51 protein-coding genes (1 of these 51 running past the window's edge) are annotated in these 57671 nt (G+C 57.9%); 15 read left to right on the top strand and 36 right to left on the bottom strand.

Translation table 11 applies throughout. The features are described 5' to 3' along the window. The 5 genes from cfaB to PPA02S_RS02255 form a co-directional block, all read right to left on the bottom strand. Window positions 1-763, bottom strand: partial view of a C17 cyclopropane fatty acid synthase CfaB gene (gene cfaB, locus PPA02S_RS02275; RefSeq protein ID WP_028632827.1) — the 5' portion only. The gene continues 422 nt to the left of window position 1, outside the view; only the first 763 of its 1185 coding nucleotides appear in the window; the start codon lies at window positions 761-763; the stop codon falls past the left edge of the window. A 120-nt stretch (window positions 764-883) separates the two neighbouring features. After that, on the bottom strand, window positions 884-2935 hold the full coding sequence (locus PPA02S_RS02270; RefSeq protein WP_028632826.1) for a TonB-dependent receptor: 2052 nt from the start codon (window positions 2933-2935) through the stop codon (window positions 884-886). Window positions 2936-3110: 175 nt separating this feature from the next. Next, window positions 3111-4430: an aspartate aminotransferase family protein gene (locus tag PPA02S_RS02265; protein WP_028632825.1), complete on the bottom strand. Its 1320-nt coding sequence runs from the start codon at window positions 4428-4430 to the stop codon at window positions 3111-3113. After that, on the bottom strand, window positions 4427-5494 hold the full coding sequence (locus PPA02S_RS02260) for a phosphotransferase (protein ID WP_028632824.1): 1068 nt from the start codon (window positions 5492-5494) through the stop codon (window positions 4427-4429). Before PPA02S_RS02260 ends, PPA02S_RS02265 begins: the two co-directional genes overlap by 4 nt. A 57-nt stretch (window positions 5495-5551) precedes the next feature. Then, complete coding sequence (locus PPA02S_RS02255) at window positions 5552-6583, bottom strand: ABC transporter substrate-binding protein (RefSeq protein WP_028632823.1); 1032 nt, start codon at window positions 6581-6583, stop codon at window positions 5552-5554. Window positions 6584-6769: 186 nt separating this feature from the next. Between PPA02S_RS02255 and PPA02S_RS02250 the strand changes: the two genes are divergently transcribed. From PPA02S_RS02250 to PPA02S_RS02230, 5 genes are all read left to right on the top strand, one after another. After that, a complete protein-coding gene (locus tag PPA02S_RS02250; RefSeq protein WP_028632822.1) occupies window positions 6770-7504 on the top strand; it encodes an SDR family NAD(P)-dependent oxidoreductase in 735 nt (244 codons plus the stop codon). Between the two features lie 67 nt (window positions 7505-7571). Next, entirely contained in the window at window positions 7572-8240 is a 669-nt protein-coding gene (locus tag PPA02S_RS02245; protein WP_028632821.1) for a GntR family transcriptional regulator, read from the top strand. A 188-nt stretch (window positions 8241-8428) separates the two neighbouring features. Then, window positions 8429-8677, top strand: a complete 249-nt coding sequence (locus PPA02S_RS02240; protein WP_028632820.1) for a YtcA family lipoprotein — start codon at window positions 8429-8431, stop codon at window positions 8675-8677. A gap of 10 nt (window positions 8678-8687) precedes the next feature. Continuing rightward, complete coding sequence (mdtN, locus tag PPA02S_RS02235; protein ID WP_033727967.1) at window positions 8688-9740, top strand: multidrug transporter subunit MdtN; 1053 nt, start codon at window positions 8688-8690, stop codon at window positions 9738-9740. Next, window positions 9737-11719: an FUSC family protein gene (locus tag PPA02S_RS02230; RefSeq protein ID WP_050577090.1), complete on the top strand. Its 1983-nt coding sequence runs from the start codon at window positions 9737-9739 to the stop codon at window positions 11717-11719. The genes mdtN and PPA02S_RS02230 overlap by 4 nt, the downstream gene beginning before the upstream one ends. A gap of 20 nt (window positions 11720-11739) precedes the next feature. Here the strand turns inward: PPA02S_RS02230 and PPA02S_RS02225 are convergent, their stop codons facing one another. Beyond that, the gene (locus PPA02S_RS02225) at window positions 11740-12429 is read right to left on the bottom strand and encodes an OmpW/AlkL family protein (protein ID WP_028632818.1); all 690 of its coding nucleotides are present in this window, start codon (window positions 12427-12429) and stop codon (window positions 11740-11742) included. A 44-nt stretch (window positions 12430-12473) separates the two neighbouring features. Beyond that, window positions 12474-13751 carry an NAD(P)/FAD-dependent oxidoreductase gene (locus PPA02S_RS02220; protein ID WP_028632817.1) on the bottom strand — a complete coding sequence of 426 codons (1278 nt, stop codon included), beginning with the start codon at window positions 13749-13751 and terminating at the stop codon, window positions 12474-12476. Window positions 13752-14084: 333 nt separating this feature from the next. On the opposite strand from PPA02S_RS02220, the gene PPA02S_RS02215 reads away from it, so the two are divergent. The 3 genes from PPA02S_RS02215 to PPA02S_RS02205 are packed head-to-tail and all read left to right on the top strand — an operon-like array spanning window position 14085 to window position 17576. After that, on the top strand, window positions 14085-15029 hold the full coding sequence (locus PPA02S_RS02215; RefSeq protein ID WP_028632816.1) for a 3-hydroxyacyl-CoA dehydrogenase NAD-binding domain-containing protein: 945 nt from the start codon (window positions 14085-14087) through the stop codon (window positions 15027-15029). Window positions 15030-15069: 40 nt separating this feature from the next. Beyond that, entirely contained in the window at window positions 15070-16593 is a 1524-nt protein-coding gene (locus PPA02S_RS02210; RefSeq protein WP_033727966.1) for a CoA transferase, read from the top strand. A 56-nt stretch (window positions 16594-16649) separates the two neighbouring features. Further along, window positions 16650-17576 (top strand): hypothetical protein, encoded by a 927-nt coding sequence (locus PPA02S_RS02205; protein ID WP_028632814.1) that lies wholly within the window; start codon window positions 16650-16652, stop codon window positions 17574-17576. A 45-nt stretch (window positions 17577-17621) separates the two neighbouring features. On the opposite strand, the gene PPA02S_RS02200 is transcribed toward PPA02S_RS02205, so the two are convergent. Continuing rightward, window positions 17622-18878 carry a PucR family transcriptional regulator gene (locus PPA02S_RS02200; protein WP_050577089.1) on the bottom strand — a complete coding sequence of 419 codons (1257 nt, stop codon included), beginning with the start codon at window positions 18876-18878 and terminating at the stop codon, window positions 17622-17624. A 260-nt stretch (window positions 18879-19138) separates the two neighbouring features. Next, a complete protein-coding gene (locus PPA02S_RS02195; RefSeq protein WP_245614627.1) occupies window positions 19139-20089 on the bottom strand; it encodes an AraC family transcriptional regulator in 951 nt (316 codons plus the stop codon). An 84-nt stretch (window positions 20090-20173) separates the two neighbouring features. Between PPA02S_RS02195 and PPA02S_RS02190 the strand changes: the two genes are divergently transcribed. Continuing rightward, window positions 20174-21274, top strand: a complete 1101-nt coding sequence (locus tag PPA02S_RS02190; protein WP_042141200.1) for an aldo/keto reductase — start codon at window positions 20174-20176, stop codon at window positions 21272-21274. A 30-nt stretch (window positions 21275-21304) separates the two neighbouring features. Next, window positions 21305-21829: a nuclear transport factor 2 family protein gene (locus PPA02S_RS02185; RefSeq protein ID WP_042141198.1), complete on the top strand. Its 525-nt coding sequence runs from the start codon at window positions 21305-21307 to the stop codon at window positions 21827-21829. Window positions 21830-22057: 228 nt separating this feature from the next. Here PPA02S_RS02185 and glmS read toward each other — a convergent pair whose 3' ends face one another. From glmS to rpmH, 21 genes are all read right to left on the bottom strand, one after another. Further along, on the bottom strand, window positions 22058-23893 hold the full coding sequence (glmS, locus tag PPA02S_RS02180) for a glutamine--fructose-6-phosphate transaminase (isomerizing) (protein ID WP_028632811.1): 1836 nt from the start codon (window positions 23891-23893) through the stop codon (window positions 22058-22060). A gap of 6 nt (window positions 23894-23899) precedes the next feature. Beyond that, window positions 23900-24673: a DeoR/GlpR family DNA-binding transcription regulator gene (locus PPA02S_RS02175; protein ID WP_028632810.1), complete on the bottom strand. Its 774-nt coding sequence runs from the start codon at window positions 24671-24673 to the stop codon at window positions 23900-23902. 170 nt (window positions 24674-24843) lie between these two features. Next, window positions 24844-26211 carry a bifunctional UDP-N-acetylglucosamine diphosphorylase/glucosamine-1-phosphate N-acetyltransferase GlmU gene (gene glmU, locus PPA02S_RS02170; protein ID WP_028632809.1) on the bottom strand — a complete coding sequence of 456 codons (1368 nt, stop codon included), beginning with the start codon at window positions 26209-26211 and terminating at the stop codon, window positions 24844-24846. Between the two features lie 120 nt (window positions 26212-26331). After that, window positions 26332-26751: a F0F1 ATP synthase subunit epsilon gene (locus PPA02S_RS02165; protein WP_028632808.1), complete on the bottom strand. Its 420-nt coding sequence runs from the start codon at window positions 26749-26751 to the stop codon at window positions 26332-26334. Between the two features lie 43 nt (window positions 26752-26794). Then, complete coding sequence (gene atpD, locus PPA02S_RS02160) at window positions 26795-28171, bottom strand: F0F1 ATP synthase subunit beta (RefSeq protein WP_028632807.1); 1377 nt, start codon at window positions 28169-28171, stop codon at window positions 26795-26797. Between the two features lie 27 nt (window positions 28172-28198). Next, window positions 28199-29059, bottom strand: coding sequence for a F0F1 ATP synthase subunit gamma (gene atpG / locus PPA02S_RS02155; protein WP_028632806.1), 861 nt, complete (start codon window positions 29057-29059; stop codon window positions 28199-28201). Window positions 29060-29107: 48 nt separating this feature from the next. Further along, window positions 29108-30652 (bottom strand): F0F1 ATP synthase subunit alpha, encoded by a 1545-nt coding sequence (gene atpA / locus PPA02S_RS02150; RefSeq protein ID WP_028632805.1) that lies wholly within the window; start codon window positions 30650-30652, stop codon window positions 29108-29110. Window positions 30653-30673: 21 nt separating this feature from the next. After that, window positions 30674-31210 carry a F0F1 ATP synthase subunit delta gene (locus PPA02S_RS02145; RefSeq protein ID WP_003253191.1) on the bottom strand — a complete coding sequence of 179 codons (537 nt, stop codon included), beginning with the start codon at window positions 31208-31210 and terminating at the stop codon, window positions 30674-30676. 12 nt (window positions 31211-31222) lie between these two features. Then, entirely contained in the window at window positions 31223-31693 is a 471-nt protein-coding gene (locus tag PPA02S_RS02140; protein ID WP_028632804.1) for a F0F1 ATP synthase subunit B, read from the bottom strand. Between the two features lie 56 nt (window positions 31694-31749). Further along, the gene (atpE, locus tag PPA02S_RS02135) at window positions 31750-32007 is read right to left on the bottom strand and encodes a F0F1 ATP synthase subunit C (RefSeq protein WP_003097235.1); all 258 of its coding nucleotides are present in this window, start codon (window positions 32005-32007) and stop codon (window positions 31750-31752) included. 144 nt (window positions 32008-32151) lie between these two features. Further along, window positions 32152-33021, bottom strand: a complete 870-nt coding sequence (gene atpB / locus PPA02S_RS02130) for a F0F1 ATP synthase subunit A (RefSeq protein ID WP_028632803.1) — start codon at window positions 33019-33021, stop codon at window positions 32152-32154. 16 nt (window positions 33022-33037) lie between these two features. Further along, window positions 33038-33445 (bottom strand): F0F1 ATP synthase subunit I, encoded by a 408-nt coding sequence (locus tag PPA02S_RS02125; protein ID WP_028632802.1) that lies wholly within the window; start codon window positions 33443-33445, stop codon window positions 33038-33040. 148 nt (window positions 33446-33593) lie between these two features. Further along, window positions 33594-34466: a ParB/RepB/Spo0J family partition protein gene (locus tag PPA02S_RS02120; RefSeq protein WP_028632801.1), complete on the bottom strand. Its 873-nt coding sequence runs from the start codon at window positions 34464-34466 to the stop codon at window positions 33594-33596. A 9-nt stretch (window positions 34467-34475) separates the two neighbouring features. Continuing rightward, window positions 34476-35267 (bottom strand): ParA family protein, encoded by a 792-nt coding sequence (locus tag PPA02S_RS02115; RefSeq protein WP_028632800.1) that lies wholly within the window; start codon window positions 35265-35267, stop codon window positions 34476-34478. A gap of 18 nt (window positions 35268-35285) precedes the next feature. Next, window positions 35286-35936, bottom strand: a complete 651-nt coding sequence (rsmG, locus tag PPA02S_RS02110; protein ID WP_028632799.1) for a 16S rRNA (guanine(527)-N(7))-methyltransferase RsmG — start codon at window positions 35934-35936, stop codon at window positions 35286-35288. Continuing rightward, window positions 35933-37825, bottom strand: coding sequence for a tRNA uridine-5-carboxymethylaminomethyl(34) synthesis enzyme MnmG (gene mnmG, locus PPA02S_RS02105; RefSeq protein ID WP_028632798.1), 1893 nt, complete (start codon window positions 37823-37825; stop codon window positions 35933-35935). The genes rsmG and mnmG overlap by 4 nt, the downstream gene beginning before the upstream one ends. 470 nt (window positions 37826-38295) lie before the next feature. Next, complete coding sequence (mnmE, locus tag PPA02S_RS02100) at window positions 38296-39666, bottom strand: tRNA uridine-5-carboxymethylaminomethyl(34) synthesis GTPase MnmE (protein WP_028632797.1); 1371 nt, start codon at window positions 39664-39666, stop codon at window positions 38296-38298. Window positions 39667-39753: 87 nt separating this feature from the next. Next, on the bottom strand, window positions 39754-41436 hold the full coding sequence (gene yidC / locus PPA02S_RS02095; protein WP_028632796.1) for a membrane protein insertase YidC: 1683 nt from the start codon (window positions 41434-41436) through the stop codon (window positions 39754-39756). A gap of 2 nt (window positions 41437-41438) precedes the next feature. Then, complete coding sequence (yidD, locus tag PPA02S_RS22445; protein ID WP_075046823.1) at window positions 41439-41684, bottom strand: membrane protein insertion efficiency factor YidD; 246 nt, start codon at window positions 41682-41684, stop codon at window positions 41439-41441. Then, window positions 41677-42081, bottom strand: coding sequence for a ribonuclease P protein component (gene rnpA / locus PPA02S_RS02090; protein WP_028632795.1), 405 nt, complete (start codon window positions 42079-42081; stop codon window positions 41677-41679). Before rnpA ends, yidD begins: the two co-directional genes overlap by 8 nt. A gap of 13 nt (window positions 42082-42094) precedes the next feature. Further along, entirely contained in the window at window positions 42095-42229 is a 135-nt protein-coding gene (rpmH, locus tag PPA02S_RS22440) for a 50S ribosomal protein L34 (RefSeq protein WP_003253163.1), read from the bottom strand. Window positions 42230-42820: 591 nt separating this feature from the next. Here rpmH and dnaA point away from each other — a divergent pair. The 5 genes from dnaA (at window position 42821) to PPA02S_RS02065 (ending at window position 51223) form a co-directional block, all read left to right on the top strand. After that, on the top strand, window positions 42821-44353 hold the full coding sequence (dnaA, locus tag PPA02S_RS02085; protein ID WP_028632794.1) for a chromosomal replication initiator protein DnaA: 1533 nt from the start codon (window positions 42821-42823) through the stop codon (window positions 44351-44353). Between the two features lie 44 nt (window positions 44354-44397). Beyond that, window positions 44398-45501, top strand: a complete 1104-nt coding sequence (gene dnaN, locus PPA02S_RS02080) for a DNA polymerase III subunit beta (protein WP_028632793.1) — start codon at window positions 44398-44400, stop codon at window positions 45499-45501. Window positions 45502-45516: 15 nt separating this feature from the next. Continuing rightward, window positions 45517-46620, top strand: coding sequence for a DNA replication/repair protein RecF (recF, locus tag PPA02S_RS02075; protein ID WP_028632792.1), 1104 nt, complete (start codon window positions 45517-45519; stop codon window positions 46618-46620). 4 nt (window positions 46621-46624) lie between these two features. Beyond that, window positions 46625-49045, top strand: coding sequence for a DNA topoisomerase (ATP-hydrolyzing) subunit B (gyrB, locus tag PPA02S_RS02070; RefSeq protein ID WP_028632791.1), 2421 nt, complete (start codon window positions 46625-46627; stop codon window positions 49043-49045). Window positions 49046-50026: 981 nt separating this feature from the next. After that, a complete protein-coding gene (locus PPA02S_RS02065; RefSeq protein ID WP_042141193.1) occupies window positions 50027-51223 on the top strand; it encodes an IS256 family transposase in 1197 nt (398 codons plus the stop codon). Window positions 51224-51505: 282 nt separating this feature from the next. Here the strand turns inward: PPA02S_RS02065 and PPA02S_RS02060 are convergent, their stop codons facing one another. The 6 genes from PPA02S_RS02060 to PPA02S_RS02040 all read right to left on the bottom strand — a co-directional run. After that, on the bottom strand, window positions 51506-52846 hold the full coding sequence (locus tag PPA02S_RS02060; protein ID WP_080667854.1) for an ATP-dependent nuclease: 1341 nt from the start codon (window positions 52844-52846) through the stop codon (window positions 51506-51508). Further along, window positions 52843-53988, bottom strand: coding sequence for a DUF262 domain-containing protein (locus PPA02S_RS22435; RefSeq protein WP_080667855.1), 1146 nt, complete (start codon window positions 53986-53988; stop codon window positions 52843-52845). The genes PPA02S_RS02060 and PPA02S_RS22435 overlap by 4 nt, the downstream gene beginning before the upstream one ends. Window positions 53989-54806: 818 nt before the next feature. Then, window positions 54807-55067 carry a DUF6429 family protein gene (locus tag PPA02S_RS02055; protein WP_028633722.1) on the bottom strand — a complete coding sequence of 87 codons (261 nt, stop codon included), beginning with the start codon at window positions 55065-55067 and terminating at the stop codon, window positions 54807-54809. Window positions 55068-55134: 67 nt separating this feature from the next. Beyond that, window positions 55135-56667 carry an IS66 family transposase gene (gene tnpC / locus PPA02S_RS02050; protein ID WP_042141191.1) on the bottom strand — a complete coding sequence of 511 codons (1533 nt, stop codon included), beginning with the start codon at window positions 56665-56667 and terminating at the stop codon, window positions 55135-55137. Window positions 56668-56685: 18 nt separating this feature from the next. After that, the gene (tnpB, locus tag PPA02S_RS02045) at window positions 56686-57042 is read right to left on the bottom strand and encodes an IS66 family insertion sequence element accessory protein TnpB (protein ID WP_080716350.1); all 357 of its coding nucleotides are present in this window, start codon (window positions 57040-57042) and stop codon (window positions 56686-56688) included. 69 nt (window positions 57043-57111) lie between these two features. Continuing rightward, window positions 57112-57671: IS3 family transposase (locus PPA02S_RS02040; RefSeq protein ID WP_042141188.1), on the bottom strand; the 560-nt coding region annotated here is incomplete at its 5' end.

Genomic DNA, 57671 nt, shown 5'->3' with positions numbered 1-57671 from the left:
CCGCATTGAATAGCGTCTGGGAATACAACGGCAAGTTGGCGTGCCCCACGTGCTCGAACATGCCCACACTCACGACCTTGTCGAAGCGACCGTCCTGGGGTAAATCCCGGTAGTCCAGAATCTGCAGGTCGACCTGGTCGCCCAGGCCCTCGTCCTCGACGCGCTGCCGCCCAAGTTTGAGCTGCTCTTTGCTCAAGGTTATGCCGAATACCTTGGCGCCGTACTCCCGTGCCGCAAAGCGGGCCAGGCCACCCCAGCCGCAGCCGACATCCAGCAGATAGTCACCTGCACCGAGGCGCAGCTTGCGGCAGATATGGTCGAACTTGTCCTGCTGGGCCTGCTGCAACGTGTTGTCCGGCTCACGGAAATAGGCACAGGAATACACCATGTCCGGGTCCAGCCACAGCGCGTAGAACGCGTTGGAAACATCGTAGTGGTAGGAGATCGCCTCGGCGTCGGTGTCCTTGTCGTGGGCCAGCCGCTGGGGAATACGCTCATCCTCACCACCCAGCAAGGCTTCACTCAGCTCGTCACACACCCGGATGGCTTCGGCAATGTCGCCTTCCAGTTCGAGCTTGCCCTCGACGAAGGCAGTACCCAGCTCATTCATGCTCGGATGCGTCAGCTGGGTAATCAGCTGTGGCTCCTTGACCAGGATAGTCACCTGAGGGCTGGGCCCAAGGTCAAAGTAGTTGCCGTCCCACAGCTTGAGGCGAAGTGGCAGATGCAGATGCTGCAATGCCGGTGGAAGTTGAGCAAACATGAAGCACCCTCCCGTCCCCTGTGCAGGGGAAGACCCATGTCATTTCGAAAGCCACCGGCATAGCGTAGTTCATTGGCAGGAAGTTTCTGTTAAACGAAGGGCGTAGGTAAGCACTGGCGCCTAAAGCTTCATGTTGAACGACACGAATGCAGAGCGGCCCGGTGCAGGGGAGAACATGGCCTGGTCATCACCGCCCCAGAAGAAATTGTCGTACCAGACATACTCGTACTGGCGGTCAAATAGGTTTTTCACCTGCAGGTCGACGCGGGTGGCAGGCGTTATGCGATAGCTGACGCTGGCATCTGCAACCACGAAGCCACCGTATTTGCCCTGCTCGTTCAGCTCATCGATGTAGTAGCTGCCCTGGGCCCGCCCTTGCACGCCGAACTTCCAGTCATCGTTATAGCGGTAGTCCACGCCCACATTGCTGATGTACCGGGGGGTAGAGAACACTTCCTTGCCAGACAGCGACTGGCCGGACGCAGAGTAGGCCTTCACTACCTTGGCCTCCTGAATGGCGTGAGAAGCCCAGACCGTCCACTGTTCATCCAGTTGCGCGGTGATCTGCATGTCTACACCCCGCCGGCGCGTTTCACCCAACCCTACGGTAGTGCCCGTACTCGGCATGTTGGCCACTTCGTCGGTGGCATCCTGTTGCCAAAGTGCAACCCGGGCCTGGGCGCCTTCGAAGGGGCGGAACTTGATACCGACTTCCTTGCCGGTGTTGATCGAAGGGTCGTAAGAAGCCTGGCCTGGCGTCATGTAAGCGGGCGGGGTAGAGCCCGTCAGAATCTGGAAGGTTCGCCCCCAGTTGGCGTACAGGTCGATATCGGGGGTAAGGCTGTAGATCACGCTGAGCTTGGGTTGACGGATCCAGCCGTAGTCCTGCAGCGGCGCTTTTACGCCCCCGAGCAGCTCGGTGTTGCCAGAGAACTTGTCCACGCGCATGGCCGGGATGATCTTCAGTGACTCGGTGGGCTGGATCACAGCCTGCACATAGCCGCCGATGTTGCGCAGGGTGTAGCTGTCGTCATTCTGCACCCGGGCCGGCTTCACATCGAAATCGGTAGGGATGCCGAAGCTGTAGCGCAGGCGCCTATAAGTGTTGTCCTGCTCTTCGTAATTGATGCCGCCATCGAGGGTGAGCAGGTCGTTGATGCGCCAGGTGAGGTTGTTGAGCACCCCGGTTTGCTGCTCATCCCACTGCCGGCGCTGTCGCGGCGCATTGCCTGGCCGATAGTCTGTAAAGGTGATGGTGCGGTCGTCGTTGTAGCTGTTGAAGTACAGCTTGCTGCTCAGGTTGAGGTCGTCGTTGAGCTGCCAGTCGGCGTGCAGGCTGAGGTGCTTCATGTCCCGGTCATCGCCATCGTTGGCATTTTTTTCGGGCGACTGGGTACGGCTGGCGTGCATCTGTTCGCGGGTCAGAAAACCCGGCTCTTCAGCCTGGTGATGGTACAGCCGTGCAATCAGCCCAATGCGGAAGTTCTGTTCATCATTGCTGACGAACCACTTACCGCCCAGTGCGTACTTGTTGGACTGGCTATGGTCACGGTAGCCGTCGCTGTCTTGCTTGGCGAGGATGTAGTTCTGGGCAACGTTGCCTTCTTCGTGCCCGACCGCCAGCTGTATTTCGCGGGTGTCGAAGCTGCCGTAGGTAACCCGGCTATCAACGTAGTTGCCACCCTGGCGGGTGGCGAAGTTGATATTGCCGGCGATGTTATGCAGGCCGTAACGCGGGTCGTTGGTACCGCGCACCACTTCGATGTAGTCGATATCCAGCGGGAAGATCATGTCGATGAAGCGCTGGTTGCCGCTGTTCACGTTGCTGGGAATACCGTCGATGAGGGTCTTGATGCCGTTGATGTAGCCCTCGCCATTGAATGCACGGAACGTGACCTTGCCAGACTCGGCGCCCTGCCCCGTTTCCGTGAGCTGAATACCCGGCATCTGGCCTAGCAACTGCCAGCTGTTCATCACGTTCTTTTCCTGCACTTGGTCGCCACCCAGCACATCCACCGAGGTGAGTACATGTTCGGTGCTCAGTGCCACCCCTGCATTTTGGGTGATGTTCACCTCGCCAAGGGTGATGGTGGAGTTGCCGGTCTGGTCGGCGAACAGTTCAGGGGAGAACATCACCGTAAACATGGCGAGGGAGGCCGGGGTGAATCGCATGGGAGCTCCTGGGCTGCAAAGATGAAAGTGCGGGCGGCGCGGGTCTGAGCCTGCTTTAGCCGCAAACGTTATATCATAACCACTAATAGCTGTAATGAGCCTGATATTGGCCGAGCACATGCGCCCCGTAAGGGGCTCCCAGAATGCTCACCTCATCAGTTCAAAGCAGCTAACGTCAGCCGATATCCGCCATGACCGTGTCCACCGCCTCAATCAACATGTCTGCATGCTCTTTGGTATAGGTCAGCAGTGGTCTGATCTTGAGTACGTTTTCCAGTGGCCCTGAGGCACTGATCAGCACACCCTTTTCCCGCATGCTGTTAACCACCTTCCGAGCCTGCTCGGCTGCCGGCTGCCGGGTAACGCGGTCGGTCACCAACTCGACACCCAGGAACATCCCCGCGCCGCGCACGTCGCCCATGCACGCATGCCGCTGCGCAAGCCGGGACAACCCCTCAAGCAGGTAGCCGCCAATAGCGTGCGACTGCTGCTGCAGGTTCTGCTCCTGAATAACATCCAGCACCGCCTTGCCCGCCGCGCACGACACCGGGTTGCCCCCAAAGGTGTTGAAATAGCGCATGTGCCTGCCAAAGCAATCGACCACCTCACTGCGCCCCACCAGGCCAGCAATGGGTTGCCCGTTGCCCATGGGCTTGCCCAGCGTGACCATATCCGGATGCACGCCATGGCGCATGAAGCCCCACATGTTCAACCCGGTGCGAGCGAAGCCTGGCTGAACTTCGTCGGCGATATACAGCAAGCCTTCGGCCTGGGCCGCTGCAATGCCCGCGGCCATGAAGCCCGCGGGCCCAACCAGCACACCGTCACTGGAGAAAATGCCATCCATCACGATGGCGGCGGGGCGTATGCCGTGTGCTTTCATGTCCTGGATGGCTGCCTTTATGTCGGCTTCAAACAACGCGGAAACGTTGTCGGCACCCAGCCGGTAGGCATCCGGCGCCCTGACGGTGCGCACATGGCTGGGCAACACCATACCGCGACCCAGGGAGGGCGACAGCTCTGCCACATCGCCGGTGACACCGTGATAGGCAAACTGAGTGATGATGATACCGGTACCGCCGGTATAGTGCCTGGCCATGCGCAGTGCCAGGTCGTTCGCTTCACTGCCGGTACAGGTGAACATTACCCGGTCCAAGTCACTCGGGAAGGTCCCCAGCAGCTGCTCGGCGTAGTCGAGAATGCCCTCCTGCAAATAGCGGGTATGGGTGTTGAGCTGCTGGGCCTGGCGATGCATTGCCTCCACCACGCGCGGGTGGCAGTGCCCAATTGATGCGACGTTGTTGTAGGCATCCAGGTAGCGACGGCCCTGCTCATCGAACAGCCACACGCCCTCGCCTCGCACCGTGTGCAGCGGCCGTTCGTAGAACAACCTGTAGGCAGGGCCCAGCAAGCGTTCACGACGTTCTACAAGGCGCCGCTCCTGTTCCGTGAGCCGCGCCGCATCGTCTGGGGTGAAACCATTGACCATGCTCATGCCCTGCCCTCCCGGCTACAGGCCGCCAGTATTCGCTTTTCGATCTCCGCCCGCGGCAGGGCCGCGATCGATGCAAGGCTCGCCCATGCACGCTGGGAGTTACGGTGGATGTAGGCGCGGTTTTCCGGGTGCAGCTGCGCACGCCATGAATTTATGCACAGGGCCGAGGCCAGCCGGGTGCGCAGCAGCTCAGGCAGCAGTTGCAGCTCTTCGCGGGCAAGCGGGTTGTGCTGGTGATACGCGGCGATGACATCCAGCGCCGGCGCCAGGGTGTCGCCATCGTGGCCAAGATGGTACGAAGCCGCCACAGCCACTTCATTGATCAGCGGTGCGTGAACCATGTCTCCGAAGTCGAGGATGTTGCGCAATACATCCGGGTTGTCAGCATCCACGATGATGTTGTGGGGGTTCATGTCGTTGTGGATAACTTGCCTACGCAGCCCAGCCATCGTCGGCACCACCCGTGCTTCGAACTGATCCAGGCTCTGCTCCACCAGCGCGCGACCCTGCCCCGGTTCGAGATGGGCAAGCAGGGGCCGAAGGTGCGCCGCATGTTGCATGTCCCAGAGCAACGTGTGGCGGGCAGCCGGGTGATCGAAACCTTCCAGCGCAACATCCAGGCGGGCGAGAGACGCCCCCAGTGACCGACGAAACGCTTGGGTAGTGCGGCCTACCCGGTACAGTTGCATACCGTCGACGAATGACAGAAGCCGGGCCAGCATACGTTGACCGTTGACTTCGACGCGCACGAAGTGGTCGCCGGCCAGTGAGGTGTGTACGCGCTGCACAGGCAAGGCTGGGTCACGCAAGGCGATGCAGCGCATTGCCTGATTATGAAAATCGACAACGTCAGGGTTTTCCAGCGGATGGGAAAGCTTCAGCAAGCGGGATGCCCCGTCAGGCAATAGCACCCGAAAATTCAGGTCTCTTTCACCGCCAAGTTTTTCGAGCGTGCCGCTTAAGCCGAAGTGCCGATGCAGTACCTCGCCCGCCTGGGCATCACTGACGTGCGCCGGGGCGACTTCCAGCAAGCTGTCATCGATTGCGAAATTTTCGAGCGGCATAACCCTACCCCTTATCTGGCGCGAAACCGGCGCCCGCCCCGCAGGCGCCATCATGCATTACTTGTTGACCCAGGCGTTGAAGCGCTCTTCCAGGTCTTCGCCATGGTCGATCCAGAACTCGGCATCCGTAGCCCGGGCGTTCTTGAGGTTGTCTGGCGCGGTTGGCAATTTGTCGCCGACTTTTCTGTCTACCAGTTCTACCGCATGCCTGTTGCTTGGCCCGTAGGGAATGGCTTCGACGAAATGCTTCTGTTGCACAGGTTCGCTTGCAAAGGCAATGAACGTTTCTGCCAGGGCTTTTTTCGGGCTGCCTTTCACAATTGCCCAGTGGTCCAGGTCGTACAGGCTGCCGTTCCACTGCATGGCAAATGACTGGCCCTCGTCCTGGGCCGACGTCACCCGGCCGTTGTAGGCCGAGGTCATTACCACATCACCGGATACCAACCATTGCAGAGGCTGTGCGCCGGAATCCCACCACTGGATATTGGGCTTTATCTGGTCCAGCTTCTTGAACGCGCGCTGCACACCGGCTTCCGTTCCCAGCACCTGGTACAGATCCTTCAGGGGGACCCCATCGGCAATCAGGGCGAATTCCAGGGTGAACTTGGCACCCCGGCGCAGGCCCCGCTTGCCCGGGTACTTCTTCACATCCCAGAAGTCGGCCCAGCCCTGGGGCGCCGAGGCGACTTTTTTGGGGTCGAATGTGAGGACAGTCGACCAGATGAAAATACCGACCCCACAATCGCTTACCGCAGCGGGGATGAAGTCTTCTTTCTTGCCTATCCGCCCCCAATCCAAAGGCTCGAACAGGCCTTCACTGCACCCGCGAATCAGCTCGGGCGACTCCACTTCCACCACATCCCAGCTGGTTTTGCCGGTATCGGCCATGACTTTGATCTTGGCCATTTCGCCGTTGTAGTCATCTGCCGTAATGGGGGTGGCGTACTGTGCAGTGAAGGGTTGGTAGAAGGCCTTTTCCTGGGCCTGGCGGTTGTTCCCGCCAAACGACACTACGGTCAGCCTCTCAGCGGCGCTGAGGGGGCCTGCGAGTGTTCCAAGTATCAGTACCGCTGCGATTTTCTTGTTCATGCGTCTCTCCAGGTGCGCTACGAGGTCGTGGGCAGCTTCAAGGGATGGCAGTTTTTTTGTAGTGGCAGCAAACAGATCAGGCAGTGCGCCTCTCAGGAGGCGGCGAGTCATTTAACCACAATCCAAATATGATGCATCATATTTTTACGCTATGCTCTTCCCACTCATCACCGAAAGGACGCCACCATGACCGAACCACGCACCTTGTTGCTCACCGGCGCCAGCCGCGGCATCGGCCACGCGACGGTTAAGCACTTCAACGCGGCTGGCTGGCGAGTCTTCACCGCCTCTCGCCAGGACCTTGGCGAAGGCTGCCCATGGGCTGAAGGCTTCGCCAACCACATTCATCTCGACCTGGGCAACATCGAGGACGTCCAGGCGAGGCTGCCGGAGATCCGCGAAAAACTGGGTGGCCGCCTGGACGCGTTGGTGAACAACGCCGGCATTTCACCCAAGGGCGAGCACGGCGAGCGGCTGGGTGTGCTGGAGTCCGACTACGCCACCTGGCTGAACGTGTTCAACGTCAACCTGTTCTCCACCGCCCTGCTCGCCCGCGGGCTGTTCGAAGAACTGAAGGCTGCAAAGGGCTCGGTCATCAATGTCACCTCCATCGCAGGCTCCCGGGTACACCCCTTTGCAGGCGTGGCCTATGCCTGTTCCAAGGCGGCGCTGTCTGCACTCACTCGGGAAATGGCCCATGATTTCGGCCAGCACGGCGTAAGGGTCAACGCCATTGCACCCGGTGAAATCGACACGTCGATCCTGTCTGCAGGCACCGAGCTGATCGTTGAGCGTTCGATCCCGATGAAGCGCATGGGTAAACCGGAGGAAGTCGCAGCGCTGGTGCATTTCCTGTGTACCCACGGGGCGTCTTACGTGAACGGTGCAGAAATACACGTGAATGGTGGGCAACATGTTTGAGTTATTCGATAATCTGCCGTGGAAGGTTCCCCTCCGCCGCCGGTCCTGTGCCGTACACGAGTAAGCAATGAACTACCCCATCGAGAACCTGAAACACTCCTACTTGGGCAGCGGCATCTATGGCCTGTTACGCGAGGCGTTGATTACCGGTCGCTTCCAGCCCAACGACAGGCTGCGTATTCGCGACCTGGCCGAGCAACTGGGCACCAGCGTTACGCCGGTACGGGATGCGATTCTGCAACTGGCCAAGGAGCAGGCGCTGGTTCTCAAAACGCCCAGGGACATCCGCGTCCCGATGCTGACCTCCAAGCAGTTTCTGGAAATCCGCCGTATCCGCCTTTCCCTCGAAGGCCTGGCAGCCGAAACAGCAGCCGCGCACGTGACAACGCCACAGCTCGAACGGCTCGAAAGCTGTATCGAGGACAACCTGGCTGCGATCCAGGCCAACCACCTGGCGGCCGCACTTACCCACAACCATGAATTCCACTATGCGCTCACCGAAATAGCCGACATGCCGATGCTGTCCAGCCTGCTGGATGGCCTGTGGATGCGCACAGGGCCGTTGATTGCGCGGGCGTATGGCAGCTTCAATGAACGCATGGCCATCGACCATCACTGGGACGTGCTGGCGGCGCTCAAGAACAAGGACGGGGCTGCCGCCCGGGAGGCGATCTGTACGGATATTCTGGATGGGAGCCAGAAGATGCTGGAGTATGTGCAGTTGGAACATGATTGACGGAAGTTCTTTACATACTGAGTGTTTTTTATTGATGTCTCACTAAGGGCCGTTGAACTTCATGTGGCACGCCACAACGGCCACTGTGCCTTGCTCCAATTTAAGTTTTACTGTGAAGGATTAGACTCGCACCTTACGTTAGTGACGGTGGTGCGGAGTTGTTAATGGCTGGTCTCAGGTATTACTACATGTTCGGTGTGCCGATCATGCTGTTAGCGCTCGACGGGTGCGCTCAGTCTCCCGCACTTCCCGTGCTTGGTGCCATCTTTCCCGACTGGCTGTTCGCAATCATCGGTGGTGTCCTCAGCACCGTTCTGCTGCATCTGATTTTGGCCAAAACATGCGGGTTCGGTCGGCTACAGCCTTTGGCATTTACGTATCCGGCGTTCACCGCACTGAGCGCGATGCTGGTCTGGCTGGCCGTCTTCCACCACTGAGCATGCCCATATGAACCGTTCACCTGCCCCAGAAAAAAGCAGCCGTATACCCGCCCTCGTTATCGGACTGATGTGCCTCGCGCTGCTGCTATACGTAATCTGGACGCTGGAGAACAGCCCAAGCACCGATGATGCCTACGTCTACGCGGATACCATCAACGTGGTGCCTGAAGTCAGCGGGCGAATCATCGAGTTACCGGTGCGCGACAACCAGAGCGTCAAAAAAGGTGATTTGCTGCTGCGCATCGACCCAAGGCCCTACCAGGACAATCTCGACCAAGCCAGGGCACGTCTGGCCACGCTTGAGCAACAGATTGCCCTGACCCAACGAACGGTCAATGCCCAAACCTTCGAAGCAGCCTCTGCAGTCGCTTCCGTCGAACGTGCACGGGCTCAGGCCAAGCAGGCAACCGACACGCTTCAGCGCTACGAGAAACTATTGCCCAAGGGCTATATATCTGCGGAAGTCGTTGACCAGGCCAGGGCTAGCCAGCGGTCCACAGCGGCGGAGCTCAATACCTCGCGCTTCCAGGCAAAGCGCGCGACTGCAGCCGTCAGCGGCGTGGATGCACTGGTTGCACAACGGGCAGAGCTGCTGGCACAGATCTCGATTGCCGAACTGGATCTGGAATTCACCGAAGTCAGGGCACCTTTCGACGGGCGGGTTGCCTCGCTGCGTACTACCGTCGGGCAGTATGCTTCGGCCGCAAAACCAATCTTCACCCTGATCGATACACGTCACTGGTATGTGATCGCCAACTTCAGAGAAACCGACCTCCAGGGTATGCGCCCGGGCACTCCGGCCACCGTCTACCTGATGACCGATAGCGGTCAGCGTTTTCATGCCCGTGTCGACTCATTGAGCTTTGGTGTGCTACCCGATGATGGTGGCGCTGTAGTCGAAGGGCTTCCCCGTGTGCAACGCAGCATCAACTGGGTTCGGGTCTCTCAACGCTTTCCAGTGAAACTTGAGGTACTTGAGCCCAACGCAGATCTTTTCCGTGTTGGCGCTTCGGCAGTGGCGGTTCTGGAGCCTGGGCGACATGACTCGGCAAGCCGATGACCGACGTCAACAGTGTCGAGCAGGAGCAGTTTGGGCTCAGGTTCATCATCGCTGAGATGAAAGCATATCCAGGCCGCTTGAACCTGGTACTGCGTACGGTTCTCAGCTGCGCCGTAGTAATCCTGGTTTCGATGTCGCTACAGGTTCCGTTGCTGGCGCTTTCGTTACTCGTGGTGTTCTACGTAACCCAGAGTAATGTCGTGATTACTCGGCTGGTCGGCACGTTGTTTCTGCTCGGTACCACACTGGCAATCGCTGCTTCGATTCTGCTGTTGAAATTCACCTATGCCTATCCGCTACTGCGTATCCTGGGCGCAGCGACGCTATTTTTCATCAGTGCCTACCTGATGCGGGTAACAGCTATCGGCGTGGTCTTCTTCATCGTTGGCATCGTCGTGATATATGTGCAGACCTTTGCCGACACCACCGACCAGCCGGAGCTTGTGGTCCGCTCGGTACTCTGGGTGTGGGTGGCTGTGTGTTACTCCATTGCCGTGACACTGTGCGTCAATACGCTATTTCTGCCCCTGGAGCCGTGGCGCCAGTTGCAAGCTCTGGTGGCGAGACAACTCGACAGCGTCGCGCAGCTATTAACAGGTGCCCAGCCCGTACCCCACATCGACGCCCGGCACATTCAGCGTACGGCCATTTCACTGCAGCAGCTACTGCGCTTTGCCTGCATGCGCGACCACAATGTGCGCCAGGAACAAGCGCTGCACTTGGCACGGGTAAATGCTGTCTGTCGCCTGTTGATGCTCACCGCACACCTGAACACCGACAGCACCCGGCCTCCCGAAGCGGCAGAGCTAAGCCGCGCGGTACTTGCGCTGAAGCTGATGGAGCCCAAAGCTGCAACCCACGCTTTGTCCACATTGGACCGCCTCGGTACTCGGCAGCTTCCAGGTGTCTACGAAGAGATCCGCACCACACTCCTTTCGCTGTCATTGCCAAATTTCGCGGGCGCAGCGGCACCCGCACCGAAACCACCTGTACTGGCCGCAGATGCCTTCTCCAACCCCCGATATGCCCAATTCGCCCTCAAGACCTTGCTGGCGGCTATGCTCTGCTACCTGTTCTACATGGCCACTGACTGGCCTGGCATCCACACCATCATGCTGACCTGCCTGATCGTCGCTCAACCTAGCCTCGGTGCGACTTGGATGAAGGCCTCACTGCGCGTTGGCGGCGCATTATTCGGTAGCGGGCTCGCCCTTGTGATGCTGGTTTGGGTAATACCTCACCTCACCGGCATTGTCGGGCTTATGTTCATGACACTACCGGTGATGGCTCTGGCGGCCTGGGTAGCAACCGGTTCTGAGCGCATCAGCTACGCCGGCGTGCAGATCATGTTTACGTTCTCCTTGGCACTTTTGGAAACCTTCGGGCCCAGTACCAATCTCACCGACGTGCGCGACCGCATGATAGGTATCGTAATGGGCGTGGTGATTTCGGTGTTCATCCATGCGGTGCTGTGGCCTGAGGCTGAGGGCGAGGCATTGCAACGCAGCATCGGCCGGCTCTTGCAGCGTATCTCGGCAAATCTGCGTATGCCGACACCCGCTACGGAAACGGCTGCACTGTGGGCGGAAATAGGTCAATGCGAGGCCGCATTGGCCAGGGTGGCAATAGAGCCAAGCTGGCAGGCGGGTGAAACCCATCAGGAGCACATGACCTACCGCCTACAACAAATCATTGCCTCTGCACGCTATCTGCTGATGGCCAACCACGCCCTGCAGATCGAAATTGAACACGGCAGCCAGTCGCCGGGCGATGCGCATGTTCTGGACGAAATACGAGCAGCGATGTGCGCGGCGCTGGATCACGGCAGGCAGATTTTCGAGCAACCCGACATCCAGCCCAGCCTGGAGCGCAAGCTTGCCCTCCTGCAAGCCCAAGCACAGCGCAACATCAGGGACCCACAACTGAGAAGGCGCGTAAGCGACACACTGCATGCGCTGGGCGCATTGCTGCATCGCTGAGCAGAGGTGATCGAGTGCCGTCAGAAGTGAAACTTGACGCCCATCGACAGTAAGTCGGGGTCCAGGGTGATCTTTGCCTTTACCGGCGCCGGCCCAAGTGTGCCATGGGCATCCAGTTCAAGCCAAAGGTGCTTGTAGTCGGCGAATATCGACCAACGCTCGTTCCAAGGGTATTCGACCCCCATCTGCACAACAGGGCCGGTGTTGCCCTGCACATCAAGGCCCGAGACAGCACCGTCGTAATTTTTGAAGATGAATGCATGGGCCAGGCCCGCGCCGATATACGGCCTGACGCCCTGCCAGGCTGGCAGGTAATAGACGCCCGTGAGAAAGAGCGGGCCGTAGCGCACTGCGCCGAAATTACCCAGCCCCTCGACCGAACCCGCGCCTTGTACCACAGTACGCGGGGGAATACCGCCCATGACCAGCACCGTGAAGGTGTCTGTCACTTCATAGCCCAGGTCGATCATGAAGGTCACATTGTTGCGTGCCCGGGCAGAAGCGCCGGCCAGTGATTGCCCCATCAGGTTTATGTCGGCACTCGATTGGTACGCGACCCAGAGTGGCCCGGTGCGCACGAACCACGGGCCTTGCTGTGGCGCCTGATGATCGAACGCAGCGGCGTCGGTAGGTTCGCTGAAGCAGATACCGAGCATAATGGCAGCCAGGGTTCGCCAATACCCGGCCACCGTGTTCTTGAGTGGGTGCATACCTGTGATCGCCCTCCTGAAGCTGCACACGGCCGGAATCGATGTCAGTGGAGCTTGACCGGTGGAGCCGCAGTGCGCCGCAAGGCGTCGGCAAATGTCAGCGTGAGCGTCTTGCGCCAGCCCAGCAACGTGGCGCGATGCATGAGCTGCAACATGAGGTAGCCGAGCCTGGCAAAGTAGCCGTTGAAAACCCAGGCACGTTGTTTGTGAAGTGGGACTTCGCCGGCGGTAGACGCCCCGCCGAAAGAAACCAGGCTGCCGCGATCGCGGTAACAGAATGGCTTGGGCATCGCGTCACGCGGTTTTCGTGACAAGAGCCCGGAGAGGTAGCTGGCCTGCTGATGCGCAACCTGAGCGGTACAAGGTAGGGGCCGCTGATGCTGCGGATCGAACACATAAGCGCAATCCCCCATGGCGTAGACACCTTGGGCCCCCACGCAACGCAGTTGCTCGTCGCAAAGGATGCGACGGGAGCGATCGAGGGTCAGGTCAAGATCAGCCACAAGCGGCAGGCCAATCACTCCTGATGCCCAGATCTTCAAGTCGCAAAACAACGTCTCTCCGTCCTTGAGTACGAAACCCTCATCTGTGACCTGCGCCACTCCACTGTTCAAGCGCAGAGTGACGCCCATCTTGGCCAAGGTGCGCTCGGCGAATTTCGATACAGAGGGGGCGTTATTTGCCAGCGGCCTGTCGGCCATGTCGATGACGGTGATATCCAGCTGTTCAGCCGCGATGAGACCCGTCGAGTCCTGCATGGCGCGAATCGAGTGGCAGAGCTCTGCTGCCAGCTCCACGCCGGTGGCGCCGGCGCCGACAATACCAATGCGTAGCCGCTTGCTGGCCCCCTGGGAAACCAGCATCACCGCTTCCAGCAAGTGTTTCTGAAAGGCCAATGCGCGCTCGCTGTCATCCAGCAACAGGCAATGCTCGCGAACTCCGGGGGTGCCGAAATCATTGACCTGCGAGCCAATTGCCAACACCAGCGTGTCGTATGGCAGCACCCGCTTGGGCAGCAGGACCTTGCCTAGATCGTTGACGACCGCATCCAGCCCGATGATTCGGGCATTGGCGTCAAGATGCGTCAGGCTGCCCAGGCGAAAGCGAAAATTGTTGGCACGGGCCAGGGCAAGGTAGGAAATGGCATCACCTTCACCGCGGAGCCCGGCGGCAACTTCATGCAGCCGCGGCTTCCAGAAATGTCGGGCCATGCGGTCAACCAGCGTAACCTCGATGTTCAGCCGGCGTGAACGGCGGCCCAGCATTGCCGCCAGCTCTGCACCACCGGCGCCCCCACCAATAATAACGATGCTATGACTCATCAAGGCCGACTCCCTGAGCGATGTTGCAACGGTGAACTCACTTAAACGCCTTTATGGGTTGACCCTGTGGAATGATCCAATCGATCAAACGGGCAGTGAGGTGCGTGTCTTAGCCGAGCTAACAAATAAAGTTGGATAGTTAATCGTACTAATTTTCACAGTTCATCCTAAGACAGGTAGGCATTAACAGCGACTGTGGCAATCCACTGATTATTCTGTGGCGCTTTACAATTTTAACTCTGGCCACCCCTGTCTATATTGAAACTCTGAGCTGTGAATATTCAATTCAACTGAATCATTCATGAGTTCCATGGATGACAGGGAGAGATTGCTATGTCTTTTGCGAAGTCCGTCAAACGTATCGCTATTGTCGGAACCGGCGTTATAGGTTCCAGCTGGGCCGCGCTGTATCTGGCACGTGGTTTCGATGTCACGGCAGTGGACACCGCCCCCAATGCAGAAGAAAACCTGCGTAAGTATGTAGAGCAGGAGTGGTCGATTCTCGAACACATTGGCCTTTCACCCAGCGCCAGCCGTGATCGGCTCACCTTCACCACCGACATGCAGCAAGCGTTGCACCAGGCCGATTTCGTCCAGGAAAACGGCCCCGAACGGCCGGACTTCAAGGCCAAGTTCTTCGCCGAGATTGATCGCTATACGCCTGAAAACGCCATTCTCGCCTCTAGTTCTTCGGGGCTGACCATGGACGTGATACAGGCCGAGTGTGCCCACCCTGAGCGCTGCGTAATTGGCCACCCCTTCAACCCGCCTCACATCATCCCACTGGTTGAAGTTGTCGGTGGTGACAAGACCTCGGAAGAAACCATCGAGAACGCGATGGCCTTCTATGACTCCATCGGCAAGAAAGCTATCCGACTGCACCGCTCACTACCGGGCCATGTTGCCAATCGCCTGCAAGCAGCGCTCTACAAGGAAATGCTCTACCTGATCCAGCAGGGCGTCATCAGTGTTGAAGACTGCGACGCGGCAGTCAGTTATGGCCCTGGCCTGCGTTGGGGCTGCATGGGCCAAAGCCTGCAATGGCACTTGGGCGGCGGCCAGGGTGGTATCCGCCACTTCATGGACCATCTGATGGACCCCCTGCAGGGGCTAATGAGCAACCTGGGTACACCCGATGTGGATGACGCTCTCAAGCAGACGATCGTTTCAGGCGTTTTCAAGCAAGCCGATGGCCGCAGCGTTGCCGCGCTGACCGACAACGAAAACCAAGTGATGGTGGCTTTACAGGCACTGCGCAAAGACCACGGCCTGTTTTGAACCACCCACAAGCTTCGACCAGTCTATGAGGAGCCCCGTCATGAGCTCGCATTCCCCTGTTGAAAACGCTGTCGATCCGCTGACCGCCAAGTTGCGCACGCTTTCGACCAACCCGGCTACCGATGCCAGTTTCGATCTGCACCAGGGTGTTGAAGAGGTGTTGGCGCAGGTAGGCCTTTCTATCGCCGACTTCGGCGGTACGCTCACTTTTCAGGGGGCTGACCCCATCCTGCCAAGCCCCATTCGCTTCGCAAGCATGGCGGCCATCGGCCTAGCCGCCAGGACGGTCGCCGCTGTCACACTCCATCGGGAGCGTACAGACACCGAACAGGACATTCACGTTGATGTCGGTAAGGCGCTCCGGCGCTTCTGCGGCTTCTTTGAAGGCCGCTTGGAGCTGATCAACGGTCGCCCTCCCGCCATGGGTGCCGATATCTACAACCCGTTCATGAAGCTGCCGTTGTTCCACGAAACACGCGATGGTCGGCACGTCTTGCCGCTGAATTTCTACCCACCGCTGCGCCACCGTGCACTGAACCTGCTGCGTTGCAGCGACAGCAGCGAAGCAGTCCGCAATGCGGTGCTGCAATGGGACGCACTGGAGCTGGAGAACGCTGCGGCCGAGCAAGGTATCGTCATGGGCATGGTGCGCAGCACGGCAGAGTTTCTGAACGAGCGGCAGTACACGGATGTACTGAGCCAGCAGCCACTGATAAAGATCGAGAAGATCGGCGAGTCGGCCCCCATGCCTTTTTCGCGGGGTGCCGCTAAACCGCTGGAAGGCATCCGCGCCCTGGGGCTGGGGCACGTGATCGCTGGCGCTGCAATTGGTAGAGACCTGGCGCTGTACGGCGCAGATGTATTGAACATCTGGCGGCCTAATGACACAGAGATTGAAGGATTCCTCTGGACAGCCCAGGTTGGTATGCGCTCCACCCAACTAGGCGATTCGCCCGAGGATCGTCGGCAGTTCGACGCCCTGCTCAGTACCACCGACGTGTTCTTCGCTAACAAACGCCCAGGCTTTTTGCGTGACCATGGCATGGACGCCGAGACACTGGCTCACATCCGACCAGGGCTGGTGCATGTCACTGTCGTATTGCATGGTGAAAACGGCCCTTGGTCAAACCGCCCTGGGTTCGATGAGATCGGCGCTGCCGTTGCCGGCCTTTTCGCTCACGAAGGGTCGCTGTCCCAACCGAAACAACCCCCGATCGTACCAATCTGCGACTACGTCGTAGGCTGGCTGGGTACCTTGGGCGTATTAGCGGCCTTGCGCCGCCGCGCCACGGAGGGCGGCAGCTACCGGGTGGTGGTATCGCTGACCCGTACCGTGTTGTGGCAACTGAGCCTAGGTCTGTTCGACAAGCAATACGCCAGGGAGACCGCAGGCTCCAGCGCAGTGCATGGCTATCCCAAGCCCGACTTGTTCACCACCGACACGCCAATGGGCACGTACCAGGGCATGACCGATCAAGTGGTGCTGTCGAAATCGTCCTGGAACTTTGACAAGACCGTACTGGTGCCACGTGGCTCATCCAAGCCGCAGTGGCTAGAGCGTTGATATTCAGCGAGCCCCCTCGTATCCCACTCTGCGGCATATAGCATGAGGCAAATGACATGGACTACCTGAACGACCATTCCCGCCATCTTCTGTATATCCTGCAGGCACATCCTGCAGTCATCATCGCGCTGGACGTCAATACCGGAGAGTCCTGGCGGCTGCTTGAGGTGCCTCGGGGAACGCCTGATGGCATCCAGGTAGACCTGGTCAGTAAAACGGTCTACTGGACCAACATGGGCGAAATGCCCGAGACCGGAGAAAACTTTATCCACGCTGATGGCAGTATCGAAAGCTGCAGTCTCGCGGGGGACGATCATCGTGTGCTTGTCGGCGGTGGCAGCATCGTCACCCCCAAGCAGATTCAACTGGATGCGGCATACGGGGTGCTGTACTGGTGTGATCGCGAGGGCATGGCCATTTTTTGCTGCAACACCGACGGCAGCGGCCTGACCATGCTGCACCAGACCGGCGCCTGGCCTGGCGACCGCGATGATGTAATGCGCCATTGCGTGGGTATCGCCCTAGACTTGCAGAACCGATACATCTACTGGACCCAGAAGGGCCCGCCTGACGGCGGCCAAGGGAGAATTTTCAGGATGGCACTGACCCCGCCCGGTGTAATGCCCCTGGCGCACCGACCCAACGTAGAATTGCTGCTTGATCACCTGCCGGAGCCAATCGACCTGGAGATCGACCATGAGAGCCAGCGGCTTTACTGGACAGATCGAGGGTTACCCGAACAGGGCGGTAACAGCCTTAACTGCGCAGACATCAGCGTTGATGGGTTGAGCAACCACAGAGTGTTGGCCACTGGGCTCGCAGAAGCCATTGGCCTGGCCCTGGACCTGAAAGGGCATCGGGCTTTCGTCAGCGACCTGAGTGGCGCGGTGCGCGGCGTCTCGCTAGAGGGTGGTGTATTCACCACCCTCTACACCTGCCCTGGCCCAGTGACAGGCATCGCGTTTGCCCATCACGGCGACTGAGTACCCGGATCGGCGGCGTCAACTGTATGGGACATAGCCGCCGATTCACTTCCCTTCACTGTCGAGCCGATCACTGGCTCGCCTGAGTGCCATGGCCAGGCGCAACGAAACCATGAAATCTAAATCGGAAGTTTTGCCACCCAGCAGGTTCATTATCCGGTCGAGCCGGTATGCCAACGTGTTGGGGTGTATGTTCAAAGCCGCCGCGGTAATCTTGTGCTTCTCCGAATGCTGGAAGAAGCATTGCAGCGTCATGATGAGCTCTGGCTCATTGCCCAAGGCTTCGATGATCGAATCCAGGTAGCGCAAGGCCGGTCTACTGGACTTGATCGACTCACTGATTGCCACACCGCTATAGGTGTAAACACGCGCCTGGGGCCAGGAGATGGCGCCCGACTCCAAGGCCTTCAGCGCCTCGCTGGCCGACGCGGCCCATCCCAGTACCCCCTGGTTAACCAAGCCGATTCCGATGGACCTGATAGGTGTATTACCTAGCGGGAAAGCCTCCATCTGCTTACGCACTTGCCGATCGCATATCAACAACGAGTCGCCACGCGCCCGTGGCAACCAGATGATCAGATTTCCGTGGCGCATCACATACGTAAGCTGCCCGGCAGCGGTATTAAAGTGATTGGCCACACTGGCTACCAATCGCTCGGCTTCCATTTCCAGATCGCCGGGGTGAGTGACGTGAAAATCCAGCTTCAAGGCAATGGCCAGCCACAACCCCTCTGCATCGAGGCCCAAAGCGCTGCAGACCCGTTGGAAGCCTTCCGGATCGGGGTCGTGGTTGAAGACGATGCTGCTGAGTTCGTAACGCCGGGCATCGCGCCAGCGAGCACCCTGAAATTGCTCTTGCAGGTACGCATGTGCAATGGCCAGCGAGAGAGAATCAACATACTCCAGTAACGAAGGTGACAATGTGAACAGCAATTCGTCGCGCAGGCTCTGGTCACTCACCCCAATCTTAAGGTAAGCATCGAGCATTTCCTGGCTGCCCGCGCGAAATACCCGCAGCAGCGAATTCAGACCAATGCCTTGATGAAAACGCCGCCGCCCCGATTGAGCGAGCTGCTCGATTTCCTGCAAGTTGATAGTGCGACCTTCGTACAAACAACGGAACCAGAGCGATGAATAGGTGCGGATGGACTCCCAGGCATCGTGCCGGGCTTCGTCGGTCAAAGTTGCGTAGTCGCTGTTGCCCTGTACCAAGCGTGCCAGGATACGGTCTGCCAACTCAGCGGGGTTTTCAACGAATGGGCGAATTTTCTCTTTCAGCTCGGGAGAAATGGAGGGGGTCATTACGCTCATGGTCACCTGAAACGACGGGATGTGAGTGGGGAACCAAGCGAATGCCGAATTAACGGTAGCGGTCCGGCAAGTTCGGAGGTGCTGATATCGCCAAATGCCTCAAAAGCACACAGGTCTGCCGTATGAAGTCTCAATCGACAATAGCTCGAAGAGGCGTTGCCAGGGCGCTAGCTGAGTACCGTCAGTTTAGAGGCAGATAGTTAGGCTGCAATTGTGCTGTCACACATTGAGGAATGGGGGTGTCCACAGGGTCAAGCAACGTCGCTGCGCAGACGCAGGGCGTCCCGAGCGGGCGGAAAGCCGAAAGCGCGGGCGTAGTCACGGCTGAATTGGGACGGGCTTTCATAGCCTACTCGGTAACCCGCACCGGCAGCATCCAGGGCCTCCGCCACCATCAGGCGCCGCGCCTCCTGCAAGCGCAACTGGCAACGGAATTCAAGCGGGCTCATTGATGTGACCGCTTTGAAATGAGCGTGGAAGGTGGACCGGCTCATGCCTGCGATGCCGGCAATATCGTCGATGCGCACCGCTTCCTGGTAATGGGCACGCAGCCAGGTAATGGCTTTTGCAATCTGACGCAGGCGGCTGTCGGCCTTGGCCATCTGCAACAGCACGCAGTTGCCAGGGCGGGTAAGCAGGCGATAAAGCACCTCACGTATTACCAGCGGGGCCAGCTCCGCTGCATCTTGCGGGGTGTCCAGTAAGCTGGCCAGCCTGCCCACTGCGTCTAACAGCTCGGGTGTGCTGCCATTGAGTTCGATGCCACTCGGCATTGAATCGGCTGTTTGGTGGCTGGCGCCTGGGTTGCGCAAGGCAAGCTCACTGAGCACCGCCATATCCAGGTCGAGTACCAGGCACAGATACGGTTCTGCCTCGCTGGCTTCGATAATGGAGCCCATCACCGGAATGTCTACTGAGGCGACAAGGTAGTTGGCCGCGTCGTAAACATAGGTCGCGGGCCCAATGGATACCTGCTTGCGGCCTTGGACGATGTAGCAGAGGGTGGGTTGATACACCACAGGCATGGGGATTGTCGGGGTATCTGAACGCACCAACGTAACCCCTGCCAATGGCGTCGAGTGAAAGCCATTGGAAGGTGCATGACGGCTGATGACGTCGATCAGTGTGCGCCGCACATTCATGGTAAGCCCCAAAACGTTATGCGGTGGAACGCCCGGTAACTCGGAGGATGATGCAAGCATGCGGGACGATCCGTATACGTGCAAGCCGCCGCCCTGTCGCAAAGTCCCCTTACGCAATCATCCTCTGGTTCGTCAGGAGCCCCTATGTCCACTCGCTCAGCACTCGATCAGTACCGCCTGCTTGGCCGCTCCGGCATTCGCGTTTCCCCACTGGCACTCGGCACCATGACCTTCGGCTCTGACTGGGGATGGGGAACGGATGAAGCCGGAGCCCGGCAAATTTTCGACCGCTATGTCGAGGCAGGCGGCAATTTCATCGATACCGCCGTCAATTACACCAACGGTGCTTCGGAGCGCATGCTTGGCCAGCTCATGAAAGGCCGACGCGAGCGTTTGGTAATTTCAACCAAGTACACGATGGCCCGTGCCCCCGGTGACCCCAACTCAGGCGGCAATCACCGTCTCAACCTGATGCGCTCGGTGGAAACCAGCCTTCGTCAGTTGGACACAGACCGTATTGACCTGCTGTACCTGCACGCCTGGGACTTCACCACAAGCGCAGAAGAAGTCATGCGTGGCCTGGATGACATCGTGCGCAGCGGCAAGGTGCTGTACCTGGGCATCTGCAACACACCTGCTTGGAAGGTGGCGCAGTTGCAAGCGCTCGCCGATCTGCGCGGTTGGTCGCCGTTGGTGGCCCTGCAAATCGAATACAGCCTGGTGGAGCGCACAGTGGAGCACGAGTTACTGCCCATGGCCCGGGAAATGGGGCTGGCCGTAGTCCCGTGGTCGCCGCTGGGCGGCGGCATCCTGACCGGGAAATATGGGCCCGAAGACCTGAGCGATAGCAAGGAAGCCGGCGTAGCGGCAGACCGCAAGGGCGTGATCAGTGCCACGGGGCATTTGACCGAGCGCTCGTTACAGATTGCCAGCGTGGTGGTCGAGATCGCGAGGGAAATAGGCGCCACACCTTCCCAGGTTGCGCTTGCGTGGGCCTTGCACAACCCGGCCGTGGTCGCGCCCATTATCGGAGCAAGAACATTGGCTCAAGCCGAGGACAACCTGAACGCACTCAGTATCGAGCTGGATGTAACGCATATCGCCCGTTTGGATCAGGCAAGCGCACCAGCGCCCATTTTCCCGGGCCGGTTTATTGCCACACCGATGGTGCAGCAATTGGTGTTTGGCGGCGCCCAGGTCCAGAAGCATGCGGGCCAGGAAGCGCCAGCGCCTATCACTCGCTAACCGCCATGTTTATTAACAGGAGGCACAACCATGGCCTGTATCCGTATACCCGATTGCGTCTGCCGCATCGTCCTCTGTGCGTCGCTTGCCTGCTTTGCGACCGCAGCCTCGGCCACTTCCGTGCAAAACCAGGAGGCCGCTGCCGCAGACAACAAAGCGGTGGTTGCCGCGGCCTTTGATCGCTGGGCGGCAGGGGGGGCAGACTTCTTCAACGAAGTGGTGGCACCGGAGGTGGTGTGGACCATCGAGGGATCAGGACCCAACTCGGGGACTTACAACGGGCGGGATGATTTGATGCAGAGGGCTGTTCGCCCCCTCACCACACGCCTGAAGACGCCGATACGGCCGGTGTCCAAGCAGCTTTGGGCCGATGGGGAGTACGTCATCATCAGCTGGAAAGGCGAAGCCATTGCTGGCGATGACAGGCCGTACACCAACAGCTATGTGTGGATACTGCGGATGGAAAAGGCGCGCGCGGTAGAAGTGACAGCCTTTCTGGACCTGCAAGCTTATGACGAGGTGCTGCGTCGCGTTCCACAACCTCGGGAGGGGTGATTTGTACGCTTGGCGAGCTGGAGCCCCTGGAACGGGGGCCCCGCGTAGCAGGCAGCGCGGGGCATGGCACCGGCTTCGCCGGTGTTCGCGGCTAAAGCCGCTCCCACGGGTGCCTGCTGAAGCATCACGTTATCTGCGGTTTTTGCCGGGGATAGGCTGCCAGACGGGCCTAAGCCTTTTAACTGGCAGCCTTGGGCTTGGAGCCTTTCTATCCCAGCAACCCCCCCATCACTCCACTGTCACCGACTTCGCCAAATTCCGCGGCTGATCCACATCAGTACCCTTGAGCACAGCCACGTAATACGACAGCAACTGCAGCGGTATGGTGTACAGGATCGGCGCCAGGGCATCGGCGATGTGCGGTACCTGGATCACATGGGTACCTTCACCATTGCTCAGCCCGGCCTGCTCGTCGGCAAACACCACCAGCTCACCACCGCGGGCACGCACTTCCTGCAGGTTGGACTTGAGCTTTTCCAGCAGTTCGTTGTTCGGCGCAACGGTAACCACCGGCATGTCATTGTCCACCAGCGCCAGCGGGCCGTGTTTCAGCTCGCCGGCCGGGTAGGCTTCGGCATGGATGTACGAGATTTCCTTCAGCTTCAGTGCCCCTTCCATGGCAACGGGGTACTGGGCACCACGGCCCAGGAACAGGGTATGGTGCTTGTCGGCGAACAGCTCGGCGATTTTTTCGACGGTAGCGTCCATGGCCAGAGCTTCACCCAGGCGGGCCGGCAGGCGACGCAGTTCTTCGACCAGCTCGGCCTCCACGCCGGCCGCCAGAGTGCCGCGCACCTGGCCCAGGGCCAGGGTCAGCAGCATCAGCGACACCAGCTGGGTGGTGAAGGCCTTGGTGGAGGCCACGCCGATTTCCGGGCCGGCCAGGGTCAGCAGGGTCAGGTCCGACTCACGCACCAGCGAACTGATGCCGACGTTGCAGATGGCCAGGCTGCCGAGGAAGCCAAGCTCTTTAGCGTTGCGCAGGGCCGCGAGGGTGTCGGCGGTTTCACCGGACTGGGAGATGGACACGAACAGCGTGTCGGGCTGCACCACCACCTTGCGGTAGCGGAACTCGCTGGCTACCTCTACCTGGCAAGGGATCCCCGCCAGGCTTTCCAGCCAGTAACGGGCAACCATGCCTGCGTGGTAGCTGGTGCCGCAGGCCACGATCTGCACGTTGCGCACCTTGGCGAACAGCTCGGCCGCCTGTGGCCCGAAGGCCTGGACCAGCACGTGGTCAGTGCCCAGGCGGCCTTCAAGGGTGCGCTGCACCACGCGTGGTTGCTCGTGGATTTCCTTGAGCATGAAGTGGCGATACTGGCCTTTGTCAGCGGCTTCTGCCCCTTCGTGGTACTGCACGGTTTCGCGCTGAACCTCACGGCCACCCTGGTCCCAGATGCGCACCTGGTCACGGCGGATTTCGGCGATGTCCCCTTCTTCAAGGTACATAAAGCGGTCGGTGACCTGGCGCAGCGCCAGTTGGTCGGACGCCAGGAAGTTCTCACCCAGGCCCAGGCCGATGACCAGCGGGCTACCGCTGCGCGCGGCCACCAGGCGGTCGGGTTGGTGAGTACTGATCAGCGCCAGGCCATAGGCGCCATGCAGGCGCTTGACCGCTGCCTTGAGGGCGTCGGCCAGGTCCGGGAGGCTTTTGAGGGTGTGGTGGATAAGGTGGACGATGACTTCGGTGTCGGTCTGCGATGCGAACACATAGCCCAGCCCCTTGAGCTCTTCGCGCAGCGCTTCGTGGTTCTCGATGATGCCGTTGTGCACCACAGCCACTTCATGGCCAGAGAAATGGGGGTGTGCATTGCCTTCGGTAGGTGCGCCGTGGGTAGCCCAACGGGTGTGGGCAATGCCCAGGCGCCCGGCAACCGGCTCGGCCACCACAGCGGCTTCCAGCTCACTGACCTTGCCAATACGGCGGCGACGCTGCAGCTCGCCGTCCTGGGTCAGCACGGCCAGGCCGGCACTGTCGTACCCACGGTATTCCAGACGCTTCAGGCCCTCGATCAGGATGGCGGTGATGTTGCGCTCGGCGACTGCACCCACGATTCCACACATGTCTATTTACTCCTGGCTGATCGCGGCGCAGATCAGGTTGACGCCGCGGGCTTGAATTTGTTGGCGTGCCTCACTGGGCAGGCGTTCGTCTGTGATCAGGGTGTGCACCCTGCTCCAGGGCAGTTCGAGGTTGGGGATCTTGCGCCCGACCTTGTCGGACTCGACCATCACGATCACTTCGCGGGCGACTTCGGCCATCACCCGGCTCAAACCCAGCAGCTCATTGAACGTGGTGGTGCCACGGCTCAGGTCGATGCCGTCGGCACCGATGAACAACTGGTCGAAGTCGTAGGACCGCAACACCTGCTCGGCCACCTGGCCCTGGAACGATTCCGAGTGGGGGTCCCAGGTGCCACCGGTCATCAACAACACCGGCTCGTGCTCGATTTCGCTGATGGCGCGGGCCACATTGAGCGAGTTGGTCATCACCACCAGCCCAGGCTGGCGCCCCAGTTCAGGGATCATGGCCGCGGTGGTGCTGCCACTGTCGACGATGATGCGTGCATGCTCGCGAATAAGGCCTACCGCAGCACGGGCAATTGCCCGCTTGTAGGCAGACACCGGCTGGGCCGGTTCCACCAGCAGCTCCTGCGGTACCGGTACGGCACCACCGTAACGACGCAACAACAGCCCGTTGCTCTCCAGCGCGGCCAAGTCTTTGCGGATGGTCACTTCGGAGGTATCGAAACGCTTGGCGAGGGCATCGACCGTCACCTCGCCGTGCTCGCTGAGCAGAGCCAGGATGTTGTGCCGACGCTGAGGTGTGTTTCGTTTCGACATTGGGCTTTTAAGTTTCGGTTCGAAAGATAATGGTTGCAATCAAAACCTAAGCCAGCGCGCTCGTCAAGGTGTGGATAAAAATTCCTGACAAAAAGTAATGCAGCACCCCAGAAATGAAAAAGCCGATTTATTCACATAAATCGGCTTTGGCGTAGAAGGCTGTGGATAACTCAGCTCTTCTTGATTTTCTCCGGCCGCTTCCAGCCGCTGATATTGCGCTGTCGGGCACGTGCCACGGCCAGTTCACCCGCCTCGACGGCCTGATTGATGGTGGAACCTGCCGCAGTGGTTGCGCCGGCTTTGATTTCCACCGGTGCCACCAGCGAATTGTTGGAGCCGATGAATACGTCCTCGCCCATCACGGTCTTGAACTTGTTGGCACCGTCGTAGTTGCAGGTGATGGTGCCCGCGCCGATGTTGGTACGCGCGCCAACCTCGGCATCGCCCAGGTAGGTCAGGTGACCCGCCTTGGCGCCTTCACCCAGGTGGGCGTTCTTCAGCTCGACGAAGTTACCCACATGGGCCTTGGCCTCCAGCACGCTGCCTGGGCGCAGACGGGCGAACGGGCCAGCGTCACTGCCCTCGCCCATCACCGCGCCGTCCAGGTGGCTGTTGGCCTTGATGATCACGCCCTTGCGCAAGGTGCTGTCCTTGATCACGCAGTTCGGGCCAATCTGCACGTCATCCTCGATGACCACCTTGCCTTCAAGAACGACGTTGATGTCGATCAGCACATCCCGGCCCACGGTCACTTCACCGCGCACATCGAAGCGCGCCGGGTCACGCAGGGTGACCCCTTGGGCCATGAGCCGACGGCCTTCTCGCAACTGGTAGTGACGCTCAAGCTCTGCCAGCTGGCGGCGGTCGTTGGCGCCCTGCACTTCCATGGGGTCGTGCGGCTGCTCGGTGGCCACCTCCAGGCCATCGGCCACGGCCATGGCGATCACGTCGGTGAGGTAGTACTCGCCTTGGGCGTTGTTGTTGGACAACCGGCCCATCCAGTCGGCCAAACGTGCGGCAGGCAGGGCCAGAATGCCGGTGTTGCCCTCGTTGATGGCCTTTTGCGCGTCGCTGGCATCCTTGTGCTCCACGATGGCCGTAACCTTGCCGTCAGTGTTGCGCACGATCCGGCCATAGCCGGTGGGGTCCTGCAGCGTGACGGTGAGCAGCCCCAGGCGCTGCTCGCTGGCCTTGGCCAGCAGCCGTTGCAGGGTCTGCACTTCGATCAGTGGCACATCACCGTAAAGCACCAGGACCGTATCGGCAGTAAGGGCCGGCAGCGCCTGTGCCAGTGCATGGCCAGTGCCCAGTTGCTTGTCCTGCATGACGAAGTTCAGGTCGTCACTCGCCAGCCGTTGCTGCACCAACTCGGCGCCATGGCCAACCACCACATGAATGCCCTGTGGCTGCAACTGCCGGGCGCTTTGGATAACATGGCCGAGCATGGAGTTGCCGGCTACCGGGTGCAGCACCTTGGGCAGCGCCGAGCGCATGCGGGTGCCTTGGCCGGCGGCGAGAATAACGATATCGAGTGACATTGACTGGCTACCAATCCTGGGCGGTCAGTGAAATGACCGGAGGGGAATTCGGAAAAAGAAAAAGGGTAGCCGAGGCTACCCTTTTACTCAATCGCAACAGCAGTGATCAGCGTGGGCCGATTACTTGCCTCTGCGCATTTGCTGGACGGTACGCAGCTGCGCTGCGGCCTCGGCCAGACGTGCGGCGGCGGCACCGTAGTCGAAGTCCGCGCCTTTCAGATTCAGGGCGTTCTCGGCAGCCTTGAGGGCTTCCTGAGCCTGCGCTTCATCCAGGTCTGCAGCACGTTGCACGGTATCGGCAAGCACCTTGACCATGTTCGGCTGAACCTCGAGGAAACCACCAGAGATGTAGAACACCTCTTGGGCGCCACCCTGCCTGGTCAGCGTGATCGGACCTGGCTTCAGATTGGTGATCAGCGGCGCGTGGCCTGGAGCGATACCAAGATCACCCAGGTTACCGTGCGCAACCACCATCTCGACCAGACCGGAGAAGATCTCTCCTTCCGCGCTGACGATATCGCAATGGACTGTCATAGCCATCTGCTTGCCTCAACCTGATAGCGCCCCTTGCGGGGCGCAGGAATTACAGTTTCTTGGCTTTCTCGATCGCTTCGTCGATGCTGCCGACCATGTAGAACGCTTGTTCTGGCAGGTGGTCGTAGTCACCTTTGAGGATGCCGCTGAAGCCAGCGATGGTGTCTTTCAGGGAAACGTACTTGCCTGGCGAACCGGTGAAGACTTCGGCTACGAAGAACGGCTGCGACAGGAAGCGCTGGATCTTACGAGCGCGGGCCACCAGTTGCTTGTCGGTCTCGGACAGCTCGTCCATACCCAGGATCGCGATGATGTCCTTCAGCTCTTTGTAGCGCTGCAGAACATACTGAACGCCACGCGCGGTGTCGTAGTGCTCGTTGCCGATCACGTTCGGGTCCAGCTGGCGCGAAGTCGAGTCCAGTGGGTCGACCGCTGGGTAGATACCCAGGGAGGCGATGTCACGGGACAGAACGACGGTGGCGTCCAAGTGGGCGAAGGTGGTCGCCGGCGATGGGTCGGTCAAGTCGTCCGCAGGTACGTATACGGCCTGAACGGAGGTAATCGAACCTTCCTTGGTGGAGGTGATGCGCTCTTGCAGAACGCCCATCTCTTCAGCCAGGGTCGGCTGGTAACCTACTGCCGAAGGCATACGGCCCAGCAGTGCGGATACTTCGGTACCGGCCAGGGTGTAACGGTAGATGTTGTCGACGAACAGCAGAACGTCGTTACCCTCGTCACGGAACTTCTCAGCCATGGTCAGGCCGGTCAGCGCTACGCGCAGACGGTTTCCTGGTGGCTCGTTCATCTGACCGTAGACCAAGGCTACTTTGTCGAGAACGTTGGAATCCTTCATCTCGTGGTAGAAGTCGTTACCCTCACGAGTACGCTCGCCCACACCCGCGAACACGGAATAACCGCTGTGTTCCATGGCGATGTTACGGATCAGTTCCATCATGTTTACGGTCTTGCCGACACCGGCACCACCGAACAGACCAACCTTACCACCCTTGGCGAACGGGCAAACCAGGTCGATAACCTTGATGCCGGTTTCCAGCAGGTCGTTGCCGCCCGCCTGGTCAGCGAACGAAGGCGCTGGCTGGTGGATACCGCGGCGCTCTTCTTCACCGATCGGGCCGGCTTCGTCGATTGGGTTACCCAGGACGTCCATGATACGGCCCAGGGTGGCCTTGCCGACTGGAACCGAAATGGCCGCGCCGGTATCGACGACGCCCAGACCGCGCTTCAGACCTTCGGTCGAGCCCATCGCAATGGTACGAACCACGCCGTCGCCCAGCTGCTGCTGAACTTCCAGGGTGGTTTCCGCGCCTTGTACTTTCAGCGCGTTGTAAACACTCGGCACGACGTCACGTGGAAATTCCACGTCGATGACGGCGCCGATGATTTGAACGATACGTCCGCTACTCATAGCTGGATCCTCTGAATATGTGAACCGTTAAACCGCGGCAGCGCCGCCGACGATTTCCGAGATCTCCTGGGTGATCGCAGCCTGACGCGCCTTGTTGTAGATCAACTGAAGCTCTTTGATCAAATCACCGGCGTTATCTGTGGCGTTTTTCATGGCGATCATCCGGGCCGCTTGTTCAGCAGCGTTGTTCTCGACCACCGCCTGGTACACCTGCGACTCCACATAACGCACCATCAAGCCGTCCAGCAGCTCTTTTGCGTCGGGTTCGTACAGGTAATCCCAGTGGTGCTTGAGATCCTGATCCGGGGTTGCCACCAACGGTACCAATTGCTCGACCGTTGGCTTCTGGGTCATGGTGTTGATGAACTTGTTCGAAACCACCGAAAGGCGATCGATACGGCCGTCCAGGTAGGCGTCCAGCATCACTTTGACGGAGCCGATCAGGTCATTGATCGATGGCTCTTCGCCTAGGTGGCTGATCGCGGCTACAACGTTGCCGCCAAAGATGCGGAAGAAAGTCGCACCCTTGCTGCCGATCACGCACAGGTCGATTTCCACGCCCTGTTCGCGGTTTACGTTCATGTCCTTGACCAAGGCCTTGAACAGGTTGGTATTCAAGCCACCGCACAAACCACGGTCACTGCTCACCACGATATAACCAACGCGCTTTACAGGGCGCTCGATCATGAACGGGTGGCGGTATTCCGGGTTGGCGTTGGCCAGATGACCGATCACCTGGCGGATACGCTCCGCGTAAGGACGGCTAGCAGCCATGCGCATTTGTGCCTTGCGCATTTTGCTGACCGCCACTTTCTCCATGGCGCTGGTAATTTTTTGCGTGCTTTTGATGCTCGCAATCTTACTGCGAATCTCTTTTGCGCCTGCCATGTATCACCTATCAGGTTAGCAAGCGGGGGCCTGAGCCCCCGCTGCGGCTTACCAGGTCTGGGTGGCCTTGAACTTCTCGATACCGGCTTTCAGGCCTGCGTCGATTTCGTCGTTGAAGTCACCCTTCACGTTGATCTTCGCCATCAGTTCAGCGTGATCACGGTTGAAGAAGGCGATCAGCGCTTGCTCGAAGCTGCCGACCTTGGAGACTTCTACGTCAGTCAGGAAACCACGCTCAGCGGCGTACAGCGACAGCGCCATGTCCGCGATGGACATCGGTGCGTACTGCTTCTGCTTCATCAGCTCGGTTACGCGCTGACCATGCTCCAGCTGCTTGCGGGTCGCTTCGTCCAGATCGGAAGCGAACTGGGCGAATGCAGCCAGCTCACGGTACTGAGCCAGAGCGGTACGGATACCACCGGACAGTTTCTTGATGATCTTGGTCTGAGCGGCACCACCTACGCGGGATACCGAAACACCGGCGTTCACTGCAGGGCGGATGCCCGAGTTGAACATGGCCGACTCCAGGAAGATCTGACCGTCGGTGATGGAAATCACGTTGGTCGGAACGAACGCGGAAACGTCGCCAGCCTGGGTTTCGATGATCGGCAGAGCGGTCAGGGAACCGGTTTTGCCAGTCACTGCGCCATTGGTGAACTTCTCGACGTACTCTTCCGAAACGCGCGATGCACGCTCCAGCAGACGGGAGTGGAGATAGAACACGTCGCCTGGGTACGCTTCACGTCCTGGTGGACGGCGCAGCAGCAGGGAGATCTGACGGTAAGCAACGGCTTGCTTGGACAGGTCATCGTAAACGATCAGTGCGTCTTCGCCGCGGTCACGGAAGAATTCGCCCATGGTGCAACCGGCGTAAGGCGCCAGGAATTGCAGTGCGGCGGATTCCGAGGCGCTGGCAACCACCACGATGGTGTTTTTCAGTGCGTCGTTTTCTTCCAGCTTGCGAACGATGTTGGCAACGGTCGAACGCTTCTGGCCGACAGCCACATAAACACAGAAAATACCGGAGTCTTTCTGGTTGATGATGGCGTCGATGGCCATGGCGGTCTTGCCGATCTGACGGTCACCGATGATCAGCTCACGCTGACCACGGCCGACAGGGATCATGGCGTCGACGGACTTGTAGCCAGTCTGTACAGGCTGGTCTACCGACTTACGCCAGATCACGCCTGGAGCAACTTTCTCGACCGCATCGGTCTCGGTGTTGCCCAGCGGGCCTTTGCCGTCGATCGGGTTACCCAGTGCGTCGACGACGCGACCCAGCAGTTCCTTACCAACCGGAACTTCCAGGATGCGGCCGGTGCACTTGGCGCTCATGCCTTCGGCGAGGGTGTCATAGGCACCCAGGATCACTGCACCCACGGAGTCTTGCTCCAGGTTCAGTGCCATACCGTAGACGCCGCCAGGGAACTCGATCATTTCGCCGTACATGACGTCGGCCAGACCGTGGATCCGCACGATACCGTCGGAAACCGAAACGACGGTACCTTCGTTACGGGCTTGGGAGCTCACATCGAGGTTGTCGATGCGGCCCTTGATGATTTCACTAATTTCGGAAGGATTGAGTTGCTGCATTGCTCTGCTGCCCCTTCAAACTCAAGATTTCAATGCTTCGGCCAGTTTCGCGATTTTGCCGCGAACAGAGCCATCGATTACCAGGTCACCGGCGCGGATGACGACGCCGCCAATCAGGCTGGCATCCTCCGACGCGTGCAGGCGCACTTCCTGGCCTAACCGTGCACTGAGAACCTTGGCGAGTTTGTCTTGCTGTTCTTGGTTCAACGCGAAGGCACTGGTGACTTCCACGTCCACGGATTTCTCTTGCTCGGCCTTGTACAGGTCGAACAGAGCGGCAATCTCCGGCAGAAGCAGGAGACGGTCGTTTTCCGCGGCAACATGAATGAAATTCTGTGCCTGTGCATTGAACTTGTCACCGCACACGTCAATGAACGTGGCGGCCTTTTCTGCGCTCGTCAGTCGCGGGGCCTTGAGCAGGCGCTGCATGGTGTCGTCTTGCGACACCGCAGCAGCCAGGCCGAGCATGGCTGACCAATTGGCCAGTTGCTGATGGGCCTGGGCATGCTCAAAGGCAGCCTTAGCGTAAGGTCGGGCCAACGTGGTCAGTTCTGCCATGATCGCCCTCGCTTAAATTTCAGCGGCCAGTTTGTTAACCAGCTCCGCATGCGCGTTTTGATCGATTGTGGCGCCAAGGATCTTTTCAGCACCGCCAACGGCCAGGGCACCCACTTGGGCACGCAGGGCGTCTTTAGCGCTGTTCAGTTCCTGTTCGATCTCGGCCAGAGCCTGAGCCTTCACACGGTCAGCTTCGACGCGGGCCTGATCACGGGCTTCCTCGACAAGCTGAGCAGCGCGTTTCTTGCTTTGCTCAATGATTTCGGCTGCCTGTGCTTTAGCGTCGCGCAGTTGCTGACCCGCTTTTTCTTGGGCCAGCTCCAGGTCACGAGCTGCGCGGTTGGCAGCGTCCAAGCCGTCGGCAATCTTCTTTTGGCGCTCTTGCAGAGCAGTGATGACCGGAGGCCATACGTACTTCATGCAGAAGAGTACAAAAATCAGAAAAGCAACGGATTGGCCAATCAGGGTTGCATTAATGTTCACGCCAACACCTCGCTCGGTCTTAATTCATACAGCCATCAACTCGTGAAGACGAGTGATTAGCCGGCGATCTGACCAACGAACGGATTCGCGAAGGTGAAGAACAGAGCGATACCCACACCGATCATGGTGACGGCGTCGAGCAGACCGGCAACGATGAACATTTTGACCTGCAGCATCGGAACCATTTCAGGCTGACGAGCAGCGCCTTCCAGGAACTTGCCGCCCAGCAGGCCGAAACCAATGGCGGTACCCAGAGCACCCAGGCCGATCAGCAGAGCAACAGCGATAGCGGTCAGACCAACTACAGTTTCCATCTTTCCTCCCGACTTTTACGTCGTATTGGTTAGGTTTTTAGTTTGAAGCGGTAAAACAAATCGTTTGGTACAGCATGCCCTTGCGGACTTTTTAAGCCCTCCCCCCAAACGAGCGGGGAAGGCTATCAGACACGCCAGGCGGTCTTAATGGTTATCTTCGTGCGCCATCGACAGGTAGACGATGGTGAGCATCATGAAGATGAAGGCTTGCAGGGTGATGATCAGGATGTGGAACACAGCCCACGCCCATTGCAGCACGATGCCGAGGCCGCTGAGCCACAGCAGGCCCGAGCCGAACATGACCGCGATCAGGATGAACACCAGTTCGCCGGCGTACATGTTACCGAACAGTCGCAGGGCCAGAGAGATTGGCTTGGCGATCAGGGTGACGAATTCCAGCAGGAAGTTCACCGGGATCAGCAGGATCTGCACGAAGATGTTCTTGCTGCCGAACGGGTGCAGGGTCAGCTCACCAATGAAGCCGCCCAGGCCCTTGACCTTGATGCTGTAGAAGATGATCAGGGCGAACACGCAGAAGGCCATGGCCAGGGTCGCGTTCGGGTCGGTAGTGGACACGGCACGGAACGGAATGTGCGGGTCACCGGAAATCAGGATGGCCAGCTGAGGAATCCAGTCGACCGGTACCAGGTCGACGGCGTTCATCAGGAACACCCAGACGAAGATGGTCAGCGCCAGCGGGGCGATCACCGGGCTACGGCCATGGAAGGAGTCCTTCACGCTGCCGTTGACGAAGTCCACCATCACTTCCACGAAGTTCTGCAGGCCGCCGGGTTGGCCGGAAGTCGCCTTCTTGGCCGCCATGCGGAAGATGAACAGGAAGATCAGACCCAGCGCGACGGACCAACCCAGGGTGTCCAGGTGGAACGCCCAGAAGCCCATTGCCTTGGCTTCTGCAGCCGAATGGGCGAAGCCCCAGCTGCCGTCTGGTAGTTGACCGTAGGTCAGGTTCTGCAAGTGGTGCTGGATATAGCCCGAAGCGGTTTCTGCTGCCATGGTTGCCTCAAACGCCCTAAGGTCTCGAAAGTCTTTTATTCATCAGCAGGGGCGCGAACCAGCTGACCAAAAGGGTCAGCACGAAGACGCCGAATACTGCTAACGGCGCCAATGGCTTCACTCCTGCAAAGGTCAGTGCAAACAGCACTGCCGTTAAAATCATCTTGCCTGCCTCGCCCGCGTAAAACGACTTGACGATGGCTTGTGCCGCCCGTGCCCCGCTGAAGCGAAAAGCCTTCCAGGCGAAATACACATTGGGTAGCCACGCGATCAGGCCTCCACAAAGGCCCGAATAACCGCTGACCGCCCCTCCCCACTGCCACAACACCAACGCTGCCAGCAGCAGTACAACAAATTGAGCCAGCAGTACCGGAAAAACCGCCCAGCGATGGAAAGGCAAGCGGTTTGGCGTGCGTATTTCCATCACAACTGCTCCCCGAAAGTCGACCAACCCGTCAGCTATGACTTGGCATAATTTGTGCCGACAAAATGCGCGCAGAGTATAGGGGTGGATTAACCCCTATTCAACTCTTCGTAGTGATTTACGGCCGCACGCTACAACGGGAATTGTTTCAGCGGATGTGAGCAAGCACGCCCTGCAACTCGTCCAGCGAGTTATAACGAATGACCAGCTGCCCTTTGCCCTTGTTGCCATGGCGAATCTGCACCGCAGAGCCCAGCCGCTCTGCCAGCCGCTGTTCAAGGCGTGCGATGTCCGGATCAGGTTTGCCCGGTTCTACCGGATCAGGTTTGTCACTCAGCCACTGACGCACCAGCGCCTCGGTTTGGCGCACGGTCAGCCCACGTGCGACAACATGACGCGCCCCCTCCTCCTGACGATGCTCTTCCAGGCCGAGCAGGGCACGGGCGTGGCCCATTTCCAGATCACCGTGAGCGAGCATGGTCTTGATCGCGTCGGGCAAGGTAATCAGGCGCAGCAGGTTGGCCACGGTCACCCGCGACTTACCCACGGCGTCGGCCACCTGTTGCTGGGTCAGCTCGAACTCCTGCTGCAGGCGCTGCAAGGCGAGTGCCTCCTCCAGCGGGTTAAGGTCCTCGCGCTGGATGTTCTCGATCAGCGCCATGGCGATGGCGGTTTCGTCGGGCACCTCGCGGACCATGGCAGGGATGGTGTCCAGGCCGGCCTGCTGGGTGGCGCGCCAGCGGCGCTCACCGGCGATGATCTCGTAGCGGTTGTCGCCGATCGGCCGCACCACAATGGGCTGCATCACCCCGTGGCTGCGTATCGAATGGGCGAGTTCCTCGAGCGCCTGTGGATCCATGTCGCGGCGCGGCTGGTACTTGCCCCGCTGAATCAACTCCACGGGCAGGTGTTGCAGTTCCTTCTGGTCGATCTTTACAGCCTGCTCTTCGAGCGCGCTGACGGAAGGACCGCTGAGCAGCGCATCCAACCCACGTCCGAGACCTCGTTTCTTGACGGCCATGCGGATTCCTTAAGTTGTTTGTGCAGTGCGGGTTTGACGACGCTGACGGCGAACCAGTTCGCCAGCCAGGGCCAGGTAGGCCAGCGCGCCACGCGATTGCTTGTCGTACGCCAGCGCCGGCATGCCGAAACTGGGCGCTTCGGCCAGGCGGATATTGCGTGGGATCACGGTGTCGTACAGCTGCTGGCCAAAGTGCTCCTTCAGCTGCGCAGAAACATCGTTGTTCAGGCTGAGGCGCGGGTCGTACATGGTCCGCAACAGGCCCTCGATCTTGAGCTCGGGGTTGAGCCGTGCAGCGATGCGCTTGATGTTATCCACAAGGTCGCTCAGGCCTTCCAGCGCGTAGTACTCGCACTGCATGGGGATGATCACGCCATCGGACGCAACCAGGGCGTTGAGCGTGAGCATCGACAGCGACGGCGGGCAGTCGATCAGAATGAAATCGTAATTGTCACGGATGGGCGCCAGTGCATTGCGCAGGCGGCTCTCCTTGACCTGCATCTCCAGCAGCACCACTTCGGCTGCGGTCAGGTCACGGTTGGCCGGCAGCAACTGGAAACCACCATGCTCGGAATAGTGCATGGCCTGGGCCAGGTCACATTCGCCGATCAGCAGGTCGTACACCGAGTGCTCGAGCTCGTGCTTGTCCACCCCGCTGCCCATGGTGGCGTTGCCCTGCGGATCGAGGTCGATCAGCAGCACACGGCGCTTGGTCGCAGCCAGCGAGGCCGCGAGATTGATACAGGTGGTGGTCTTGCCTACACCACCTTTCTGGTTCGCGATTGCGAATACCTTAGCCATTGTTGCGTGTGTTCCCAGTCAAGCCTTGCGGCGCAGTATCAGCAGATGGCGCTGGCCCTGGCAACCCGGAACGGTCAGGGCCTGCTCGCTTTCCACTGTGAAGTCTGCGGGCAATGCTACCAGTTCATCGGCAGGATGCAGCCCCTTCATTGCAAGCCATTGCGTCCCGGTGTCGCCCAGGTGGCGGGTCCAGTTGGTGAAGTTCTCCATGCTGCTGAACGCACGGGAGACGATGCCATCGAACGGACGTGCAGGCTCGAACGCCTCCACGCGGCTGTGGATAACCGTGAGGTTGTCCAGCTTGAGCTCCATTTTCACCTGGGTCAGAAAGCGCGTTTTCTTGCCATTGGCATCCAGCACCGTCACACGCTTGTGCGGATGCAGAATAGCCAATGGCACCCCAGGCATGCCACCGCCGCTGCCCACGTCCAGCCATTCATGGCGTTCGCTGTGGATAAACGGCATCACGCTGAGGCTGTCGAGCAAGTGGCGCGAAACCATCTCATCGGGGTCGCGCACAGCGGTGAGGTTGTAGGCTTTGTTCCATTTGATCAACAGAGCGAGGTAGCCAAGCAGCTTGTCGTGTTGCTCCGGGCTCAGTGGCACCCCCAGTTCGCGGGCACCTGTGGACAACTCTTCGGCATGTTGCGGGGTGACCAGGGCACTCAAGCGCTTTGCTCCAACTCGCGGCCGGCGCCGCGTTTTTTCAGGTGAATGAGCAACAGGGAGATCGCGGCCGGTGTAACACCGGGGATGCGCGAAGCCTGGCCCAGGGTTTCGGGGCGCGTCTGGCCCAGCTTGCCCTGAATCTCCTTGGACAAGCCAGAAATGCTCGAATAGTCGATATCCACAGGCAGGCGCGTGTCCTCGCTGGCCCGCAGGCGAGCGATCTCGTCCTGCTGGCGGTCGATGTAACCGGCGTACTTGGTGCGGATTTCCACCTGTTCGGCAACCTGTGGGTCAATCGGCTCACCGTTGGTGGCCTCAATCAGGCCGGCATAGTCGATTTCAGGGCGCGCCAGCAGGTTGAGCAGGCTGTATTCATGGCTAAGCGGCGTGCCGAACTTATCCACAATGGCCTGGCCTTGTTCAGTGTTCGGCCGCACCCAGGTGGTTTTAAGGCGCTGCTCTTCACGCTCGATACCGTCGCGCTTGGTGCAGAACGCTGCCCAGCGCTGGTCATCGATCAGGCCCAGTTCGCGGCCTTTTTCGGTAAGCCGCAGGTCGGCGTTGTCTTCGCGCAGAATCAGGCGGTACTCGGCACGGGAGGTGAACATGCGGTACGGCTCCTGGGTACCCAGGGTAATCAGGTCGTCGACCAGCACACCGATGTACGCCTCGTCGCGCCGCGGGCACCAGCTGTCGCGGCCCTGGGCACGCAGTGCGGCGTTGGTCCCGGCCAGCAGGCCCTGGGCGCCGGCTTCCTCGTAACCCGTGGTGCCGTTGATCTGGCCGGCGAAGAACAAACCGCCGATAACCTTGGTTTCAAGGCTGTACTTCAGGTCGCGTGGGTCGAAGTAGTCGTACTCGATGGCGTAACCGGGGCGAACGATGTGGGCATTTTCCATACCGCGAATCGACCGTACCAGCTCCAGCTGCACGTCAAACGGCAGCGAAGTGGAGATGCCGTTTGGGTAAAGCTCATGGGTGTTCAGGCCTTCCGGCTCGATGAATACCTGATGGCTTTCCTTGTCAGCGAAGCGGTGGATCTTGTCTTCGATCGACGGGCAGTAGCGCGGCCCAACCCCCTCGATAACCCCTGAATACATGGGCGAGCGGTCGAGGTTGGAAGCGATGATGTCGTGGGTCCGCGCATTGGTGTGGGTGATCCAGCAACTGACCTGGCGCGGGTGCATGTCCGCATTACCCATGAACGACATCACCGGAATCGGGGTATCGCCGGGCTGCTCGGTCATCACCGAAAAGTCCACGGAGCGGCCATCGATACGCGGCGGCGTACCGGTTTTCAGGCGACCCACCCGCAGCGGGAGTTCACGCATGCGGTGTGCCAGGGCGATCGAGGGTGGGTCACCGGCGCGACCGCCGGAATGGTTTTGCATGCCGATATGGATCAGCCCGCCGAGGAACGTACCAGTGGTCAGTACCACGGCATCGGCGAAGAAACGCAGGCCCATCTGGGTGACCACACCCTTGACCTCGTCCTGCTCGACGATCAGGTCATCGCAGGACTGCTGGAATATCCACAGGTTCGGCTGGTTTTCCAGGATCTCGCGGACCACTGCCTTGTAGATGGCGCGGTCTGCCTGTGCCCGGGTTGCCCGAACGGCTGGGCCTTTGCGGTTGTTCAGTACACGGAACTGGATACCGCTCTTGTCGGTAGCCAGGGCCATGGCGCCGCCCAGGGCATCGATCTCTTTGACCAAATGGCTCTTGCCAATACCGCCAATAGCGGGGTTGCAGCTCATGTGACCGAGGGTTTCCACGTTGTGGGTCAGCAGCAGGGTTTTTACACCCATGCGTGCAGACGCAAGCGCAGCCTCGGTACCGGCATGGCCGCCGCCGATGACGATCACTTCAAAACGGGAAGGGAAATCCACCACGCACCTCGTGCCTGTTTTTGCGAATAGAGAAGGTAAGCCGACAAGTATAGGGACTTCACCCCCCTTAAAGGAACCGCCTGAGCAAATTTTGACCAGTCTGTGGATGAATGGCAGACAACAGAAATCAAAGAAGAGAAATTTATAAAAGCTTTGTTTTTATGTTTATTCTTATGCACAGCCTTATCTGTGGATAAGGTTCTGCACGCCTTTCAAATAGCCATGTACAGAGAAATTAAACCCTGTGGCCTAGTACCCATGAGGGCTATGGATAAGCGGTTTTAGCCTGTGCATAAAAGGTCTTTTTACCCACAGGGCAATTTACCCTCAACAAAAACGCCTGCTTATCAACTGAGCTCATTGAGGGTTTTCCACAGGGCTCCTGTTACCCAATTGAGCCCGAGACGGTCAAAAAAAGCGCAAAAAAAAGCCGCTCCATGTGGAGCGGCTGTGCCCGAGGCTGCGGTGAACTACTTGCCGATGCAAAAGCTCGAGAAAATTCGGCCCAACAGGTCGTCCGAACTGAAGGCACCTGTGATCTCGCCCAACGCTTGCTGCGCCTGGCGCAGGTCTTCGGCCAACAACTCACCGGCACCCGCCAGTGTCAGTTGTGCCCGCCCATGCTCCAGGTGCTCACTGGCCTGGCGCAATGCATCAAGGTGTCGACGGCGGGCGCTAAACCCGCTTTCGGCAGTTTGCTCGTACCCCATGCAGGCCTTGAGGTGATCACGCAGCAACTGCAGGCCGCCATCGTTGCCTTTGGCACTGAGGGTGAGGGTGACGTGGCCATCCGCGCTCTGCTCAAGCGCAATAGGCTCACCACTCAGGTCTGCCTTGTTGCGGATGAGTGTGACCTTGGACGGGTCAGGCCGCTGGTCGAGAAACTCCGGCCACAGCGCGAACGGGTCACTGGCTTCAGGTGCGGTGGAGTCCACCACCAACAGCACACGGTCCGCTTCACCAATGGCCTTGAGCGCACGTTCAACGCCAATTTTTTCTACCTGGTCTTCGGTTGCTCGCAACCCTGCGGTATCCACAACATGCAGGGGCATCCCGTCGATGTGGATATGTTCACGCAGGATGTCCCGGGTGGTGCCGGCGATATCAGTGACGATTGCCGCTTCACGCCCCGCCAGCTGGTTTAGCAAGCTCGATTTGCCGGCGTTGGGCCGACCCGCAATTACCACAGTCATGCCATCACGTAGCAAGGCGCCCTGCCCGGCTTCGCGCTGGACTGTGGATAACGTTGCTCGCACAGCATCCAGCATCGACAGCACGTGGCCATCGGCAAGGAAATCAATCTCTTCCTCAGGGAAGTCGATTGCAGCCTCCACGTAGATGCGCAATGCAATCAGGGCTTCGGTCAGGCTGTGGACACGTTTCGAGAATTCCCCTTGAAGCGACCGCAGGGCATTGCGCGCGGCCTGGCTGGAACTGGCCTCGATCAGGTCGGCGATCGCCTCTGCCTGCGCCAGGTCCAGTTTGTCATTGAGAAATGCGCGTTCGCTGAATTCCCCTGGCCGGGCCAGACGGCAACCCAGTTGTACGCAACGCTGCAGCAACATATCCAGCACCACCGGGCCACCGTGGCCCTGCAGCTCCAGCACGTCCTCCCCGGTGAACGAGTTAGGGCCCGGAAAGAACAAGGCAATGCCCTCGTCCAGCACCAGCCCATCCTCACCTCGAAACGCGCCGTAATGGGCGTGGCGCGGGGTCAAGTGACGGCCGGTGATCCATTCGCCGGCCCTGCCTGCCAGAGGCCCTGACAGCCTGACGATGCCCACCCCACCACGCCCTTGGGCGGTGGCAATGGCGACGATGGTTTCACGCACAGTATTCATGCTCGAAAGCCTCTACGACAAAAACGACAGATAGCAAAAACGCCCCACTGAGGGGCGTTTTTATTCACAGGCTAGCGCAGTAGCCCGTCAGGCAGCAGCTTTTTTGCTGGCTGCTTCGATGCTGCGGGTGATGTACCACTGCTGAGTGATGGACAGGCAGTTGTTCACAACCCAGTACAGCACCAGGCCAGCCGGGAACCACAGGAAGAAGAAGGTGAAGATGATCGGCATCATCTTCATCACTTTGGCCTGCATCGGGTCCGGCGGGGTCGGGTTCAGACGCTGCTGGATGAACATGGTGGCGCCCATGATGATCGGCAGGATGAAGAACGGATCCTTGATCGACAGGTCGGTAATCCACAGCATCCAGGGGGCCTGGCGCATCTCGACGCTTTCCAGCAGCACCCAGTACAGGGCCAGGAATACCGGCATCTGCACCAGGATCGGCAAGCAGCCGCCCAGCGGGTTGATCTTCTCTTTCTTGTACAGCTCCATCATCGCCTGGGACATCTTCTGGCGATCGTCACCGAAGCGTTCTTTCAGCGCGGCCAGCTTGGGCGAAACGGCACGCATGCGCGCCATGGAACGGTAGCTGGCAGCCGACAACGGGAAGAACAAGCCTTTGATCAGCATGGTCAGCACGATGATCGACCAGCCCCAGTTACCCAGCAGGCTGTGGATATGTTGCAGCAGCCAGAAAATCGGTTGGGCAATGAACCACAGGAAGCCGTAGTCCACCGTCAGTTCCAAGCCTGGGGACAACTCCTTGAGCTTGGACTGGATCTTCGGACCGGCATACAGCATGGCACTGGTTTCGGCCTTGCCGCCCGCAGGCACGCTGAGTGCCGGGCCGGTGTAGCCGATGATGTAGTTGCCCTGGCTGTCCTTGCGGGTCTGGACAACGTTGTTGTCCGACTTGGCAGGGATCCACGCGGTTACGAAGTAGTGCTGCAGCCAGGCGACCCAGCCTCCAGACACATTTTCTTTCAAACTACCTTTGTCGATGTCCTTCATCGAGACCTTTTTGTAGGGCTCGGAAGGTGTCCACAGGGCTGCGCCCAGGTAAGTGGCGGTACCGGTAGCGGTGCTCGACGAAGGATCGGAGCTGGCATCCCGCTTGAGCTGGGCAAACATGTTGCCGCTCCAGGCCTGGCTGCTCTGGTTGTCGATCAGGTAGCTGACAGTGAGGTCGTATTCACCGCGCTTGAAGCTGAAGCGCTTGATGTAGTTGACGCCGTTATCGCTGAACTTCAGGTCGACGACCAGTTGCTCCTGGCCGTCGGCCAGCTGATAGCTCTTCTGCTCGGCCGCATAGAGTGGGCGACCGGCCGAACGTGCATCAGGTCCGTTGGCGCCTGTCAGGCCGCTCTGTGCCAGGTAGACGCGTTCGCCACCGTTGTCGAACAGCTGGAACGGAATGTCCGGGTGATCCTGACGGCGCGGGTACTGCGGCAGGTTCAGCTGGACGATGTCACCACCGACCGGATCGATAGCCAGGTTCAGGACGTCGGTCTTGACCCGGATCAGGTCCTTGCTGACAGCGACCGGTGCGAGCTCGGCCTGGCTGGTCTCGGCGTTGGCACTAGGCACATCGGCGCTGGCGCCGGCGTTACCCGCCGGTACACCGTCAGGCAAGCCCGGGTTGGCAGTGCTGGCAGCAGTATTCTGAGTCGGCAGGGCAGCCTGGCCGTAGTCCTGGTTCCACTTGAGGACCATGACGTAGGACACGATTGCCAGGGCGACGATCAGGATCGTGCGTTTAATATCCATGATTACTCGGCTATCGAAGAAGTTCGGGAGGAAGGAGCGGGAGGAACGGGATCGAAACCGCCGTCGTTCCACGGATGACAACGCCCCAGGCGACGAACGGCTAGCCACCCACCACGCCAGAGGCCGTGGTTTTCGATGGCTTCATAGGCATAACAGGAGCAGCTGGGGAAGAAACGACAGTGGCTGGCCATCAGAGGACTAATGGCATAACGGTAAAACTGGATCGGAACGAGTGCCAGTTTACGCATCTTGGCTGTCTACCCCTACGGAATTGGCGGTGGCTGCTGGTGCCGGTCGGCTGCGCGCCAGGCGTTTCCAGAGCTTGCCAAAGTGTTGGTGCAATTCCGGGTTTTCCACTTCACCCAATCCCTTGCGCGCGACGATCACGATGTCCAGGCCGGCAAGCGTTTGCTGGTTAAGACGAAAGGAATCGCGCATCAAGCGCTTGAGGCGGTTGCGTTGAACGGCGAGCTTGACACTCTTCTTGCCGATCACCAGGCCAAGGCGCGGGTGATCCAGCCCGTTCTCGCGAGCAAGGATCAGCAGGTTTTTCCCTGGAACCTTGCCGGTTGGGGAGTCGAAGACCGCTTTGAAATGCCGGGGTGTAAGCAGTCGCTTTTCCCGACTGAAGTCCTGACTCACCACCTGTGCCGAAAAATCAAATGGCCAGACGCTTACGGCCTTTGGCACGACGACGCGACAGTACGGCGCGGCCGTTCTTGGTAGCCATACGAGCACGGAAACCGTGAGTGCGCGCGCGCTTGATGGTGCTTGGTTGGAAAGTACGTTTCATGGCGTGTTACCTGGGTTTGTCGACGACGGGCCGGGATGGCCCCCTTTTAAGAGACCGGCGATTCTAGAGAAAGCAAGCCCGTAGGTCAATTTCCAACCAGCCTTTCCTTATGTACGGCGGGATGAGTGGCAGCGCGCGGTGGGCCAGCATCGGCTTGATTGAGCAGTCAGATCACGTTCAACATGAAAAAAAGAAGAGACATATAAAAAGCTTTTCTGAAGAACTTATAACGCTTAGGTGGATAACCTTCTGTGGATAACCATTCGAAGGCCTTGTAAAACGGTCCTTTCAGCGATTCAAAAGTCTGTTTCAAACCGGTGCTGCGCCTGTTTCGGGCCTGGAGAGAACGTGTGGATAAAATAGGTCGTTATCCACAGTGGAGTTATCAACAGATTTCGACCCAGGGTTGTGCATAGCCCTCAGGTTGCGTTATCCACAGGGTTTATTCACAGCTGCGTCAGGTCGTTTTAGTCGGTAAATGGCTGTTTTGCCATGGCTACCGTGGTGTCCACATGTGGATAAGTTGACGCTCGATCGGTACAATGGCGGTTTGTTTCGGCCTTGTCCGGCTTTCAAACTCAGGGGATATCCGTGTCAGTGGAACTTTGGCAGCAGTGCGTAGAGCTTCTGCGCGACGAACTGCCTGCCCAACAATTCAACACCTGGATCCGTCCGTTACAGGTCGAAGCCGAAGGCGACGAGTTGCGCGTCTACGCGCCCAACCGTTTCGTCCTTGATTGGGTCAATGAAAAGTACCTGGGGCGTTTGCTGGAACTGTTGGGGGAAAATGGCAGTGGCATTGCGCCTGCCCTTTCGTTGCTGATTGGCAGCCGTCGCAGCTCAGCACCCCGTGCTGCACCCAACGCCCCGGTGAGTGCAGCTATCGCCGCCTCGCAGGCCCAGACCCAGGCGCAAAAAGCCGTGCCTGTTGCTGTGGCCCCCGAGCTTGCTGCGGTGGCCCCGGCCGAAGCTTCCACTGTTGAACAATCCGCTCAGCAGTCTTCAAGGGACAGCTTCGACGCCATGGCCGAACCTCCCTCGGCCCCTGTCGTCAATGGCCGGGCCGAGCAACGCACCGTGCAGGTAGAGGGCGCGCTCAAGCACACCAGCTACCTGAACCGCACGTTCACGTTCGATACCTTTGTAGAGGGCAAGTCCAACCAGCTGGCCAGGGCAGCGGCATGGCAGGTGGCCGACAACCCCAAGCACGGGTACAACCCGCTGTTCCTTTATGGCGGCGTGGGCCTGGGCAAGACTCACCTGATGCACGCTGTGGGTAACCACCTGCTGAAGAAGAACCCGAATGCCAAGGTGGTCTACCTGCATTCGGAGCGCTTTGTCGCGGACATGGTCAAGGCCCTTCAGCTGAACGCCATCAACGAGTTCAAGCGTTTCTACCGCTCTGTGGATGCATTGCTGATCGACGATATTCAGTTCTTCGCCCGCAAGGAGCGCTCCCAGGAAGAATTCTTCCACACCTTCAACGCCCTGCTTGAAGGTGGCCAGCAAGTCATCCTGACGTCCGACCGCTATCCCAAGGAAATCGAAGGCCTTGAAGAGCGACTGAAGTCGCGCTTCGGTTGGGGCCTGACCGTGGCAGTAGAGCCGCCAGAGCTGGAAACCCGTGTCGCGATCCTGATGAAGAAGGCCGACCAGGCCAAGGTCGAGCTGCCGCATGATGCCGCGTTCTTCATCGCCCAACGCATACGCTCCAACGTTCGTGAGCTGGAAGGTGCGCTGAAACGGGTAATCGCCCACTCCCACTTCATGGGGCGCGATATCACCATCGAGCTGATCCGTGAGTCTCTCAAAGACCTGCTGGCCCTGCAGGACAAGCTGGTGAGTGTGGATAACATCCAGCGCACGGTGGCTGAGTACTACAAGATCAAGATCTCCGATCTGTTGTCCAAGCGGCGTTCGCGCTCGGTGGCGCGCCCGCGGCAGGTGGCCATGGCCCTGTCCAAGGAGCTGACCAACCACAGCTTGCCAGAGATCGGCGACATGTTCGGTGGTCGGGACCATACGACCGTGCTGCATGCCTGCCGCAAGATCAACGAACTTAAGGAATCCGACGCGGACATCCGCGAGGACTACAAGAACCTGCTGCGTACGCTGACGACCTGATGGCCGTTGGCGCAGCTAGCTAATTGAAGGCAAGGGACTAGACCATGCATTTCACCATTCAACGCGAAGCCCTGTTGAAACCCCTGCAACTGGTCGCCGGTGTCGTCGAGCGCCGCCAGACCTTGCCGGTGCTGTCCAACGTATTGCTGGTTGTACAGGGCCAGCAATTGTCGTTGACCGGTACCGACCTGGAGGTCGAACTGGTAGGGCGCGTGCAACTCGAAGAGCCAGCCGAGCCTGGCGAAATCACCGTCCCGGCGCGTAAGCTGATGGACATCTGCAAGAGCCTGCCTAGCGATGTGCTTATCGACATCAAGGTGGACGAGCAGAAACTGCTGGTCAAAGCTGGCCGTAGCCGCTTTACCCTGTCGACGCTGCCAGCCAATGATTTCCCCACTGTGGAAGAAGGCCCAGGTTCGCTGACCTGCAACCTGGAACAGAGCAAGCTGCGCCGTCTGATCGAGCGCACCAGCTTCGCCATGGCCCAGCAGGATGTGCGCTACTACCTGAACGGTATGTTGCTTGAAGTCTCGCGCAACACGCTGCGGGCTGTTTCCACCGATGGTCACCGCCTGGCCCTTTGCGCCATGAGTGCACCTATCGAGCAGGACGATCGCCACCAGGTGATCGTGCCACGCAAAGGTATTCTGGAACTGGCCCGCCTGCTGACCGACCCTGAGGGCATGGTCAGCATCGTTTTGGGTCAGCATCACATCCGCGCCACTACCGGTGAGTTCACATTCACCTCCAAGTTGGTGGACGGCAAATTCCCAGACTACGAGCGCGTGCTGCCTAAGGGCGGTGACAAGTTGGTAGTGGGCGACCGTCAAGCCCTGCGCGAGGCCTTTAGCCGTACCGCGATTTTGTCCAACGAAAAGTACCGTGGCATCCGTCTGCAGTTGGCTGCCGGGCAGCTGAAAATTCAGGCCAACAACCCTGAGCAGGAAGAAGCTGAGGAAGAGATCAGCGTGGACTATGAAGGCAGCTCCTTGGAGATCGGCTTCAACGTCAGCTACCTGCTGGATGTGCTGGGGGTTATGACCACTGAACAGGTTCGCCTGATCTTGTCGGACTCCAACAGCAGCGCGCTGCTGCAGGAGGCAGGCAACGACGACTCTTCGTATGTTGTCATGCCGATGCGTTTGTAACCCGTAGCAGGCGACATGTCCCTTCGACGTATCATGGTCACCGCGGTGCGCAATTTGCACCCGGTGACACTCTCCCCCTCCCCCCGCATCAATATCCTGTATGGCGACAATGGCAGCGGCAAGACCAGTGTGCTGGAAGCCGTGCATCTGCTTGGGCTCGCTCGGTCGTTCCGCAGCACCCGCTTGAACCCGGTCATCCAGTATGAGCAGGCCGCCTGTACCGTGTTCGGTGAGGTGGAGCTTGCTGAAGGTGGGGCTTGCAACCTTGGGGTATCCCGTGAGCGGCAAGGGGACTTCACCATACGCATAGATGGGCAGAACGCGAGGAGTGCCGCTCAACTCGCGGAGCTGTTGCCCCTTCAGCTGATAAACCCCGACAGTTTCCGTTTACTGGAAGGTGCTCCAAAAATCCGTAGACAGTTTCTGGATTGGGGAGTGTTCCACGTGGAACCTAGGTTCATGCCTGCGTGGCAGCGTCTGCAGAAGGCGCTACGGCAGCGGAACTCATGGTTGCGGCATGGTACACTTGACACTGCTTCGCAAGCCGCCTGGGACCGGGAATTATGCCTGGCCAGCGCGGAGATAGATGAATACCGTCGCAACTATATCAAGGCCTTGAAGCCCGTCTTCGAGCACACCCTGAGCGAGCTGGTTGAGTTGGACGGGTTGACCCTTAGCTACTATCGAGGCTGGGACAAGGACCGGGAACTCCAAGAAGTGCTCGCCTCCTCTCTCCTTCGCGATCAGCAGATGGGCCATACCCAGGCCGGCCCACAACGTGCTGATCTGCGTCTTCGCCTGGCTGCCAATAACGCAGCCGATATCCTGTCGCGTGGTCAGCAAAAGCTGGTGGTATGCGCTTTGCGCATTGCCCAAGGTCACCTGGTCAGCCAGGCGCGGCGGGGTAACTGCATCTATCTCGTGGATGACTTGCCATCCGAACTGGACGACCAGCATCGCCGCGCGTTGTGCCGCTTGCTTGAAGAATTACGCTGCCAGGTATTCATCACCTGTGTAGATCAAGAATTACTGAGGGAAGGCTGGCAGACGGAAACGCCAGTTGCTTTGTTCCACGTGGAACAAGGCCGTATCACCCAGACCCACGACCATCGGGAGTGAAGGCATGAGCGAAAATCAAACGTACGACTCCTCCAGCATCAAGGTGCTGAAAGGTTTGGATGCCGTGCGCAAGCGCCCCGGCATGTACATTGGCGACACCGATGATGGTAGCGGCCTGCACCACATGGTCTTCGAGGTGGTCGACAACTCGATCGACGAAGCCCTCGCAGGTCACTGCGACGACATCACCGTCATCATCCATCCGGACGAGTCCATCAGTGTCCGCGACAACGGTCGCGGTATTCCGGTTGATGTACACAAAGAGGAAGGCGTGTCCGCTGCTGAGGTCATCATGACCGTGCTGCACGCTGGCGGTAAGTTCGATGACAACTCCTACAAGGTATCCGGCGGTCTGCACGGTGTAGGGGTATCGGTAGTGAATGCGCTTTCCGAGAAATTGGTGCTGACCGTTCGCCGTAGCGGGAAAATCTGGGAACAGACCTACGTGCACGGCGTACCCCAAGCGCCAATGGAAATCGTCGGTGACAGCGAAACCACCGGTACGCATATCCACTTCAAGCCGTCTGCCGACACGTTCAAGAATATCCACTTCAGCTGGGACATCCTGGCCAAACGTATCCGTGAGTTGTCGTTCCTCAACTCGGGCGTTGGTATCCTGCTGAAAGATGAGCGCAGCGGTAAGGAAGAGTTCTTCAAGTACGAAGGCGGCCTTCGTGCATTTGTTGAATATCTGAACACCAACAAAACCCCCGTGAACAGCCAGGTATTCCACTTCAGCGTGCAGCGCGAGGATGGTGTGGGTGTTGAAGTCGCCCTGCAGTGGAACGACAGCTTCAACGAAAACCTGCTGTGCTTCACCAACAACATTCCGCAGCGCGACGGTGGCACACATCTGGTTGGCTTCCGTTCTTCCCTCACCCGTAGCCTGAACAGCTACATCGAGCAGGAAGGCCTGGCCAAGAAGAACAAGGTTTCTACTACTGGCGACGACGCCCGTGAAGGCCTGACCGCAATCATTTCGGTGAAGGTTCCGGACCCCAAGTTCAGCTCGCAGACCAAAGACAAGTTGGTTTCTTCGGAGGTGAAAACCGCCGTGGAGCAGGAGATGAACAAGTACTTCTCCGACTTCCTGCTGGAAAACCCCAACGAGGCCAAGGCCGTCGTCGGCAAGATGATCGACGCCGCGCGTGCCCGTGAAGCTGCCCGTAAAGCGCGCGAGATGACCCGCCGCAAAGGTGCGCTGGACATTGCCGGCTTGCCGGGCAAACTGGCTGACTGCCAGGAGAAGGACCCTGCCCTCTCCGAACTGTACCTGGTGGAGGGTGACTCTGCAGGTGGCTCGGCCAAGCAAGGCCGTAACCGTCGTACTCAGGCCATTCTGCCGCTGAAGGGCAAGATCCTGAACGTCGAGAAGGCGCGTTTCGACAAGATGATCTCGTCCCAGGAAGTGGGTACGCTGATCACCGCGCTGGGCTGTGGTATCGGCCGCGATGAGTACAACATCGAGAAGCTGCGTTACCACAACATCATCATCATGACCGATGCTGACGTCGACGGTTCGCACATCCGTACCCTGCTGCTGACCTTCTTCTTCCGCCAATTGCCAGAGTTGGTAGAGCGTGGCTACATCTACATCGCTCAACCACCGCTGTACAAGGTGAAGCGTGGCAAGCAAGAGCAGTACATCAAGGACGACGAGGCCATGGAAGAATACATGACCCAGTCTGCCCTTGAAGACGCCAGCCTGCACCTGGACGAATCCGCGCCTGCGGTATCGGGTGTGCAGCTTGAGGCACTGGTCAATGAGTTCCGCAGTGTCATGAAGACGCTCAAGCGCCTGTCGCGCCTGTACCCGGAAGAGCTGACCGAGCACTTCATCTACCTGCCGGAAGTTACCCTGGAACAGCTGGGTGATCACGCCGTCATGCAGGCTTGGCTGGCCCAGTTCCAGGCGCGTATGGATAACACGCAGAAGTCTGGCCTTGCCTACAAAGCTAGCCTGCGCGAAGACAAGGAGCGCAATGTGTGGCTGCCGGAAGTGGAAATCATCTCCCACGGCCTGGCCAGCTATATCACCTTCAACCGCGACTTCTTCGGTAGCAATGACTACCGCACGGTGGTCAACGTGGGTAGCAAGTTGTCCAGCTTGCTGGGTGAAGGCGCCTACGTGCAGCGTGGCGAACGCCGCAAAGCCATCGTCGAGTTCAAGGAAGGCCTGGACTGGCTGATGAACGAGACCACCAAGCGTCATACCATCCAGCGATACAAAGGGCTGGGTGAAATGAATCCGGACCAGCTGTGGGAAACCACAATGGACCCAACGGTGCGCCGTATGCTGAAGGTCACCATCGAAGATGCCATTGCGGCTGACCAGATCTTCAACACCCTGATGGGTGATGCGGTCGAGCCACGCCGTGACTTCATCGAGAGCAACGCGCTTTCGGTTTCCAACCTGGACTTCTGATCGGGTGTAGATTCACAGAATAGTTGCACGTTTTCACAAATAGTTGACCGGCCGGGCCCAAACCTTGGTCTCCGCTGGTCACCATCAAGCCCGCTTTAGCGGGCTTTTTTTGATTCAAATTCCTGCGTCCACCCTCCTCCAACGGCTCGTCTGGGTCCGGTCGCGTGCCTATGGATTTGGAAAGGAAGATCAGGCCGAAGGGCTCGGCGAATCGATCTAGATGGAAGTAGCAATCCAGCAAGTTTGTATAAGTTCGCAGCAACAGATAAAACAGATTATTTAAATCTACTTGTATTGATTCAATACAGATAACAGGAAACTGTAAGAAACTTCAAAATGGCCATTTGGATTAAATGTAGATTTCAATGGAGTGTTGGAATAAGATCTATGACCGGATTTTTTGGCTTCCCGATTGGATGTCTGCGCCAATCAGACATTTGAAGCTAAAACCTAAGATCAAATCGAAATTGCTGGTGCAGTGACAAGCATCTTGCTTAGAAAGAAATAGATCAAGCCGTTCTCTGGAAATTCCGATCAGTCATGAAATCCAGGCCCTTCCAGCAGAAAAAGGGGCTCAAATGTAGAAAAACGCGACCAAAACCGAGAGGTTCTGACCGCGCTTAGCGAAACGGACTTGCGACGTGAGAAACCGCAATGTCTGCTTTTTCGAAGCCCCTGTCAATCCTCTCCCATCTTTTCGAACTTAGCGAGGCCACTCGACGGCATAGTGTTGCCTGTCGAAAGGCCTCCCTTAACCTGCCCTGCGTCTCTGATTTTTGGCGCAGCGGCGCTCGTTTCGAGATTTTTGGAGGTGTTTCATGACGGTGAGAAAGGTAGTCACACGTCGGTCTAACGATCGTGTCCCGAGAAGTGGTGTAACTGAACCAACCGAAGGCGCCCTGTGGGCGAAAGAGAGTGGTCATCGTGGTTCTTGGCTAACGTTGAGTTTGCGAAGACCTAACACTCACCAGGGAAACCACGATGACCAAGCCCACTATCGCACTGACCGAGTTGGTTGAGAAAGGGGCAGACGCTGATCTGCTTAAGCAAATGATCCAGTTCGTTGCCCAACGCATGATGGAATTCGATGTCGAAAGCCTGTGCGGCGCCGGCTTCGACGTTAAAAGCCCTGACCGGATCAACAGCCGCAACGGCTACCGGGATCGCCTCTGGCAAACCCGCGCTGGCGATGTCGATCTAAAGATCCCGAAACTGCGTCAGGGCAGCTATTTCCCCGGCTTTCTTGAGCCTCGTCGTACTGCCGAGCAGGCCATGGCGGCGGTGATCCAGGAAGCCTATATCCAGGGCGTTTCAACGCGTTCGGTGGACGAGCTGGTCAAGGCCATGGGCATGACCGGCATTTCCAAGAGCCAGGTGTCACGGCTGGCTGGCGAGATCGATGAACGCGTCCACGCCTTCCTTGATCGCCCTTTGGAAGGCGACTGGCCTTACCTGTGGATCGACGCCACGTACGTCAAGGTGCGGGAGGCCGGGCGCATCGTCTCGGTCGCCGTAATAATTGCCGTGGCCGTGAACACTGATGGTGGCCGCGAAGTCTTGGGCATGCGGGTTGGGCCGTCGGAGGCCGAGCCGTTCTGGACGGACTTCCTGCGAAGCCTTATGCGGCGGGGCCTGCGTGGCGTGAAGTTGGTCATCTCCGATGCCCACGAGGGTTTGAAGGCTGCGGTTTCCAAGGTCTTCAACGCGACCTGGCAGCGCTGCCGCGTGCATTTCATGCGCAACGCCATGGCCCATGTCGGCAAGGGCCAGCGCACCATGGTAGCGGCACTTCTGCGCACGGTTTTCGCCCAGGATAGCCGCGCTGAATGCCACCAACAGTGGCTCTTGGTTGCAGACCAACTGCGCGAAAAGTACCCCAAGATCGCAACACTCATGGACGGGTGCGAGGACGAGGTGCTGGCGCACATGGCGTTTCCCAAAGCGCATCGACAGCAACTGCACAGCACCAATCCACTGGAGCGGCTCAACGCAGAGATCAAGCGCCGCACCGACGTCGTGGGCATCTTCGCCAACGATCCTGCGATCACAAGGCTGGTAGGGGCGATGCTGCTGGAGCAGAACGACGAGTGGTGCCTGCAACGGCGATATATGCAGTTGGAGGCCTTTGAATCCGTCAGCGATAATCCACAGGCCAAGCTGTCGGCCGTGATCAACTAAACGGCAAACTCAGTGGCCAGAGCCATGATGAGTTACACCACTTCCTGGGACACGATCACAATACGTATGGTCTCGAAGCAAGAAATTGGTTGACTACCTTCTGTGGTGGACCACTCACGGCAGTGACCCAGATGCCGCATGGGCGCCTGTCCACGCCTAATAGCTAAGGCAATGAGAAGGATGCCAATGGACCTATTTAGATAATCCTCAAGTCCCAGTTTGGGACTTGAGCATCGTTTTTTCTGAAAAATGGTCAGTATTTAATGCAGCTAGTAAAGATGGCTAATACTGGATCTTTTCTATTAAGGAAGCGCATGCTTCACTATGTTTGTTGAGCCAAACTTGGAATGCGCACTGAAGTATCAGGAATTCATGAACCCCCGACCTTTTGGATAGTTCAACAAAGTAGTCATGATGATTAGTGCCGTTAACAGATTCTAGGTTGTCTTGGACTTTTCTCCTTAAGCGCTCAGGGAAGGCCTCAAGAAACTCTGCTAGCGATGAGCTTACAGCCTCAATTAAATCTTCTTCGGGCGCTTTTTTTCCAGGGAGAACTAATGAATATTTTTTTTCATCGGCATTAAATGTAATTCCTTTTTCAGTGATGTCGGCATCATAAATTAGGAATATTTTACTATCGCCTTTGTCGATAATGCGGCTATATATTTCGGAAAGATCAGATTCCCCATTTTTGCAAGAAAAGACGATTGTGTCATGCTTCCATGCAGGAAGGAAATTATCAAGAATAGACTCTAAAACAAATTTAGCCTTAGCATCTTCAACGAGCAAGATTTTTTTTTGCTCGTGCGTTATGCCGATATTGTTGAGAATAGATTTGTTCGCTCGTTCAATACTCAGCTTTCCTCCGCCTTTACTCACTGTGAATGAGTGGTCATATCCAATCGCATCTAGTATATAAGGAGAGTGGGTGGCAGTAATGACTTGAATGTTGTTTTTTTTCGAGCTGGCGGAAAACTCGATGAAAACATGTGAAAGTCTAGTTTGGGCAAGAGGACTGAGAAAAGTTTCAGGCTCGTCAATTAGAAATACGTTGAGATCTTCAGCGGTTGCCATAATCCAAACGATAAGTATCGCGTAGATTTCTCCGTGAGAGAGATTGAGAGTGTCCCAGGTTCCATCGTTTTTCTCAGCTAAAATGTACTGAAAGGTTGCTTCCTCGTTTGCATGCTGACCCTCTGTGTTCTCTAGAGTCAAGATAGATATTTTTTTAAAATTCGAGTGGATTATATAATTGACGCTGTCAATCAGGCCTTGTGTAAATTCGAAGGGCTCAAACGCCTGGATCAGATCATCAAAGCTTCCTTGTGACTTAAGTTGGATTGTTTTTCTTATGCTTTGCGAGACCAATTCAGCCGGACTAATATAAATCGATTTTGGGTCAAGTTTGTGTATTTCGAATCCGTCTAATGTAGAGATTGATTCAGTAGTCTCTATTGACTTCAAAAGCCTAGTTTTTCCAGAGCCATTCAGCCCGCAAAAGGCATTTATCAAGTGAAACTTTAGCTCTCTTCCATCAGATGTACATAAAGCGTGCGTCGCGCCTTCATTGGGGTTCGCAAAGACTAATTTTCTTCGCATGTCACCTAGTGATGCCAATTTCATGCGATAGTACCCCAGTGATTATTTATTAAGATATCGTATGCTTCGTCCGTTTGGAGTTCGTTTAGCTTGAAGCTCAACTCGCTAATAGTTTCATGAACGTCCTTGGTTATGGCGCTTGATAGAATTTGTGCGTTGAAAGCTGTGTAATATAAGAAGAATCTTCGAATAATTAAAGATTTTGAATCGTTGACGCTGGTGCTTAAGCGATAGGTATATTCTTTTAGGAGCCACGCATCCAAAACTGACGAAGTACTTAGTATTTGCTCTCTTAATGAAAGTGCGCTTTTGTATTTATTTAGGAGTGCTTCTACCTCAATGTGAGTGAAGCTGTTCGAGTGTTCAGATATAAATTCAATTATTGAAAATAAAGAAGGTTTGCTTAGTTTCAGCTTCCCTGTTCTGTGGATTGCATTTATTAGTAGCTCCAGTGACGTGGCAATTCTTGATTCGATGTCATGGCTAAATGAAATATGTGACCGGTACCGATCAGTAATTTCCGCATCAGTCATTTTGCGAGATAATGACTTTGTCTCTAGCGCTAACATTACTCGAACAATCACGTCGTGATAGGAAAGGCGAGTATTGGAAAAGCCAATAGTGTCTCGGCTATAATTTAGATCTTCCATTAGTAAAACAAGTTTCTTAACCTGTTCTCTAACTTTTCCGTAAAAAGTGTTCCTTCTTTCGGCTGAAGTTAGTTTTACGCTTTGATTTAGCCGGAAAAATAATTCAAATGGTTCCGACTCATTGTAGTCGGTTATATCAAACATTCTTATCGAGTAGTTTTGAAACCTTTTTTTAATTTGTTCGGGAAGATCTTTGTAGTAGAGGTTGTGTAAGCTCTCAATCTCGGTGCTAATTGGTTGTATAAGTCCATCAACTTTATATTTGTTGTTGTAGAAGTCCATGACTGACGTTAGTCGTTGATGGCCGTCTAATACTGCTTTGTCTAAGCCGTTTTCACTAGATACCACAAATACAGGGGGCATTTGCCAGTTTCTTAAAATTGTATCAATGAGCATCTGTTTTTTTGCGGTGTTCCAAACTTCGCCTCTTTGGAAGTCTGGCTCTAAATCAATCTCATTTTCTTCTACTTGAGAAATTATGGTCCTAATTATTGGATCTTTTGACTCTAGCTTCATTTTAGTAGTAAACCTTTATCTCACAATGATGAGGATGGCATTGTGCCTTGACTTTGTCGTCGAATGCTAGGCCCGTTCGATATCGATCTGAAATCAATGTTGACGTTAATGAGTACTGAGGGTATGTACAGTGCGAGTTCATCGCAGGCTGGGGGATGATTTAGCGGTACGAAAATTCTGATGCAGCTTGGGAGCTTGTTGACCTCTTGGAACGGCCTTCGCGCAGTGGTTGAACGTGACTAGGTGACCGCTTGACGCTCAATATGCTGTAGATACTTTGATCACAGGCTCAGTCTTGCTTTTTCGTCGCCTCTTCGGAGCATCTTAGGACAGACGCGCTGGAGAACGAGGAGCGGACATCTTGGGTGAAATGGAGATCACGGAGCGCTTGATGATCACTGGCGGCGAGCATAAGGATGATGCTCGGCCCACGCAGGCTAGTCGCTTGGCATTCAACACTAAGTCATCGCAAAGCCGGGCAAGGAGTTCCTATAAAACAGACGTTGCTCACTCACCTTCGGTATCGCGGGGTCATCTCGACAGCAGGAAATAGTTCTATGAGTATGCAATGCTGCGTGATAAAGAAAGTGACTACAACTGGGACCGAACAGGCGAGCCGGTTGTGGAGGTCATTGGCGAGATCTTGGAATGTGATGAAGAGATCGCCAAGGATGTGCAAAGCATCCTGAGCGAAAAGCACGATCGGTACAGTCCAAGAGATGGCTACGATGGTGAGTGTGAGTTTTCTTCCGAATCCCTCTATGAGTTAAAAAGTAAGCGATCCATAAACCCCACCCGTTACTCGAAGGATGGGGAAATCAGGTATTCGAGTCGGGCACCTGCCCCGCTTGAGTCTTTAACCCGAACCACTGGTCAGCTAGCTGTCGGCCTCGCTCCAGCCCCTCCGCCGTCAACCAGATGGATTTGTTTCTATTAACTGGATCACTGATGAAACCCCGTTCATGCAGTCGATTCATGATCTCGAAGTCAAATCCTTTCCACGCGTTACCTTTGTCGGAACTATAGGCTGCTAACAAGGCAAGCACTGCGTCTTCAATCAGTTTTTCGTCGTATTCCATGGTCGTTACCCCGCTCTTGTCCTTCAAGCGCTTCGTAGGCCCCATCTGACCCACGATGGGGGAGCACTTAACTATGTACTTTAGGCGTGCAATTCCACGGCAGCAGCGCTTCGTAGTCTTCCACGGAGGACGCCTGCGGCAGGCGTTCCAGTGCGTGGCGCAGCCACGCATAGGGCTCTTGGCCGTTGGCTTTGGCCGTCTCGACCAGGCTGTAAAGTTGCGCACTGGCCGTCGCCCCTCTGGGCGTGTCACTGAACAACCAGTTCTTTCTGCCGATGACAAACGGGCGGATCGCACGCTCGGCTGCGTTGTTGTCGATCGGTAAGCAGCCATGCTCGATGTAGCGTTCCAACTTGCTCCAGTTGCTGGCCAAGTAGCCGATGGCCTTGCCCAAGGCATTCTGCGTCGTGACCTGAAGTTGCGTTTTCTCTACCCAGCTTTTCAGCTGAGCCAGCAATGGCAGGCTGCGCTCCATGCGGGCAGCCTTACGACCTTCATCGCTGCCGTCCTTAAGGTCGCGCTCGATGCCATACAGCTTGTTGATCAAATTCAGGGCGATGTCTGCGCGCCCGGTTTTACCCTTGGGCTGCACTTTCTGCGCTTCGACGAACTTGCGGCGTGCGTGCGCCCAGCAACCCAACCGCTCCACGCCGTCCTGTGCAGCCAGCGCGTTGTAACCGGCGTAGTCGTCGGTCATGACATAGCCGCGATAGCCATCCAGCAGGCGCGTCGGCACCTCCTGCGCTCGGCTGGAGGCGTAGTCGAAAAGGATCACTGGCCGATCAGGTGGGCCGCCGGTTTGTACCCACATCCAGGATTGGCTACTGGGCTCACGACCAGGCTCTTTCAACACCTGCACACGTGTTTCATCACAGTGGATGATCCAACTGCTCAACAGGCTTTCGCGCATCAGATTCAGCAGCGGTTGGAAGTGCTCGCTGCATTGAATCACCCAGCGTGCCAGGGTTTGGCGCGGGATATCGATACCGTGGCGCCCCAACACTTTTTCGAAGCGATGAAGCGGTAAGCCGTCGACATATTTGGTGGTGAGCAGCATGGCCAGCACACTTGGGCTAGCCATGCTCTTCTCGATCACCTGGGCAGGCTTTTCCGCCGTTACGGGCGCTGACTCGCAGTCGCGGCAGCCATACACCTTGCGAACATGTTTGATGACGCGAATCTGCATCGGGACGATTTCAAGCTGTTCGCTGACCTCTTCACCAATGGCATGTTTGCGGCAGCCACAAGCGCACGTCAGCTCATGCTCGGGCAGTTCGTGGACAACCTCGATACGCGGCAAATCAGCCGGCAGTGGTTTGCGTTTACCACGGCGCTTGGTCGGTGCAACGACTTCTTCGTCGCCGGCCTCATCCAAGGGTTCTGCCAGGCTTTCCGCTTCGTCGAAGAGCGGCAACTGTGGCGTCGCCGCATCGCCTGTCTGCTCGGTCTTGCGCCCGAACAGGCGCTGGCGCAACAGCGTAACTTCCTCTTCGAGATGAACGATCTTGCCCTTGTCCGATGCGCGCTCGCTGATCATCTGCTCGAGCAATTGCTTGAGCAGAACAGGATCGTCAGGGAGGGTTTCGGGCATGGAAATCATGCCACGGATTATACCGAATCAGGCAACGAAGCGAGGGGTCAAAACCTGATGCGGACGGTTACGCCAGAGATCGAAACCGTCGAGCAGCCAGTTCAGTTCCTGGACGGTCAGGACAATGACTTCGTCAGTGACATCGGGCGAGGTATTGAAACGTTCGGACTCCAAGCGTTTGAGCCAGAGGCAGAAGCCGTTGCGTTCCCAGTACAAGATCTTCACGCGGTTGCGCGGCTTGTTGAGGAAGACGAAAAGCACCGGGTCGAACACCACCACTTTGATATCGAGCTCGACCAGCGCGGCCAGGCCATCGATGGACTTTCGGAAGTCGACGGGCTTGGGATAGAGGTAAACTTTTTCGACTTTGGCGTCGGGTCGCATGATGGTGAGCGAGCTCCACACAGAAATCGGGAGCACAGCATCGGGGATCAGGTAAGCGCTTTGTCGTGGTCAACTCATTCCGGACACAGTTTTGAGTTTTTCTTCCGCTTTTGCCGGAGCCAGCCCATCGTTGAACTGGTGGGGCCGTGTCCAGTTGTAATGGCTCATCAGGTACTGGCTGATGTCTCGTTGAGCTTGCTGCCCAGTCAGGTACCCCGTGGTCGGTATCCACTCTGATTTCAAGCTACGAAATACTCGCTCCATCGGCGCGTTATCCCAGCAGTTGCCTCGGCGGCTCATGCTCTGGCGCATGCGGTAGCGCCACAGTCTCTGGCGGAACTGACGGCTGCCATATTGCGACCCCTGGTCGGAGTGGAACAGCAGCCCTTGAGGTTTGCCGCGTTGTTCGTAAGCCACGTCCAGCGCTTTGACCACGAGGTCTGCGTCCGGCTTGTCTGATAGGGCCCAGCCCACTACTCGGCGTGCGTAGAGATCCAAGACAACTGCCAGATAGTGCCATTTGCCCTGCGCCCAAACGTAAGTGATGTCGCCACACCAGACCGGATTTGGCGCTTCGACATCAAACGCACGGTTCAAAATATTCGGAATATCTGGCCGCTCTACCGTCG

The sequence above is a fragment of the Pseudomonas parafulva NBRC 16636 = DSM 17004 genome (assembly GCF_000730645.1).
In the GTDB taxonomy this organism is placed as follows: domain Bacteria; phylum Pseudomonadota; class Gammaproteobacteria; order Pseudomonadales; family Pseudomonadaceae; genus Aquipseudomonas; species Aquipseudomonas parafulva.
This window is presented reverse-complemented; position numbering and strand designations above follow the sequence as displayed.

Excerpts from the sequence above, each read along its gene's own strand:
- PPA02S_RS02270 (WP_028632826.1), bottom strand. The coding sequence starts at position 2,935 with ATGCGATTCACCCCGGCCTCCCTCGCCATGTTTACGGTGATGTTCTCC.
- PPA02S_RS02265 (WP_028632825.1), bottom strand. The coding sequence starts at position 4,430 with ATGAGCATGGTCAATGGTTTCACCCCAGACGATGCGGCGCGGCTCACG.
- PPA02S_RS02260 (WP_028632824.1), bottom strand. The coding sequence starts at position 5,494 with ATGCCGCTCGAAAATTTCGCAATCGATGACAGCTTGCTGGAAGTCGCC.
- PPA02S_RS02255 (WP_028632823.1), bottom strand. The coding sequence starts at position 6,583 with ATGAACAAGAAAATCGCAGCGGTACTGATACTTGGAACACTCGCAGGC.
- PPA02S_RS02250 (WP_028632822.1), top strand. The coding sequence starts at position 6,770 with ATGACCGAACCACGCACCTTGTTGCTCACCGGCGCCAGCCGCGGCATC.
- PPA02S_RS02245 (WP_028632821.1), top strand. The coding sequence starts at position 7,572 with ATGAACTACCCCATCGAGAACCTGAAACACTCCTACTTGGGCAGCGGC.
- PPA02S_RS02240 (WP_028632820.1), top strand. The coding sequence starts at position 8,429 with ATGTTCGGTGTGCCGATCATGCTGTTAGCGCTCGACGGGTGCGCTCAG.
- mdtN (WP_033727967.1), top strand. The coding sequence starts at position 8,688 with ATGAACCGTTCACCTGCCCCAGAAAAAAGCAGCCGTATACCCGCCCTC.
- PPA02S_RS02230 (WP_050577090.1), top strand. The coding sequence starts at position 9,737 with ATGACCGACGTCAACAGTGTCGAGCAGGAGCAGTTTGGGCTCAGGTTC.
- PPA02S_RS02225 (WP_028632818.1), bottom strand. The coding sequence starts at position 12,429 with ATGCACCCACTCAAGAACACGGTGGCCGGGTATTGGCGAACCCTGGCT.
- PPA02S_RS02220 (WP_028632817.1), bottom strand. The coding sequence starts at position 13,751 with ATGAGTCATAGCATCGTTATTATTGGTGGGGGCGCCGGTGGTGCAGAG.
- PPA02S_RS02215 (WP_028632816.1), top strand. The coding sequence starts at position 14,085 with ATGTCTTTTGCGAAGTCCGTCAAACGTATCGCTATTGTCGGAACCGGC.
- PPA02S_RS02210 (WP_033727966.1), top strand. The coding sequence starts at position 15,070 with ATGAGCTCGCATTCCCCTGTTGAAAACGCTGTCGATCCGCTGACCGCC.
- PPA02S_RS02205 (WP_028632814.1), top strand. The coding sequence starts at position 16,650 with ATGGACTACCTGAACGACCATTCCCGCCATCTTCTGTATATCCTGCAG.
- PPA02S_RS02200 (WP_050577089.1), bottom strand. The coding sequence starts at position 18,878 with ATGACCCCCTCCATTTCTCCCGAGCTGAAAGAGAAAATTCGCCCATTC.
- PPA02S_RS02195 (WP_245614627.1), bottom strand. The coding sequence starts at position 20,089 with ATGCTTGCATCATCCTCCGAGTTACCGGGCGTTCCACCGCATAACGTT.
- PPA02S_RS02190 (WP_042141200.1), top strand. The coding sequence starts at position 20,174 with ATGTCCACTCGCTCAGCACTCGATCAGTACCGCCTGCTTGGCCGCTCC.
- PPA02S_RS02185 (WP_042141198.1), top strand. The coding sequence starts at position 21,305 with ATGGCCTGTATCCGTATACCCGATTGCGTCTGCCGCATCGTCCTCTGT.
- glmS (WP_028632811.1), bottom strand. The coding sequence starts at position 23,893 with ATGTGTGGAATCGTGGGTGCAGTCGCCGAGCGCAACATCACCGCCATC.
- PPA02S_RS02175 (WP_028632810.1), bottom strand. The coding sequence starts at position 24,673 with ATGTCGAAACGAAACACACCTCAGCGTCGGCACAACATCCTGGCTCTG.
- glmU (WP_028632809.1), bottom strand. The coding sequence starts at position 26,211 with ATGTCACTCGATATCGTTATTCTCGCCGCCGGCCAAGGCACCCGCATG.
- PPA02S_RS02165 (WP_028632808.1), bottom strand. The coding sequence starts at position 26,751 with ATGGCTATGACAGTCCATTGCGATATCGTCAGCGCGGAAGGAGAGATC.
- atpD (WP_028632807.1), bottom strand. The coding sequence starts at position 28,171 with ATGAGTAGCGGACGTATCGTTCAAATCATCGGCGCCGTCATCGACGTG.
- atpG (WP_028632806.1), bottom strand. The coding sequence starts at position 29,059 with ATGGCAGGCGCAAAAGAGATTCGCAGTAAGATTGCGAGCATCAAAAGC.
- atpA (WP_028632805.1), bottom strand. The coding sequence starts at position 30,652 with ATGCAGCAACTCAATCCTTCCGAAATTAGTGAAATCATCAAGGGCCGC.
- PPA02S_RS02145 (WP_003253191.1), bottom strand. The coding sequence starts at position 31,210 with ATGGCAGAACTGACCACGTTGGCCCGACCTTACGCTAAGGCTGCCTTT.
- atpE (WP_003097235.1), bottom strand. The coding sequence starts at position 32,007 with ATGGAAACTGTAGTTGGTCTGACCGCTATCGCTGTTGCTCTGCTGATC.
- atpB (WP_028632803.1), bottom strand. The coding sequence starts at position 33,021 with ATGGCAGCAGAAACCGCTTCGGGCTATATCCAGCACCACTTGCAGAAC.
- PPA02S_RS02125 (WP_028632802.1), bottom strand. The coding sequence starts at position 33,445 with ATGGAAATACGCACGCCAAACCGCTTGCCTTTCCATCGCTGGGCGGTT.
- PPA02S_RS02120 (WP_028632801.1), bottom strand. The coding sequence starts at position 34,466 with ATGGCCGTCAAGAAACGAGGTCTCGGACGTGGGTTGGATGCGCTGCTC.
- PPA02S_RS02115 (WP_028632800.1), bottom strand. The coding sequence starts at position 35,267 with ATGGCTAAGGTATTCGCAATCGCGAACCAGAAAGGTGGTGTAGGCAAG.
- mnmE (WP_028632797.1), bottom strand. The coding sequence starts at position 39,666 with ATGAATACTGTGCGTGAAACCATCGTCGCCATTGCCACCGCCCAAGGG.
- yidC (WP_028632796.1), bottom strand. The coding sequence starts at position 41,436 with ATGGATATTAAACGCACGATCCTGATCGTCGCCCTGGCAATCGTGTCC.
- yidD (WP_075046823.1), bottom strand. The coding sequence starts at position 41,684 with ATGCGTAAACTGGCACTCGTTCCGATCCAGTTTTACCGTTATGCCATT.
- rpmH (WP_003253163.1), bottom strand. The coding sequence starts at position 42,229 with ATGAAACGTACTTTCCAACCAAGCACCATCAAGCGCGCGCGCACTCAC.
- dnaN (WP_028632793.1), top strand. The coding sequence starts at position 44,398 with ATGCATTTCACCATTCAACGCGAAGCCCTGTTGAAACCCCTGCAACTG.
- recF (WP_028632792.1), top strand. The coding sequence starts at position 45,517 with ATGTCCCTTCGACGTATCATGGTCACCGCGGTGCGCAATTTGCACCCG.
- gyrB (WP_028632791.1), top strand. The coding sequence starts at position 46,625 with ATGAGCGAAAATCAAACGTACGACTCCTCCAGCATCAAGGTGCTGAAA.
- PPA02S_RS02065 (WP_042141193.1), top strand. The coding sequence starts at position 50,027 with ATGACCAAGCCCACTATCGCACTGACCGAGTTGGTTGAGAAAGGGGCA.
- PPA02S_RS02060 (WP_080667854.1), bottom strand. The coding sequence starts at position 52,846 with ATGAAATTGGCATCACTAGGTGACATGCGAAGAAAATTAGTCTTTGCG.
- PPA02S_RS22435 (WP_080667855.1), bottom strand. The coding sequence starts at position 53,988 with ATGAAGCTAGAGTCAAAAGATCCAATAATTAGGACCATAATTTCTCAA.
- PPA02S_RS02055 (WP_028633722.1), bottom strand. The coding sequence starts at position 55,067 with ATGGAATACGACGAAAAACTGATTGAAGACGCAGTGCTTGCCTTGTTA.
- tnpC (WP_042141191.1), bottom strand. The coding sequence starts at position 56,667 with ATGATTTCCATGCCCGAAACCCTCCCTGACGATCCTGTTCTGCTCAAG.
- tnpB (WP_080716350.1), bottom strand. The coding sequence starts at position 57,042 with ATGCGACCCGACGCCAAAGTCGAAAAAGTTTACCTCTATCCCAAGCCC.